Source organism: Alsobacter sp. P4_H11 (genome assembly GCF_056400925.1).
On sequence record NZ_JBFUKI010000003.1, the window covers coordinates 166,905 to 223,289 of the forward strand.

The 56,385-nt window shown below is 68.5% G+C and carries 47 protein-coding genes and 1 riboswitch (2 of these 48 running past the window's edge); of the genes, 15 read left to right on the forward strand and 32 right to left on the reverse strand.

Translation table 11 applies throughout. The annotated features are described in order from the left end of the window. Together AC1DSZ_RS06550 and cobD are read right to left on the reverse strand one after the other, a co-directional pair. On the reverse strand, positions 1–5 hold the 5' portion of the coding sequence (locus AC1DSZ_RS06550) for a Ros/MucR family transcriptional regulator (RefSeq protein WP_476837572.1). It extends 451 nt beyond the left edge of the window; only the first 5 of its 456 coding nucleotides appear in the window; the start codon lies at positions 3–5; the stop codon falls past the left edge of the window. 126 nt (positions 6–131) lie between these two features. After that, positions 132–1,220, reverse strand: coding sequence for a threonine-phosphate decarboxylase CobD (gene cobD, locus AC1DSZ_RS06555; RefSeq protein ID WP_476837573.1), 1,089 nt, complete (start codon positions 1,218–1,220; stop codon positions 132–134). Between cobD and cbiB the strand changes: the two genes are divergently transcribed. Then, positions 1,214–2,209, forward strand: coding sequence for an adenosylcobinamide-phosphate synthase CbiB (cbiB, locus tag AC1DSZ_RS06560; RefSeq protein WP_476837574.1), 996 nt, complete (start codon positions 1,214–1,216; stop codon positions 2,207–2,209). The genes cobD and cbiB overlap by 7 nt on opposite strands. Here the strand turns inward: cbiB and AC1DSZ_RS06565 are convergent. From AC1DSZ_RS06565 to cbiE, 5 genes are read right to left on the reverse strand one after another with little or no spacing between them, the layout of a single operon-like run. Further along, positions 2,193–3,635 (reverse strand): cobyric acid synthase, encoded by a 1,443-nt coding sequence (locus AC1DSZ_RS06565; protein WP_476837804.1) that lies wholly within the window; start codon positions 3,633–3,635, stop codon positions 2,193–2,195. The genes cbiB and AC1DSZ_RS06565 overlap by 17 nt on opposite strands. A 38-nt stretch (positions 3,636–3,673) precedes the next feature. Further along, positions 3,674–4,285, reverse strand: coding sequence for a cob(I)yrinic acid a,c-diamide adenosyltransferase (gene cobO / locus AC1DSZ_RS06570; protein WP_476837805.1), 612 nt, complete (start codon positions 4,283–4,285; stop codon positions 3,674–3,676). Positions 4,286–4,290: 5 nt separating this feature from the next. Then, the gene (cobM, locus tag AC1DSZ_RS06575; RefSeq protein ID WP_476837575.1) at positions 4,291–5,073 is read right to left on the reverse strand and encodes a precorrin-4 C(11)-methyltransferase; all 783 of its coding nucleotides are present in this window, start codon (positions 5,071–5,073) and stop codon (positions 4,291–4,293) included. Beyond that, on the reverse strand, positions 5,070–5,486 hold the full coding sequence (locus tag AC1DSZ_RS06580) for a cobalamin biosynthesis protein (RefSeq protein WP_476837576.1): 417 nt from the start codon (positions 5,484–5,486) through the stop codon (positions 5,070–5,072). Before AC1DSZ_RS06580 ends, cobM begins: the two co-directional genes overlap by 4 nt. Further along, a complete protein-coding gene (gene cbiE, locus AC1DSZ_RS06585; protein WP_476837577.1) occupies positions 5,483–6,712 on the reverse strand; it encodes a precorrin-6y C5,15-methyltransferase (decarboxylating) subunit CbiE in 1,230 nt (409 codons plus the stop codon). Before cbiE ends, AC1DSZ_RS06580 begins: the two co-directional genes overlap by 4 nt. A 122-nt stretch (positions 6,713–6,834) precedes the next feature. On the opposite strand from cbiE, the gene AC1DSZ_RS06590 reads away from it, so the two are divergent. Beyond that, positions 6,835–7,581: a cobalt-precorrin-6A reductase gene (locus AC1DSZ_RS06590; RefSeq protein WP_476837578.1), complete on the forward strand. Its 747-nt coding sequence runs from the start codon at positions 6,835–6,837 to the stop codon at positions 7,579–7,581. Here AC1DSZ_RS06590 and cobJ read toward each other — a convergent pair. The 8 genes from cobJ to AC1DSZ_RS06630 form a co-directional block, all read right to left on the reverse strand. Beyond that, a complete protein-coding gene (cobJ, locus tag AC1DSZ_RS06595) occupies positions 7,563–8,327 on the reverse strand; it encodes a precorrin-3B C(17)-methyltransferase (RefSeq protein WP_476837579.1) in 765 nt (254 codons plus the stop codon). The genes AC1DSZ_RS06590 and cobJ overlap by 19 nt on opposite strands. Further along, a complete protein-coding gene (locus AC1DSZ_RS06600) occupies positions 8,327–9,073 on the reverse strand; it encodes a precorrin-2 C(20)-methyltransferase (protein WP_476837580.1) in 747 nt (248 codons plus the stop codon). The genes cobJ and AC1DSZ_RS06600 overlap by 1 nt, the downstream gene beginning before the upstream one ends. Continuing rightward, positions 9,070–9,690, reverse strand: a complete 621-nt coding sequence (locus AC1DSZ_RS06605) for a precorrin-8X methylmutase (protein WP_476837581.1) — start codon at positions 9,688–9,690, stop codon at positions 9,070–9,072. Before AC1DSZ_RS06605 ends, AC1DSZ_RS06600 begins: the two co-directional genes overlap by 4 nt. A gap of 8 nt (positions 9,691–9,698) precedes the next feature. Beyond that, entirely contained in the window at positions 9,699–11,048 is a 1,350-nt protein-coding gene (gene cobG, locus AC1DSZ_RS06610) for a precorrin-3B synthase (protein WP_476837582.1), read from the reverse strand. Further along, on the reverse strand, positions 11,045–14,605 hold the full coding sequence (gene cobN / locus AC1DSZ_RS06615; protein WP_476837583.1) for a cobaltochelatase subunit CobN: 3,561 nt from the start codon (positions 14,603–14,605) through the stop codon (positions 11,045–11,047). Before cobN ends, cobG begins: the two co-directional genes overlap by 4 nt. 4 nt (positions 14,606–14,609) lie before the next feature. Beyond that, positions 14,610–15,653, reverse strand: coding sequence for a cobalamin biosynthesis protein CobW (cobW, locus tag AC1DSZ_RS06620; protein WP_476837584.1), 1,044 nt, complete (start codon positions 15,651–15,653; stop codon positions 14,610–14,612). Continuing rightward, positions 15,650–16,060 carry a DUF1636 family protein gene (locus AC1DSZ_RS06625; RefSeq protein ID WP_476837585.1) on the reverse strand — a complete coding sequence of 137 codons (411 nt, stop codon included), beginning with the start codon at positions 16,058–16,060 and terminating at the stop codon, positions 15,650–15,652. The genes cobW and AC1DSZ_RS06625 overlap by 4 nt, the downstream gene beginning before the upstream one ends. A 116-nt stretch (positions 16,061–16,176) precedes the next feature. Beyond that, positions 16,177–16,368, reverse strand: a riboswitch (cobalamin riboswitch). Between the two features lie 47 nt (positions 16,369–16,415). Continuing rightward, entirely contained in the window at positions 16,416–17,531 is a 1,116-nt protein-coding gene (locus AC1DSZ_RS06630) for a cobalt-precorrin-5B (C(1))-methyltransferase (protein ID WP_476837586.1), read from the reverse strand. A 97-nt stretch (positions 17,532–17,628) separates the two neighbouring features. Here AC1DSZ_RS06630 and AC1DSZ_RS06635 point away from each other — a divergent pair, with 97 nt between their 5' ends. The 4 genes from AC1DSZ_RS06635 (at position 17,629) to AC1DSZ_RS06650 (ending at position 21,866) form a co-directional block, all read left to right on the forward strand. Next, a complete protein-coding gene (locus AC1DSZ_RS06635) occupies positions 17,629–18,939 on the forward strand; it encodes a cobyrinate a,c-diamide synthase (protein ID WP_476837806.1) in 1,311 nt (436 codons plus the stop codon). 48 nt (positions 18,940–18,987) lie between these two features. Continuing rightward, positions 18,988–19,734: a glucose 1-dehydrogenase gene (locus AC1DSZ_RS06640; RefSeq protein ID WP_476837587.1), complete on the forward strand. Its 747-nt coding sequence runs from the start codon at positions 18,988–18,990 to the stop codon at positions 19,732–19,734. A gap of 144 nt (positions 19,735–19,878) precedes the next feature. After that, the gene (locus tag AC1DSZ_RS06645; protein ID WP_476837588.1) at positions 19,879–20,844 is read left to right on the forward strand and encodes an MDR/zinc-dependent alcohol dehydrogenase-like family protein; all 966 of its coding nucleotides are present in this window, start codon (positions 19,879–19,881) and stop codon (positions 20,842–20,844) included. Next, positions 20,844–21,866, forward strand: coding sequence for a Gfo/Idh/MocA family protein (locus AC1DSZ_RS06650; RefSeq protein ID WP_476837589.1), 1,023 nt, complete (start codon positions 20,844–20,846; stop codon positions 21,864–21,866). The genes AC1DSZ_RS06645 and AC1DSZ_RS06650 overlap by 1 nt, the downstream gene beginning before the upstream one ends. Positions 21,867–21,924: 58 nt before the next feature. Here AC1DSZ_RS06650 and AC1DSZ_RS06655 read toward each other — a convergent pair whose 3' ends face one another. Then, positions 21,925–22,338 (reverse strand): DUF2177 family protein, encoded by a 414-nt coding sequence (locus AC1DSZ_RS06655; RefSeq protein ID WP_476837590.1) that lies wholly within the window; start codon positions 22,336–22,338, stop codon positions 21,925–21,927. Between the two features lie 166 nt (positions 22,339–22,504). Between AC1DSZ_RS06655 and AC1DSZ_RS06660 the strand changes: the two genes are divergently transcribed. After that, positions 22,505–22,825 (forward strand): hypothetical protein, encoded by a 321-nt coding sequence (locus tag AC1DSZ_RS06660; protein WP_476837591.1) that lies wholly within the window; start codon positions 22,505–22,507, stop codon positions 22,823–22,825. 107 nt (positions 22,826–22,932) lie between these two features. Here AC1DSZ_RS06660 and AC1DSZ_RS06665 read toward each other — a convergent pair whose 3' ends face one another. From AC1DSZ_RS06665 to AC1DSZ_RS06680, 4 genes are all read right to left on the reverse strand, one after another. Then, positions 22,933–25,185: a xanthine dehydrogenase family protein molybdopterin-binding subunit gene (locus AC1DSZ_RS06665; RefSeq protein ID WP_476837592.1), complete on the reverse strand. Its 2,253-nt coding sequence runs from the start codon at positions 25,183–25,185 to the stop codon at positions 22,933–22,935. A gap of 11 nt (positions 25,186–25,196) precedes the next feature. Beyond that, on the reverse strand, positions 25,197–26,210 hold the full coding sequence (locus tag AC1DSZ_RS06670; protein ID WP_476837593.1) for an FAD binding domain-containing protein: 1,014 nt from the start codon (positions 26,208–26,210) through the stop codon (positions 25,197–25,199). Then, entirely contained in the window at positions 26,207–26,731 is a 525-nt protein-coding gene (locus tag AC1DSZ_RS06675; protein WP_476837594.1) for a (2Fe-2S)-binding protein, read from the reverse strand. The genes AC1DSZ_RS06670 and AC1DSZ_RS06675 overlap by 4 nt, the downstream gene beginning before the upstream one ends. Positions 26,732–27,130: 399 nt before the next feature. After that, a complete protein-coding gene (locus AC1DSZ_RS06680; protein ID WP_476837807.1) occupies positions 27,131–27,580 on the reverse strand; it encodes a Ros/MucR family transcriptional regulator in 450 nt (149 codons plus the stop codon). A gap of 217 nt (positions 27,581–27,797) precedes the next feature. On the opposite strand from AC1DSZ_RS06680, the gene AC1DSZ_RS06685 reads away from it, so the two are divergent. Then, the gene (locus AC1DSZ_RS06685; protein WP_476837595.1) at positions 27,798–28,172 is read left to right on the forward strand and encodes a hypothetical protein; all 375 of its coding nucleotides are present in this window, start codon (positions 27,798–27,800) and stop codon (positions 28,170–28,172) included. Positions 28,173–28,322: 150 nt separating this feature from the next. Here AC1DSZ_RS06685 and AC1DSZ_RS06690 read toward each other — a convergent pair whose 3' ends face one another. Both AC1DSZ_RS06690 and AC1DSZ_RS06695 read right to left on the reverse strand, forming a co-directional pair. Continuing rightward, positions 28,323–30,629, reverse strand: coding sequence for a cation:proton antiporter domain-containing protein (locus AC1DSZ_RS06690; RefSeq protein ID WP_476837596.1), 2,307 nt, complete (start codon positions 30,627–30,629; stop codon positions 28,323–28,325). 82 nt (positions 30,630–30,711) lie between these two features. Continuing rightward, the gene (locus AC1DSZ_RS06695; protein ID WP_476837597.1) at positions 30,712–30,975 is read right to left on the reverse strand and encodes a hypothetical protein; all 264 of its coding nucleotides are present in this window, start codon (positions 30,973–30,975) and stop codon (positions 30,712–30,714) included. Positions 30,976–31,145: 170 nt separating this feature from the next. Between AC1DSZ_RS06695 and AC1DSZ_RS06700 the strand changes: the two genes are divergently transcribed. After that, positions 31,146–32,591, forward strand: a complete 1,446-nt coding sequence (locus AC1DSZ_RS06700) for a methyl-accepting chemotaxis protein (RefSeq protein ID WP_476837598.1) — start codon at positions 31,146–31,148, stop codon at positions 32,589–32,591. A gap of 4 nt (positions 32,592–32,595) precedes the next feature. Here the strand turns inward: AC1DSZ_RS06700 and AC1DSZ_RS06705 are convergent, their stop codons facing one another. From AC1DSZ_RS06705 to mscL, 7 genes are all read right to left on the reverse strand, one after another. Then, the gene (locus AC1DSZ_RS06705) at positions 32,596–33,714 is read right to left on the reverse strand and encodes an AbrB family transcriptional regulator (protein ID WP_476837599.1); all 1,119 of its coding nucleotides are present in this window, start codon (positions 33,712–33,714) and stop codon (positions 32,596–32,598) included. Positions 33,715–34,005: 291 nt separating this feature from the next. Beyond that, a complete protein-coding gene (locus AC1DSZ_RS06710) occupies positions 34,006–34,743 on the reverse strand; it encodes a Crp/Fnr family transcriptional regulator (RefSeq protein ID WP_476837600.1) in 738 nt (245 codons plus the stop codon). 161 nt (positions 34,744–34,904) lie between these two features. Continuing rightward, entirely contained in the window at positions 34,905–35,270 is a 366-nt protein-coding gene (locus AC1DSZ_RS06715) for a response regulator (RefSeq protein ID WP_476837808.1), read from the reverse strand. A gap of 168 nt (positions 35,271–35,438) precedes the next feature. Next, positions 35,439–36,068, reverse strand: coding sequence for a response regulator transcription factor (locus tag AC1DSZ_RS06720; RefSeq protein WP_476837601.1), 630 nt, complete (start codon positions 36,066–36,068; stop codon positions 35,439–35,441). A gap of 65 nt (positions 36,069–36,133) precedes the next feature. Next, positions 36,134–37,330: a PAS domain-containing sensor histidine kinase gene (locus tag AC1DSZ_RS06725; protein WP_476837602.1), complete on the reverse strand. Its 1,197-nt coding sequence runs from the start codon at positions 37,328–37,330 to the stop codon at positions 36,134–36,136. A 111-nt stretch (positions 37,331–37,441) separates the two neighbouring features. Beyond that, positions 37,442–38,653, reverse strand: coding sequence for a pyridoxal phosphate-dependent aminotransferase (locus AC1DSZ_RS06730; protein WP_476837809.1), 1,212 nt, complete (start codon positions 38,651–38,653; stop codon positions 37,442–37,444). A 188-nt stretch (positions 38,654–38,841) separates the two neighbouring features. Beyond that, a complete protein-coding gene (gene mscL, locus AC1DSZ_RS06735) occupies positions 38,842–39,264 on the reverse strand; it encodes a large conductance mechanosensitive channel protein MscL (protein WP_476837603.1) in 423 nt (140 codons plus the stop codon). A gap of 193 nt (positions 39,265–39,457) precedes the next feature. On the opposite strand from mscL, the gene AC1DSZ_RS06740 reads away from it, so the two are divergent. From AC1DSZ_RS06740 to AC1DSZ_RS06750, 3 genes are all read left to right on the forward strand, one after another. Next, complete coding sequence (locus AC1DSZ_RS06740; RefSeq protein ID WP_476837604.1) at positions 39,458–42,994, forward strand: PAS domain-containing hybrid sensor histidine kinase/response regulator; 3,537 nt, start codon at positions 39,458–39,460, stop codon at positions 42,992–42,994. A gap of 103 nt (positions 42,995–43,097) precedes the next feature. Continuing rightward, entirely contained in the window at positions 43,098–44,402 is a 1,305-nt protein-coding gene (locus AC1DSZ_RS06745) for a pilus assembly protein TadG-related protein (RefSeq protein WP_476837605.1), read from the forward strand. Positions 44,403–44,507: 105 nt separating this feature from the next. Beyond that, positions 44,508–45,023, forward strand: coding sequence for a VOC family protein (locus AC1DSZ_RS06750; protein WP_476837606.1), 516 nt, complete (start codon positions 44,508–44,510; stop codon positions 45,021–45,023). A gap of 36 nt (positions 45,024–45,059) precedes the next feature. Here the strand turns inward: AC1DSZ_RS06750 and AC1DSZ_RS06755 are convergent, their stop codons facing one another. The 3 genes from AC1DSZ_RS06755 to AC1DSZ_RS06765 all read right to left on the reverse strand — a co-directional run bounded on the left by AC1DSZ_RS06755 (position 45,060) and on the right by AC1DSZ_RS06765 (position 50,526). Further along, positions 45,060–47,270 (reverse strand): FAD-dependent oxidoreductase, encoded by a 2,211-nt coding sequence (locus AC1DSZ_RS06755; protein WP_476837607.1) that lies wholly within the window; start codon positions 47,268–47,270, stop codon positions 45,060–45,062. Positions 47,271–47,295: 25 nt separating this feature from the next. Beyond that, a complete protein-coding gene (locus tag AC1DSZ_RS06760) occupies positions 47,296–48,504 on the reverse strand; it encodes an acetyl-CoA C-acetyltransferase (protein ID WP_476837608.1) in 1,209 nt (402 codons plus the stop codon). A gap of 228 nt (positions 48,505–48,732) precedes the next feature. Continuing rightward, on the reverse strand, positions 48,733–50,526 hold the full coding sequence (locus AC1DSZ_RS06765; protein WP_476837609.1) for an acyl-CoA dehydrogenase C-terminal domain-containing protein: 1,794 nt from the start codon (positions 50,524–50,526) through the stop codon (positions 48,733–48,735). A gap of 315 nt (positions 50,527–50,841) precedes the next feature. Between AC1DSZ_RS06765 and AC1DSZ_RS06770 the strand changes: the two genes are divergently transcribed. From AC1DSZ_RS06770 to AC1DSZ_RS06780, 3 genes are all read left to right on the forward strand, one after another. Next, positions 50,842–54,633 carry an SEL1-like repeat protein gene (locus AC1DSZ_RS06770; protein ID WP_476837610.1) on the forward strand — a complete coding sequence of 1,264 codons (3,792 nt, stop codon included), beginning with the start codon at positions 50,842–50,844 and terminating at the stop codon, positions 54,631–54,633. Between the two features lie 139 nt (positions 54,634–54,772). Continuing rightward, on the forward strand, positions 54,773–55,696 hold the full coding sequence (locus AC1DSZ_RS06775) for a sulfite exporter TauE/SafE family protein (RefSeq protein ID WP_476837611.1): 924 nt from the start codon (positions 54,773–54,775) through the stop codon (positions 55,694–55,696). Continuing rightward, positions 55,693–56,385 carry the 5' portion of a TIGR02186 family protein gene (locus tag AC1DSZ_RS06780; protein ID WP_476837612.1) on the forward strand. The gene runs 69 nt beyond the window's last position, so the window shows 693 of its 762 coding nt (coding positions 1–693); its start codon is at positions 55,693–55,695; its stop codon lies off the right edge, out of view. The genes AC1DSZ_RS06775 and AC1DSZ_RS06780 overlap by 4 nt, the downstream gene beginning before the upstream one ends.

Consider the following 56,385-nt stretch of genomic DNA (forward strand, 5'->3'; position numbering starts at 1 on the left):
GTCATTGTGCGCTCCGCGATGTCAGGAGTGCAACTATAGCGGCGAGAACTACAATTCAAGCAGCAAGTGCAGAGATTGGCATTCGTTCATCTGCTTATCGTTTGACTATGCTTAAAAGGGTAGGCCGGCTTTCAACTTTCGTTGCATGCGGAGTGCACGGCCTTCTCCAAGCGGCGGTGCAGCAAGTCCCAACCGCCAGGCGCCGGGAGGCCGAACCGCAGCCAAGCCGGCCGCTGCGGGAAGGGCCGGACCAGCACGCCCTGGGCCCCCATCAGCTCGAAGAGGCGGGTTGCGGCGTCATGTTCGGCCAGCCGAAACAAGGGCGTTCCACCCACGATCCTGAAACCGTAGCCCGCCAGAACGGCGTCCATGCGAGCGGCGTCGGCGGCCAAGCGCCGGCTCTGGTCCTGCTGCCAAGCGAAGTCCACAAGGGCGCGCGCGCCGACCTGGATGGCCGGACCGCTCACCGCCCAGGGGCCAAGCGCGTCCCGCAACGCGCGCGCGACGCGTAGCGGCGCGATCGCGAAGCCGAGCCGCAGCCCGGCGAGGCCGTAGAACTTGCCAAAGGAGCGGAGCACGATGACGCCGGCCTCGGCGGCGCGGCTGGCGATGCTCAGGGCGGGATCGAGCACGTCGACGAAAGCCTCGTCCACCACCAGCGCACCACCCCGCGACGCCAAGCGGGCTCCTGCTTCCAGGAGGCGGGCGGGCGGGACCAGCCGCCCGTCCGGATTGTTCGGGTTCACGACCACGACGACATCGAAACCGTCGGCTTCATCGAGGCTGTCGAGCGTGACGACGTCGGCGCCGAACCTTTGGAAGCAGCGGGCGTGCTCCGCATAGGTGAAGCCGAGCACTCCCATGCGCCGGGGACGCAGCAGGCCGGGGAGCATCTGGATCAGCGCCTGGCCGCCTGGCGCAGCCACCACCGAGGCCGGATCCGGCGCGCCGTAGGCGGCGGCGGCGACGCGCTCCAGCGTGGCTGTGTCCTCGCCGTCCGGCAGCCGCATCCAGGCTTCCGCCGAGATCGGGCCGACCGGATAAGGGACCGAGTTGATGCCCGTGGACAGGTCGATCCAGGGCTCCGGCGCATGAGGGAACCGCGCGCGGGCTGCCGCCAAGGCTCCGCCATGGTAGTAGTTCGCGCCTCCAGCCGCGCCAGCGTCGGCCGGGAGCTCGTCCCTCTGATCCTCAAGGCCGTCCGGCGCGCGCGATGTCATTCGAATCCCACCTGATGGGCTCCCACATGGTGCTGGGCCTCCTGGCGCTCGCGCTGGAGGCGGCGCTCGGATACCCGCCTGCTGTGTACCGCGTGATCGGCCATCCGGTCACCTGGATGGGGGCGCTGATCGGTTGGCTTGATCGCGGCCTGAACCGCGACGGAGATCCATTCGCCCGCAGCCGGGCGCGCGGCGTCGTGGCGCTGCTTATCCTGCTGGGGGTTGTCGGTGGGATCGCGCTGGCGCTGCAGGCCACGCTGGGCGGGTTCTGGCTGGGCGTCATCGGGCTCGTCGTGCTTGCCGCCAGCCTGCCGGCGCAGCGGAGCCTCGACGAGCATGTGCGCGCCGTTGCGGCCGGGCTGGACCGGGATGGTCTGGAAGGCGGACGGGCCGCCGTGTCAATGATCGTCGGCCGCAACCCGAAGGCGCTGGACGAGGCGGGAGTGTGCCGCGCCGCGATCGAGAGTCTTGCGGAGAACTTCTCCGACGGCGTTGTCGCGCCGGCGTTCTGGCTCTGCGCAGCCGGCCTGCCGGGCGGAGCGCTCTACAAGGCCGCCAACACGGCCGACAGCATGATCGGCCACCGCACGCCACGGCACGAGGCATTCGGATGGGCGGCCGCCCGCTTCGACGACCTGATCAACCTCCCGGCCTCTCGGCTCGCCGCGCTCTGGCTGACGCTGGCCGCGCTTGTCACGCCCGGCGCCTCGGCGGGCGGCGCGACCCGGGCGGTCTGGCGGGACGCCGGCAAGCACCGTTCTCCGAACGCCGGCTGGCCCGAGGCCGCGATGGCGGGCGCGCTCGGGCTCAAGCTTGCGGGACCGCGCGTCTATGGCGACGCGCTCGTGGACGACGCCTTCATGGGCGACGGCCGGCGAGATGCGACGGCTGGCGATATACGGGCGGCGCTGGCGCTTTACCGCCGGGCCTGCGTGATCCAGTGGCTGGTTGGCGCGGCCTTGGCCGCCGCGCTTATCTCGCGAAGCTGAGCAGGCGATCGAGGTCGACATGCCGCTCCAGATGGGCGGCAAGCGCGTCCAGCGTCGCGTCGACATCCGCCTCGTAGGCGTAGCCGGAGGGTTGCGCGCCCATCCAGCGCAGCCAGGCGGCGCGCTGGCGATCGTCGCCGAAGAGGCCATGGACGTAGACGCCGCGCACACGGCCATCGGGCGAGGCCGCGCCGTCCAGCCGCCCATCCGCGAAGCGCAGCACGGGGCGGGCCGCGTCGGGGCCGGTCGTAGCGCCGATATGCATCTCGTAGCCGCTGAAGGGCGCACCCTCTTCGACGCTCACACCCGTGACGCTTTCGAGCCTCTTCTCCGGCGTCATCATGGTGCCGACGGCCAGCAGACCGAGGCCAGGCACAGTCTGCGAAGGCCCTTCCATGCCATGGGGATCGGCGACGGCGTCGCCCAGCATCTGGAAGCCGCCGCATAGGCCAAGCACGCGCCCGCCCCGGCGAACATGGGCCCGGATGTCGATGTCCCAGCCCTCCGCCCGCAGGGCGGCGAGGTCCGCGATCGTGGCCTTGGAGCCCGGCAGGATCGCCACGTCCGTGTCGCCCGGAATGGGCTCGCCCCGCTTGAGCATGAGCAGGCGCACGCCGGGCTCGTTCTTCAGCGGATCGAGATCGTCGAAGTTCGAGATGCGCGGCAGCACCGGCACGGCGATCGTAACGGGAGCGTCGGCCGGACGGGCGCGCACATCCAGCGCCACCGCGTCCTCGGCCGGCAGGCGGCCGGCGTCGGCGAAAAACGGGATCAGGCCCAGCGCCGGCCAGCCGGCCCGCTCGGCGATCAGGTCCATGCCAGCGGTGAACAGTGTCGGGTCGCCGCGAAACTTGTTCACCAGGAAGCCCGCCACCATGGCGGCGTCCTCCGGGTCGAGCACCGCGCGCGTGCCGACCACTTGCGCGATGACGCCGCCGCGGTCGATGTCGCCCACCAGAACAACCGGGACGTCGGCGGCGCGCGCGAAGCCCATGTTGGCGATGTCGTTGCGGCGGAGGTTCACTTCGGCGGCGCTGCCCGCGCCTTCCACCAGCACGAGATCGGCCTCACCACGCAGCCGCGTAAAGCTTTCCTGCACGGCCGCCATCAGGCGCGGCTTCCAGGATTGGTACTCGCGCGCCCGGGCGTTGCCGACGACGCGGCCCTGCACCACCACCTGCGAGCCGATCTCGCTTTGCGGCTTCAGCAGCACCGGGTTCATGTGGACGCTGGTCGGAACCCCGCAGGCGCGGGCCTGCAGCGCCTGCGCGCGGCCGATCTCGCCACCGTCGGCCGTCACGGCGGCGTTGTTGGACATGTTCTGCGGCTTGAAGGGCAGCACCCGCAGGCCCCGATTGCGGAACGCCCGGCAGAGCCCGGCCACGACCAGCGACTTGCCGACGTCTGAGCCCGTGCCCTGGAACATCAGCGCCCGGGCGCGTGGCGGGCCGGCCTCCCCGGTCATCAGAACTCGATGCCCTGCTGGGCCTTCACGCCCGCCTTGAAGTGGTGCTTCACGAGCGTCATCTCGGTAACGAGATCGGCCGCCTCGATCATCTCCGGTTTGGCGTTGCGGCCGGTGACGACGACATGCAGGTCAGGCCGGCGGGCGCTCAGGGTCGCGACCACGTCGGCTAGGTCGAGGTAATCGTAGCGAAGCGCGATATTGAGCTCGTCCAGAACGAGCAGGCGGATCGTCGGGTCGGCCATCAACTCCTTGGCCTTGTCCCAGGCGGCGCCGGCCGCCGCGATGTCGCGGGCCTTGTCCTGCGTCTCCCAGGTGAAGCCCTCGCCCATGGTGTGCCAGCGCACCAGATCGGGGAAGCGCTCCAGCGCGTGCTTCTCGCCCGTGTCCCACGCGCCCTTGATGAACTGAACCACGCCGACCTGCCAGCTGTAGCCGAGCGCCCGCATGACGAGGCCGAAGGCAGCCGTGGACTTGCCCTTGCCGGCGCCCGTGTGAACGATCAGCAGGCTCTTGGACTCCACCGTCTTGGAGGCCACCTCGGCGTCCTGCACGGCCTTGCGCTTGGCCATCTTCTCGCGATGGCGGCGCTCGTCGTCCGCTTCATTCATGTCGGTCATGCGGGGTCTCCCGTGCCGCGCCAGCCGGGGGTCCGGAAGCGGCGGGCGTAATCGGCGTCGTAGAGGGCGCTGTTGCGAAAGCCTTCGGCCGCCAGCGCCGGGCCGACCAGGATCAGCGCGGTGCGCTCCATCGGCGACGCCGCCGCCTCGGCCTCGATGCCGCCGAGCGTGCCGCGCAGGATGCGCTCGTCCGGCCAGGACGCACGGAACACGATCGCGACGGGGCAGTCCGGCCCGTAATGCGGCGTCAGTTCCTCGACGACCTTTCCGAGCACGTGGATGGAGAGATGGATCGCCAGGGTCGCGCCGGTCTGCGCGAAAGCCGTGAGTGTCTCGCGCGGCGGCATCGAGGAGGCGCGGCCGGAGGTGCGGGTGAGCACCAAGGATTGCGCCACTTCGGGCAGCGTGAGCTCGCGCCCCAGCGCGGCGGCGGCTGCCGCAAAGGAGGGCACGCCGGGCGTCACCGTGTAGGGAATGCCGCGCGCCTGAAGCAGGCGGATCTGCTCGCCCATGGCGCTCCAGACCGAGAGATCGCCCGAATGGAGCCGCGCCACGTCCTCGCCAGCCGCGTGGGCGCGCTCATATTCAGCCGCGATGCTCTCCAGCGACATCGCGGCCGTATCGACGATGCGCGCGCCAGGCGGGCAGTAAGCGAGCAGTTCCTTGGGCACCAGCGAGCCGGCGTAGAGGCAAACCGGGCAGCGTGCGATCAGGTCGCGGCCGCGCACCGTGATGAGGTCTGGCGCGCCGGGGCCGGCGCCGATGAAGTGAACCGTCATGGCTGGACGTCTTCCGCAACAGGCTGAGGGATGGCCGCCACCGCGCAGCTCGCCCCGTCCGCACTGATGCGCGGCAAGATCAGGCGCGCGCCCGGGCCGGCGCCGGCCAGCGCGGCGGTTTCGGCCACGGAGGGTACGCCGAACAGGGCGACGACCCGCTCGGAGCGCGTCTCTGCGGCGGGCGCGACGGCTTCAAGCACTGCGCGCGGGAGATAGACCAGCGGGATCGCGAGCGCGGTCGCGGCGGTCGGAATGCCGGGCTCGGCCTGCTTTTCGACGGTGGTGAACATCGCCAGCAAGCCATCGTCCGCCACCGCGGCGGCGGCCAGGGCGCGCCGGACCAGCGCCACGATGGCGTCAGCCGGGCAGCCCGCGCGACAGCCTATCCCGATGGCGGTGACGGCCCGGCTCATGCGGCGCCATCCTTGATGACGGCCCATTGCACCACCGGCATCGCCGGGCGCCAGCCGTGGAAGGGGCCGACGCGGTCCGCACGGGCGATCTGCACGGAGAGCAACTCACCGCCCAGCGCCCCGTGTCGGCGCATCAGCTCCGCCTGGGTCTCCAGCGTGACGGCGTTGACGACGAGACGGCCGCTCGGCGGCAGCGCCTCCCAGGCGGCGTCCAGCACAACCGGGTCGGTGGCGCCGCCGCCGACGAAAATGGCGTCCGGCCTCGGCAGGCCGGCCAGCGCCGCCGGGGCTTCGCCTTCGCGGATCACGAGATCCGGAACGCCCAGCGCGAGCGCGTTGCGGTGGATGCGCGCCGCGCGATCCGGCCGCGCCTCGATGGCGATGGCCCGCATGGCGGGGCAGCGTAGCATCCACTCGATGCCGACCGAGCCGGAGCCGGCGCCGACATCCCACAACAGCTGCCCGCGACGCGGCGCCAGCGCCGAGAGCGTCATGGCGCGGATCTCGCGCTTGGTGATCTGGCCATCGTTCTCGAACCAGGCGTCCGGCAGGCCAGCCGTGAGCGAAAGCACGGGCGCGTCGCGCTCGGCGACAACCTCGATGGCGACGAGGTTGAGCGGGTCCAGCGCGGCGATCGCGAAGGTCTCGGCCGTGGAGTGGGTCACGCGCTCGCGCGGGCCGCCCATGGCTTCAAGCACGACGAGGCGCGAGGCGCCCATGCGGCGCTCGGCGAGATACGCGGCGAGGCGGGCGGGCGTCGCCTCGTCCCAGCTCAGCGCCAGGATGCGCGCGCCCGGCTGCAGATGCGGCGCGATGCGCTCGAAGGCGCGACCGTGCAGCGACACCAGGGCGCAATCCTGCAACGGCCAGCCAAGCCGGGCCGCCGCGAGGCTGAACGCAGACGGCGCGGGCAGGCACAACACCTCGCCGGGCGCGACATGCGGGGCCAGCGTCGCGCCGACGCCGTAGAAGAACGGGTCTCCGCTGGCCAGCACGCAAACGGCCCTGCCGCGCCATTCCAGCAGGCGCGGGATCGCGTCCATGAACGGCGACGGCCAAGCCATTCGCTGGCCCGCCCCGACGCCATCCACAAGCGCGAGGTGGCGGGCGCCGCCGACCACGAGTTCAGCCTGCTCGACGCAGCGCCGCGCCGCGGGGGAGACGCCGTCGAGCCCATCCTCGCCGATGCCGACGATGGAGAGCCATGGGAGCGGATGGTCGTTCACGAGCGCGGCTCCATCGAAGGGCTGTGCTCTCCTGCCACAGAGTGCGCGCCCTTCTCCCCCCGAGAGAAGGGGCGCGCGGGAGGGCTTGCATGTGCGGCCGCAATGCTGCGAGAACGCATCCCATGCGGGTTCTCATTCTGGGCGGAACAACCGAGGCGACCGCCTTGTCGGGCGCGCTCGCGGAGCGGCGCGACATCGAGGCCGTTCTCTCGCTCGCCGGGCGCACCAGCGCGCCGGCGGAGAGCCGCTTGCCGACGCGGATCGGCGGCTTTGGCGGGATCGAGGGTCTCGTGGCCTTTCTGCAGGCCGAAGAGGTCCAGGCCGTCGTGGACGCCACGCACCCCTTCGCGGCGCAGATGTCCCGCCACGCCGTCATGGCCTGCGAACAGGCGGGCGTTCCCCTGCTGGTCCATACGCGTCCGGCCTGGACGCCGCTTGCGGCCGATCGCTGGACCGCCGTTCCCGACATGGAGGGCGCGGCCGCGGCTCTCGGGCGCGAGCCCCGGACGGTGTTCCTGACCGTAGGGCGCCTCTCCCTTCCGGCCTTCGCGGCGGCGGCGCAGCACACCTACGTGGTGCGCAGCATCGACGCTCCCGAGCCCGGCGAGTTGCCGCCGCGCCACGAGCTGGTGCTGGCGCGCGGACCCTTCGACGTGGCGGCCGAAACTGCGCTGATCCAGAGCTTCGGCGTTGATGTCGTTGTCACAAAGAACAGCGGCGGAAAGGCCACCGCCGCCAAGCTCGAAGCCGCGCGCGGGCTGGGGCTGCCGGTCATCATGGTGGACAGGCCGCCACCTTCCGGCGCGCGCGTGGAGCATCGGCTCGCGGCCGTGCTGGACTGGATCGAGGCTCATCGCCCACCCCCGTAGTGGCGCGGGGTGAAGAGCCACGGCTCGCCGCCTGACCGGTCAAGGAAGCGGGTCTCGCTCGAGCCGATCAGCACCAGTGTGCTCATGTCGGCGAGGGCCGGATCGGCCTGCGTCAGCGTGGTCAGTACGATGCGCTCGTCCGGCCGGCCCACCGCCCGCGCAAAGGCGACCGGCGTGGCGCCGTCTCTCAACCTGCGTAGCAGCGCGAAAGCGTCGTGGATCTGAGCCGGCCTGGCTTTGGAGGCCGGGTTGTAGAACGCGATCACGAAATCGCCCTGCGCGGCCGCGGTGAGCCGCCGCTCGATCACCGACCAGGGCTTCAGGTTGTCGGACAGCGAGATCGCGCAGAAATCATGGCCCAGCGGAGCGCCAAGCCGCGCCGCGGCGGCCTGCATGGCGCTGACGCCCGGCAACACGCGAATATCCAGCGCCCGCCACTCCGGCGGCCCGGCTTCCAGGGCTTCGAAGATGGCGGCCGCCATCGCGAAGACGCCCGGGTCGCCGCCCGAAACAACCGCGACGGATCGTCCGGCCGCGGCCAACTCGAGGGCGTGCCGCGCCCGGTCGAGCTCGACACGGTTGTCGCTGGCGTGCCGCACGAGGCCTGCGCGCGGCGCGATGCGATCCACATAGGGGCCGTAACCGACCACATCGGTGGCCTCGCCCAACGCGGCTGTCGCCTCCGGGGTGACCCACTCGGCGGGGCCGGGACCGAGCCCGACGACCCAGAGGCGCCCTGCGCCCATCACGGCCGCCGCCCTTCGCCGGGCACCAGGATGATCGAGAAATACGGAGCCTCGTCGTCCTGCTTGTCGCTCAGGCGCATGACCTTCTCGTCCGCCATGGCGCCGCGCTCCACATAGATGGCGCGGTCCAGCAGGCCGACCTCGGCCAATGCGGAGCGCACCTTGGCGTAGTTGCGGCCGAGCTTCATCACCACGGCGGCGTCCGTGGCGGCGAGACGCGCCACCAGCTGCTCGCGCGGCAGGGTGCCAGGCAGCACCGTGAGGACGTCATCGCCCCAGGTGATTGGCGCGCCGGCAGCCGTCCAGCAGCCCGACATGCCGGTGACGCCCGGCACGATGCTGACGCGAAAGCGATCCTTCAGCCGCACATAAAGGTGCATGAAGGAGCCGTAGAACAGTGGGTCGCCCTCGCAGAGCAGGGCGACATCGCGGCCCTCCTCCAGATGGACGGCGAGCGCCTCCGCCGCGTCTGCGTAGAAGGCCGCGAGGCTGTTGTTGTATTCGGGGTCCGCGAACGGGATTTCGACCGTGACCGGGTAAACCAGCGGCGCCTCGATACGCTCGGGCTTCAGCCAGCCGTCCACGATGGTCCGCGCGTGGCCTCGCCGGCCTTTCTTGCAGAACCACGCGATCACGGGTGACGACTGCACGGCCTTCACGGCCTTGACGGTCAGGAGCTCGGGGTCGCCCGGGCCGAGGCCGACTCCGTGCAGGGTTCCGGCCTGCGTGGGCAGGAAGGCGCTCATTCGGGGTCGCCCGCCAGCGCGTTCACGGCCGCGGCCGCCATGGCGCTGCCGCCCTTGCGGCCGCGCACGATGATCCAGGGCGCGCGTCCGTCGGCCGCGAGCGCATCCTTGCTCTCCGCCGCACCCACGAAGCCGACCGGCATGCCGATCACGGCGGCCGGCATGGGCGCGCCTGCGTCCAGCATCTCGAGCAGCCGGAACAGCGAGGTCGGCGCGTTGCCGATCGCCACGATCGCGCCGCCCAGGCGCTCGCGCCACAGCTCCATGGCGGCGGCCGAGCGCGTGTTGCCGAGTTCCGCCGCAAGCCCCGGCGTGCGCGGATCGTCGAGCGTGCAGATCACTTCGTTGTTGGCCGGCAGGCGCGCGCGCGTCACGCCGTTGGCGACCATGCGGGCGTCGCACAGGATCGGCGCGCCCGCCTGCAAGGCGGCGCGGGCGGCGCGGGCGGCGCCGGGCGCGAACGCGATGTCGGCTGCCGCCTCCACCATCCCGCAGGCGTGAATGATGCGCACGGCCACGATCTCTTCCTCGGGCGTGAATCGCGCCAGATCGGCCTCGGACCGGATGATCGCGAAGGACCGCCGGTAGATTTCCGCGCCTTCGCGGATGTAGTCCATGCGGCCACTCAACGCTTTGCTCCCGCCCCGTCCATCAGCGCCGTCCGCGCCTGCGCGACGCTGATCCCCGTCATCGCCGGCTGGTCGCTGGCCCTGCCCCGCCGAACGAGGTCGTATAGCCCGTCGCGGCCCACCAGCGCCACGTCCGTCGCATCCGGATGGGCGCAGCCCTTGGGGCATCCCGACACGTGCAGGGTTACGCCCCCCGGGGCGAGCCGCCGGGCGACATCCGCCAACGCGGATGCGTCGTCCCGCGTCCGCGTCGTGGCGTTGAGGCAGTCCGGCGCGCCCGGGCACGCCACGACCGCGAGGCGGGGGTCGCGCGGGTCGGTGATGAAGCGGGCGGCAGCTAGGGCAGCCAGAGGCCCATTCTCGGCGCCAACCCTCGCCCCTGCCCCTCTCCCGGTGGGAGAGGGGACGCACGTGGGGATGAGGATGGCGCGCCAGGGCGTCAGGCGAAGCTCGCCGACGTCGAACTGTTCGGCCCAGTCGGCGAGAGTATCCAGGTCGTCCGCCGACCATCGGCCGAAAGGGGCACCGACGCCGAAGGCAGATGCGCCCTCGCCGAGGTCCAGGACGCCAAGGGGCTGAGGGGCCGGACGATGGATCGGGGGCGACCCAACGCTGTCGAGCACGCCGGCGCACGCTTCCAGCGCACGCGTGAATGGAGCAGCGCCGGCCACCGCCAGCATCGCCCGCATGCGGCGGGGCGCGTCCGGGCCGCGGGCCGCTCGCTCGCGGATGAACGCCAGCGCGATGGCGGCGGCCACGTTCGGCACGGCATCCGCAGCGCAAGACGCGATGGTGGTCGCGGTTTCGCCTGAGCCGCCCAGCAGGATCCGGAACACCGGCCCGTCCGCGGCCGGGACCGCCTCGAAACGCACATCGGCCGACACGTCGTGTGGACCGAATCGGCCGCCGTCATCGGCCAGGAACCCGAACTTGGCAGGCAGCGCGTGCAGGCTGGTGTCGCCGCTGAGCCTGCGTTCAAGCGCGACCGCGACCGGTCGAACGTCGAGGATCGCTGACGAATCCACCCCAGCCAGCGGGCTCGACACGACGTTGCGGATCGCCTCGGCGTCGGCGTCCGTATCCAGCACGCCAAGCGCCTCCAGACGCGCCGTCAACGGCGCAAGCGTCTCGTCTCGCACGCCACGCAGCTGCAGGTTCGCCTTGGCGCTAAGGTCGATGGCGCCGCTGCCGAACGTGCGGGCGCAGTCCGCGATGGCGCGGGCCAAGCCGGCCGGCACGATCCCGCCCGTGATGCGCAGGCGCACCAGCAGGCCGTCGCCGGTCTGCATGGGCCGCAGCGCGCCCGGGCACCAGCCTTTGCGCAGGGAGGACGGGAGAGCGCTCATGCGGGGGCTCCCGCGTCCGCGCGCATTTCGGCCAGGATGGCGGCGGTGGAGTTGCGGCGCGGGCGCCAGAAGCCGCGGCGCTGGGCCTCCTCGAACTTGTCCGCGATGGCGCGCGCGGCGGCCGGGTTGGCGTCCAGCAGAAAGGCCCGGACCGCGTCGTCGCCGCAGGACGCGTCGAACATCAGGTCGAACTGCTCGCTGCGCACCACTTCGGCCAGCGCCGCGTGGGCGAACAAATTGTCCACCGTTTCGGCGATCTCGGCGGCGCCGCGCCAACCGTGGCGCATCTGGCCCGCCAGCCAGCGCGGGTTCGTGGCGCGGGAGCGGAGCACCTTGGCGACTTCCTCCGCGAGGGTGCGGACGCGGGTGCGATCCGGATTGGCGGTGTCGGCGTGGTAGAGCGTCGGCGCAGCGCCGAGGCTCGCGGCGGCGGCCGCGAAGCCGCCTTCGTGCTCGGCGAAGGCGTCGGAATCCAGCACGTCCTGCTCGGCCATGTCCTGCACGTGCACGAAGGCGTCCGCGCTGGCGACGCGATCGCCAAAGGCCGCTGGCGACTCCACGCCCTCGGCGGCGCGCCCATAGGCGTGGCTGCTGGCCGCCAGATAGGCCGCGCCGAGCTCGGCCCGATCACTCCATTGTCCATCGGCCAGGATCTCGCCAAGGCCGAGCCCGTAGGCGCCCGGCGCCGTTCCGAAGATGCGCGTCGGCTCAGCTGCGGCCGCGCGGCTTGCGGCCGCGAGCGGGTTTTCGTCGTCAGGCTCGTCCAGCCCGGCGACGGCGCGCACCGCGTCGTCGAACAGGGCGATCTGGCCCGGGAACACGTCGCGGAACAGCCCCGAGATGCGCAACGTCACATCGACGCGTGGGCGGCCGAACACGGCCGGGGGCAGGATCTCGAAGCCGCTCACGCGCGAGGACGCGTGATCCCAGACCGGCCTCACGCCAAGCAGCGCCAGCGCCTGCGCGATCTCGTCGCCGCCCGTGCGCATGGTGGCGCTGCCCCAGAGGTCGAGCACGATGCGCCTCGGCCAGTCGCCATGATCCTGCGCGTAGCGCGTCACGATCTCGTCGGCGGTGCGCCGGCCGATCTCCCAGGCCGTACGGGTCGGAATGGAGCGGGGGTCGACGCTGAAGAGGTTGCGGCCGGTGGGCAAGACGTCCGTGCGACCCCGCGATGGCGCGCCGGCGGGGCCGGGCTCGACGAAGCGGCCATCGAGGGCCCGCAGCAGCGCGGCCATCTCGGCCGGGCCGCAGGCGGCCACGTTTTTGGCGGGCGCCTCGCTCCAGCCGGCGGGCGATTGGCCGAAGACATGGAGGCCGTCGCCGATGCGGGCTTCCTTGAGGTCGCACAGCCAGGCGTCGAGCGCCTGGAGCCGGTCCTCGGGATCGTCCGCCCCCGACAGGCCCGCTTCGTCCGCCAGGCCGGTGTCAACGGCGCGTTCCAGGATGGCGTCGGCGAGCTTGCGGGCGCGGCGCGGGTCCAAGCCCTGCGCATCCGCATATTCATCCAGCAGCGCCTCGACCTCGGCGGCCGCGCCATGCTGGCCCGCTTCCACGAGCGGCGGCGTGAGGTGGCCCACCGTGACGGCCGCGATGCGCCGCTTGGCCTGCGCGGCCTCGCCGGGGTTGTTGACGATGAAGGGGTAGATCACCGGCATGGGGCCGAGCACGGCTTCGGGCGCGCAATCGGCCGAGAGCGCCACGGCTTTACCGGGCAACCACTCCAGCGTGCCATGCGTGCCGCAGTGGATCATGGCGTGGATGTCGGCGACGTTCCGCAGCCACAGGTAGAAGGCCACATAGGCGTGGCGGGGCGGCAGCGCCGGATCGTGATGGTCGGCCTTGCGGTCGCGGTCCAGGCCACGGGTTGGCTGCAGAGCGACCAGAAGGTTGCCGCAGCGGACGACGCGGAAGCGGAACCCGGCGCTGTCGACGGCGGGGTCGGCGTCCGGCGCGCCCCAGGCGGCGTCAACGCTGTTGCGGAAGGCGGCGGGGAGTTCGGCAAAGAGGGCTTTGTAGTCGGAAAGCGAAAGCGCCGCCGCGGCGTCGGAGCCCGACGCCCGGCAGCCCTCACCCCTGCCCCTCTCCCCCTTGGGGGAGAGGGGCTCCAGGGCAGCGGCGTCGCCCGCCAGCGTCGATATCAGTCTCTGCGGATCGGGCGCCGCGCCGACCACATACCCCGCCCCCTCCAGCGCCTGCGCGATCGCGGCCACGCTGGCGGGCGTGTCGAGGCCGACCGCGTAGCCGGCGCGGCCGCCCTTGTGGGGGTAGTCGGAGAGCACGCAGGCTATCCGACGCTCCGCGGCGGGCGTCCGGCGCAGGCGCGCCCAGGCGGCGGCGCGGTCGGCCACGGCGGCGACCCGCGAGGGGTCCGGCCGATGGGAAAGGCTTGAGTATTCCAGCGCCTCGCTGCGGGCGGCTTCGGCCTTGAACGAGATCGCGCCCGCTATGATGCGGCCGTCGAGTTCGGGCAGGACGACGTTCATGGCGAGATCGGCCGCGCCAAGCCCTCGTCCGCTGTCCAGCCACGCCTCATGGCGCGCGCCGGACAGCATGGCCTGCAGCACCGGCGCGTCGGCTTCGTCGAGCACGCCGCCGCCGTTATCGGCGCGGCCCGAGAAGGCCGTGGTGTTGAGGATTACGTCCGGCTTTTCGCGGGCGATCAGCGTCGACAAGCCCTCGGCCGCCGCCGGGTCCTTGAGGCTGGACGCGTATGCGGCCGTCACCGCGAAACCGCGCTGCGCGAGCGCGTCGGCGAGCGCCGCGATCGCGGCGGTGTCGCCCGCCATCAGGACGGAGCGATAGAAGGTGATGAGAGCGCGCGGCGGGACGAGCGCAACTCTCTCCCGCGAAGCAGGGGAGATGTCGGCGGAGCCGACAGAGGAGGCGCCGGGGTTCACGCCCGGATGGCCGGCTCCGCGGCGCTCCGCCGCCCCCTCCCTGCCCTTCCCCGCTTCGCGGGAGAGGGTTCCAACCTGCGGCCCTGTAGCGACCGCGTGGGCCTCTCGGCTCAGCTCCGCGCTGACGCCCATGGCCGGCACAGTCTTGGGTTCATCCCAAGGCCTCCCCGCGCCGATGGTTGACGACAGGAAACCCAGGCAGCTGGCGAGGTTCTCGGGGCCGCCCTCGTGGAACCAGCCCCAGAGGCGACGCAGGTCCTCGGGCGGCAGCGTCGAGGCGGTGTCCAGGCGTTCGTCCTGCCGGTAATCGCCCGGAACCACGGCGAGGTGGAACCCTTGCTGGCGCGCGGCGCGGCCGAGTTCCTCGACGCCGTAGCGCCAGTAGTCGAGCCCGCCGAGCAGCCGCACGAGCACGAAGCGCGCCTTCGCGGCGACGTTGGCGACGTAGAGGTCGACCGAATAGGGATGCTTCAGCTGCGCCAGCGGGGCGATGCGCAGGGTGGGGTACCGGTCCCGCCCGGCGTCCCAGGCCCGGGCGAGCGCCGTCATGTCGCTGTCGGTGAAACTCAGGAACACCAGCTCCGCAGGCGATTGCGCAAGATCGACCGCGGCTTCAGCCTCGTCGAGCGTGCGCGTCTCGGTGCGGAGCAGGTGCATGGCGTCAGGCGGCCAGGGCCGCCTCGATGGCGGCGCGGTCGATGCCCTTTTCGCCGATCACGACGAGGCGGCTGCGGCGCCGCTCGCCCGTGGTCCAGGCGCGATCGAAATGGTGGCGGAAGCGCGTGCCGACGCCCTGCACGAGGAGCCGCATCGGCTTGCCGGACACCTCCATGAAGCCCTTCATGCGCAGCACGTCGTGCTGTTCGGCCACGGCGGCGAGCCGCGCCACCAGGGCGGCCGGATCCGCGACCGCGGGCAACTCCACCACGAAGCTGTCGAAGTCGTCGTGGTCGTGGCCTTCCTCGGCGTCGTGGTGGGACAGGCGCTGGGCGAGATCGTCCTCGGCGGCGGCCGCGATGCCGAGCAGCACGTCGGCGTCGATCTTGCCCTCGCGGGTGGGGACGATCTTCACCGCGCGCGGGATCGCGCCCGTGATCTCGGCCGACACGCGGGCGAGTTCGGCCTCGTCCATGAGGTCGGCCTTGTTGAGGATCACGAGGTCGGCGCAGAGCAGCTGGTCCTCGTAGACCTCCTCGAGCGGATTGTCGTGGTCAACGGCGGTATCTTCGGCGCGCTGGGCTAGCACCTCCTCGGGATCATCGGCGAACCGGCCGGCCGCCACGGCGGCGCCGTCCACCACGGCGATCACGCCATCGACCGTGAGGCGCGAGCGGATGGGCGGCCAGTCGAACGCCTTCACGAGCGGCTTGGGCAACGCGAGGCCGGAGGTCTCGACAATGATGTGGTCCGGCCGCTTCTCATGCGCGAGCAGCGCCTCGATGGCCGGAATGAAGTCGTCCGCCACCGTGCAGCACAGGCAGCCATTGGCCAGCTCGACGATGTTTTCCTCAGGGCAGCTCTCGACGCCGCAGGAGCGCAGTATCTCGCCGTCCACGCCGACGTCGCCGAACTCGTTGATCACCAGCGCCAAGCGCCGGCCGCCGGCGTTCTCGAGCACGTGGCGGATCAGGGTCGTCTTGCCGGCGCCGAGGAAGCCGGTGACGATCGTGACGGGGACTTTGGACAATTGAGCAGGCGCGGTCATTCGGCGGCCTCAGACAGGGGCGACGGGGAAGCGGCGGGCGCCGCGAGCGGGGGCGAGCGCGAGATGACGCCCTTCTTCAGCATGTCCGGGCGTTGGCGCCACGGGATCAATCCGTCGGGAGCTTCCGCATAGAGCAGCGCGCCGTTGACGATGGTCTCGGCGCTCACCTCGGCCGGAAAGTCGCCATACACGTAGGTCCACTTTCCGGCCGCCGCGAAGCCGACCGTGACGGGGCGCTTGCAGACGCTAAGGCACTCCACCGGGATGATGTCGACGGGTGCGGCGCGCTGCGCCGCCAGATCGGCGACGGCGCGGTGCAGGCGCGCGCCGGCTCGGCCGTGCTGCTCCTCGAGCGGATCGTCGGCCAGCCGGCACGTCACGCAGACATGGATGGTTGTGCGAGCCATTCTCTCGGCGCTCCCGCCCGTGGGCGTCTTTCGATCGGGGCGCGACGGGACCGCACGGCGATCCCGGAGAATTCGCGGCTCTGGGCCGCACGATCCCGCAAGGCGCCCCGCCCGCAGCATCGGTTTTCGTGGTGGCAGGTCTCCTGGCTCGCGGATCGGCGCCGTGCGCCGCCTTCCCGGGTCGCCCCAGTGGCATATCGGCGCTCGGCTACCCGCTCACAGTTGCGGGGGCAGCTGCGGCATCGCCCGAGGGCTCACCGCATTCCCTATTCACCCTCATGCGAGGGACCATCACGGCCTCAGTGATAGGCGTGCGGAAGGAAGCCTGTCAATTTTTCCCGCGAGAGCGCCGGCGTCAGACCGGCCGGAACGGCGTGCGGGCGACCAACGCGCCCTGCCGGTCGAAGACCACGACGTCCAGCTCCACGCCGGAGCCGGCCAGCGCCTTGGCTGCCGTGGCCCAGGCCGCTTCGGCGACCGCGGCCCCGAGATCCACGCCCGCATTGCGCGCCAGCAGCAGCGCCTCGTTGGCGGAGGCCAGCGCGGCGGCTTCGGCGATTTGCCCCGCTGATGCGCCCGCTTCCCCGAACCGCTCCGAGAGCCAGCCGAGATCGACCTCGCCCCGGCGCGAGTGGAGATCGAGCAGCCCCTGGGCGAGCTTGGTCATCTTGGCGAACCCGCCCGCAACGGTGACGCGCTCGACCGGGTGGCGGCGGACATATTTCAGCATGCCGCCGACGAAATCGCCCATGTCGATCAGCGCGATCTCGTCCAGCCCATGCAGGCGCTGGACGGCTTTTTCGCTGGTGTCCCCCGTCGCGCCCGCGACGTGGTGGAGGCCGGAGGCGCGCGCCACGTCGATCCCGCGATGGATGCTGTGGATCCAGGCCGCGCAGCTATAGGGCGTCACGATGCCGGTGGTGCCCAGGATCGAAAGCCCGCCGACCACGCCGAGACGGCCGTTGAGGGTTCGCTTGGCGATCTCCTCGCCGCCCGGGATCGATATCTCGATCTCGCAATCGGCCGAAACGCCCAGCAGAGCGGCGGCCTCCGCGACGGCGGCGCGCATCATCTCACGCGGAACGGGATTGATGGCGGGCTCGCCGGGAGGGATCGGCAGGCCGGGACGCGTCACCATGCCAACGCCGGGGCCGGCGCGGAACGTGACGCCCGAGCCTGGCGGCCCACGGCGCAGCGTCGCGAGCACGAGCGCGCCGTGGGTGACGTCCGGGTCGTCGCCGGCGTCCTTGACGACGCCCGCGCGGGCGAAGCCTTCGCCAAGTTCGGTCACAGCCAGCGCAAAGGCGGGGCGGGAGCCATTGGGCAGCGTGATCTCGACCGGATCGGGAAACACGCCGGTGTGCAGCGCCTCGAAGGCGGCGCGCGTCGCAGCCGTCGCGCAGGAGCCGGTGGTCCAGCCCCGGCGGAGGCTGGCGACGGGCGGGATGTCCTCCGGCGGCGCGTGGCTCATGGCATGGTGGTAGCGCCTCCCGGGCGCGGCGCAAAGGCTTTGCGGCGTCGAAGCGCTTGCCGGGTTTTCGGATTTCGCGCAGGGATGGGGCATGACCATGCCCACGCCCGGCCTCGTGATCGCGGCCCCCCGCTCGTCCAGCGGCAAGACAACAGTAACGCTCGGCCTTTTGCGCGCCTTTGCGCGCCGCGGCCTGCGCGTGACGGGCGCGAAATGCGGGCCGGACTACATCGATCCCGCTTTCCACGCCGCCGCGACGGGTCGGCCGAGCCTCAATCTCGACGCCTGGTCGATGTCGCCGGAGATGCTGGGCGGCCTCGCCACGCAGGCGACCGCGGACGCCGATCTCGCCTTTTGCGAGGGGCTGATGGGCCTGTTCGACGGCGTGCCGGCCGCGCCCGGGCGGTCCGGCTCGTCGGCGGACGTGGCGGCCGCGCTGGGCTGGCCGGTGCTGCTGGTGCTGGACGTGAGCGGCCAATCGCAGTCGGCCGCCGCCATCGTGAAGGGCTGCGCGGTGTACGACCCGCGGATCCGGCTGGCCGGGGTGGTGATCAACAAGGCGGGAAGCGCCCGGCACACGCGGCTGGTGACGGACGCCGTGCGAGCGCTGGACATCCCGGTGTTCGGCGCCCTGCCCCGCTCGGAAGCCGTCAGCCTGCCCGAGCGCCATCTCGGCCTCGTGCAGGCCAGCGAGACGAGCGGCCTCGACAGGCTGCTGGACGGCATGGCCGACATGGTGGAGGCGCATCTCGACCTCGACGCCATCCAGGCCGCCGCCGCGCCGCTGCGGGCTTTCGGACCGGGCCGCGTCGCCCTGCGGCCGCCGGGCCAGCGGATCGCGCTGGCGCGGGACGAGGCATTCTCGTTCATGTACCCGCATCTGCTGCAGGAATGGCGGGCCGCCGGAGCCGAGATCGTCCCGTTCTCGCCGCTGGCCGACGAAGCGCCCGCGGCCAATTGCGACGTTTGCTGGCTTCCGGGCGGCTATCCGGAACTGCATGCGGGCCGGCTCGCGGCAGCCACGCAGTTCCTGGATGGGCTGCGCGCTTTCGCGGAGCACAAGCCCGTCCACGGCGAGTGCGGCGGCTACATGACACTCGGGCGCGTACTGACGGACGCCGCCGGGGTGGACCACGCGATGGCGGGGCTGCTCTCCGTGAGCTCCAGCTTCGCGAAACGCAAGATGAACCTCGGCTACCGCGCCGTGACGCTGGCGGCCGATGGAGTGCTCGGCCCAGCCGGCACGAGATTGCGCGGGCACGAGTTCCACTATGCGAGCGTGACGGATCTCGGCGGCGACGAACCCTTCGCACTCGCGGGCGACGCCTACGGCTCGGAGCCGGCGCCCTCCGGCAGCCGCAGGGGCCGGGTGACAGGATCCTTTTTCCACGCCATCGCGCAGGAGTAAGCTCGCCCGGGAGCGCCGCTTCGAGACGGCGCGCAGGGAGGAACGAGCATGAGGCTTGCGGGAAAAGTCGCCATCGTGACGGGCGGAGGCTCGGGCTTCGGGGCCGGGATCGTGCAGGCCTTCGCGGACGAGGGCGCGAGCGTGCTGGTGGTCGATCGCGACGGCGCGGCGGCGGAGCGGGTCGCGGCCGCGATCGGACCGGCGGCGCGCGCCTTTACGGCGGACGTTACCAAGGCGGCCGAGGTCGAGGCCATGGTGGACGCCGCGCAGCGCCAGCATGGGCGGCTCGACATCGTCGTCAACAATGCCGGGGTCGGGCACCTGCCGGCGCCTCTGGAAACGATCGACGACGAGACTTTCGACCGCATCGCGGCCGTCAATATGCGGGCGATCTACCTTGCGGCGCGCTACGCCGTGCCGGGCATGAAGGCCGCGCGGGCGGGGGTGATCCTCAACATCGCGTCCACGGGCGGCGTGAGCCCACGGCCGAACCTCACCTGGTACAACGCCTCCAAGGCCTGGGTGATCGGCGCGACACGCGGAATGGCGATCGAGCTCGCACCGTTCGGCATTCGGGTGAACGCTATCAACCCGGTGGCGGGCGAAACGCCGCTGCTCGCCACCTTCATGGGCGGCGACACGGAGGAGAACCGCAAGCGGTTCGTCGGCTCCATTCCGCTGGGCCGGCTTTCGACGCCGCACGACATCGCGATGGCGGCGCTGTTTCTGTGCTCGGACGAGGCGTCTCTGGTGACCGGGATCGCCATGGAGGTCGACGGCGGGCGCTGCATCTGAGGCTGGCCGCACGCAGCAGGCCCGACGCGCAACCTTCTTTCCTCCGGCCGCGTTTGCGCTGGTGTTTTCCAAGCGCGAGCCTTCGATGCGATCTCCAGTTCCAGTTTCGCCCGTCCTGCCCATAGCCGGCCGGGGAGCGCGCTGATGGCCGGGATGATGCGGGCCGCCATTCTCGAGAAGGCTGGGCAGGTTGCCGTGATCGAGCAGCCGATCCCGGAGCCGGACGCCGGGCAGGTGCTGATCAGGCTTGAGGGCTGCGGCGTCTGCGCCTCCAACCTGACGCCGTGGGCGGGGCCCGAGTGGATGGAGTTTCCGACCAAGCCGGGCGACCTCGGGCATGAAGGCTGGGGCGTCGTGGAAGCGGTCGGCGCGGGCGTGGACGCGGTTGCGCCCGGCGATTGGGTGGCGGCGCTCTCCTACCGGAGCTACGCCGAGTATGACGTCGCGGACGCCGCCAATGTGGTGAAGCTGCCGGCGGCGCTGGCCGGCCAGCCGTTCCCGGGCGAGCCTCTCGGCTGCGCGATGAACATCTTCAAGCGCAGCCAGATCGAAGCCGGGCAGATGGTCGCGATCGTGGGCATTGGTTTTCTGGGCGCAATCCTGACCCGGCTCGCATCCCAGGCCGGCGCGCGGGTGATCGGGATCTCGCGGCGCCCCTACTCGCTCGATCTCGCGCGGCGCATGGGCGCGGCGGAGACGATCGCGATGGACGACCACAACGCCATTATCGCGCGGGTTAAGGACCTTACGGGCGGCGCCTTCTGCGAACGCGTCATCGAGGCGGTCGGCAAGCAGTGGCCGCTGGATCTCGCCGGCGAGATCACGGGCGAGCGCGGGCGGCTGATCGTGGCGGGGTACCACCAGGACGGACCGCGGCAGGTCAACATGTGGCTTTGGAACTGGCGCGGGATCGACGTCATCAACGCGCATGAGCGCGATCCGAAGATCTACATGCAGGGCATGCGTGAGGCGGTCGCGGCGGTGGAGTCAGGTCGCCTGGATCCGTCCTCGCTCTACACGCATCGCTACCCTCTCGAGCGGCTCGGAGAAGCGCTGGACGCCACACGGGATCGGCCGGATGGGTTCCTCAAAGCGCTGGTGACGTTCTGATGTCGGGCTCGGCGTTCGCTTCAGCTCCAAGACCGCGGGTCGGCTTTCTCGGCGTCGGCTGGATCGGGCGGCATCGCATGCAGGCCATCATCGAAACGGGCGCGGTGGAGGTCGCGGCCGTGTCCGATCCCTCCCCCGAGATGGCCGAGGAAGCGCGCAAGCTTGCGCCCGGGGCCGCCGTGGCTCCGTCGCTCGATTTCATGCTCGAGATGGGCCTGGACGGAATCGTGATCGCGACGCCTAGCGCGCTGCACGCCGAGCAGTCGATCCAGGCGCTGGACAGTGGGGTCGCGGTGTTCTGCCAGAAGCCGCTCGGCCGGACGGCGGCCGAAGCGAAGGCCGTCGTGGACGCCGCGCGCGCGGCCGACCGGCTGCTCGGGGTGGATTTCTCCTACCGTTTCACCGAAGGCATGCGGAAGATCCGGGATGCGGTCCGCTCCGGCGCGCTGGGCGACGTCCATGCGGTCGACCTCGTGTTCCACAACGCCTACGGGCCGGACAAGCCGTGGTTCTATGATCCGGCACAGTCCGGCGGCGGATGTGTGATGGACCTTGGCGTCCACCTCGTGGACCTGGCGCTGTGGACGCTGGACTTCCCGCCGGTCGCCCGGGTGACGTCGTCGCTCTTTGCGGGCGGAGAGCCGCTCGACGGTCGAACCGACCGGGTCGAGGATTACGCTCTCGCGACCGTGACGCTGGAAAACGGCGCCGCGGTGCAGCTGGCCTGCTCGTGGCGGCTCCATGCCGGCCGGGACGCGATCATCTCGGCCGCCTTCTACGGACGAGACGGCGGAGCGGCGCTCAAGAACGTCGCGGGATCGTTCTACGATTTCGAAGCCGAACTCTATCGAGGCACTTCGCGCGAAACGCTCGCGACCGCGCCGGACGCGTGGGGCGGAAGAGCCGCAGCGGACTGGGCAAAGAGGCTGGCTGGCGGCGAGAGGTTCGACGAGCAGGCCGCGCGGTTGGTCGATGTCTCGCGTGTTCTCGATGCCGTTTACGGCCGCGCAAGCGCAATCTAAGCAGGGTTTTCAGCTACTTACGCCAATGAACCAAATGATGGTTCTTTGGCGTCCGGCGCTACTGCGAGAGATCCGCGAAGTGGCGGGCGAGCAGATATCCGAAGGTCGCCGTGGCGCATGTCACAGCCATTCCCCAGGCGATATCGACAACCGCCAGCGTCAGCGAGTAGCCGCGCAGCGTGGCGAGGTTTGTGAGGTCGTAAGTCGCGTAGGCGAAGAGACCGAAAGCCGCGCCGTAGAGCGTCGCGTCAACCCAGTTGCCGGAGCGAACGGCCGGCATGATAGCGAAGATCACGACGCCGACCACGTAGAGCGCGTAGAACAGAACCGCCGCGACCACGTTCGGCCGGTCGAGCATCAGAGCGCCGAGCTGTTCGACGTAGAATTTGCGGGCGATCACGCCGAGCCACAACAGGTCGAGCGGGATCATGACCGCGAAGGCCCAGCCATACAGGATCAACGCGCGCTTCATTTCGATCGATCTCCGGCCGGCATGGATGACCGACTATGTGCGAATGGCGGGCTCGGCTGGATCACGTCTGTTCATCATTCGGCGCGCCACAAACCCTGGATGTTCGAAAGGCCTCGTTGAGGAACTGGGACTAGTCTCGGTTCGGGCCCAGGCGCGAGGATCCGCGATGCTCGACAGGGAATGGAGAGGCCGCTTTCTCAAACGGCTGGTTCGACACGTCGACGAAACAGCCGAGCGGCAGAAGCAGATCGCAGCCGCAAAAGCAGCCGATATCGAGGTCCCCCGGAAGGCCGCGCACGAACACGCGCGCCTCTTTCCCTACGAGATCGTGGAGAAGCACGAAGAGGCAGCCGAGCGCCGCGGCGCCATGGGACGTTTCCCGACGCCCGCCAAGCCGCCCGAGCCGAAGAAGCCGCTCTGGGTGTCGAAGGCCAAGAGTGACAAGCCGACCCGTTCATTGGGCTGGCAGCGGCAAAAGCCGCGCTAGGGCGCGAACCGACCTGACTGGATCAGGTCGCCAGCGCTAATTTCCTGCTTCCGCGCGGGCGCAATTCCTCTGGCGGAATGTTGCCCTGGCGCGCGACCAGCGGCGCCTCACGCGCCGATGATCTTGTCGATGGTGATCGGCAGCTCGCGCATCCGCTTGCCGGTCGCGTGATGGATCGCGTTGGCGATCGCAGCCGCCGTGCCGACGATCCCGATTTCGCCGAGACCCTTGACGCCGATCGGGCTCACCATCTCGTCGTGCTCCTCCACGAACAAGACCTCAATGTCGTGGATGTCGGCGTTCACGGGCACGTGGTACTCGGCCATGTTGTGGTTCATGAAGCGGCCGAGGTGGTGATCCACCAGGGTTTCCTCTTCGAGCGCCATGCCGATGCCCATCACGACGCCGCCGAGAATCTGGCTGCGCGCCGTCTTGGGATTGATGATCTTGCCGGCCGCGACAGCGTTGACGATGCGGGTGACGCGGACCACGCCAAGCTCCTCATCCACCCTCACTTCGGCGAAGACCGCCGAATGCGTGTAGCCGACATGCGTCAGCATCGCGGTCTTGCTGGGGGCGGCGCTTTCCTCGGCTTCAAGTTTCTGTTTGCCGGCGCCGCGCATGATCTCCTCGATCGAAAGGCCGGCTGCGGGGTGCGCCGCCACCTCGGCGCGGCCTTCGCGAAGCACGATCCGGTCGAGGTCCACATTGGCGAGCGGGGAGCCTTCCAGGCCGCGCGCTGCCGTCAGCAACGCCTGCTTGACGCTGTCGCAGGCCGCCTGCACGGCGCTTCCGGCCGACGCCGCCGTCCAGGATCCGCCCTCTACGGGCGACTTCGGCAGGGAGCTGTCGCCGAGCTTCACCGAGACCCGATCGAGCGGAAGGCCGAAGGCGTCGGCGGCGATCTGGGCCAGGATCGTGTAGGTGCCGGTGCCGATGTCGGCGGTCGCGCAAGCGATTTCCAGCTTTCCGTCGGCCGTCAGCGTCGCCCGGGCCGCGGTTTTCTGCATCATGGCTTCCCAGACGCCGCTCGCCATGCCCAGGCCGATCAGCTCGCGGCCTTCGCGCATGCTGCGGGGCTTCGACGAGCGGCGCGACCAGCCGAAGCGCTCCGCGCCTTCCCGGTAGCACGCCCGAAGCTCCTTGCTGGTGAATGCCTTGTCGTCGTTCTCGTCACGGTCCGCGTAGTTGCGCAAGCGCAGCTCGATCGGGTCCATGCCGAGTTCGCAGGAGAGTTCGTCCATGGCGGCTTCGAGCGCGAATACACCAAGCGTCGCACCCGGCGCCCGCATGTCGGATGGCGTGTAGGTGTCGAGCTTGGCCAGGCGGTAGTCGAAGGAAGCGTTGGGGGTGTCATAGAGCAGCCCCGACCAGTTCACGACCACTTCCTGGTAGTCCTCGAAACGCGACGTTCCGGCCGTCGCGTTGTGCATCACGGATTGCAGCTTGCCATCCCGATCGGCCGCGAGGCTCACCTGCTGGATCGTGTAGGGCCGGTAGCCGAGCGTGAATGTCTGGTCGCGCGTGAGCTCGACCCGCACGGACCTCTCCAGCTGCAGCGCCGCCATCACGGCGAGGAAAAGCTGGTGCTGGGGTCGCAGGCCTGAACCGAACGCGCCGCCCACGAAAGGCGAGATCACCTCGACGTCATCGGTCGAGAGGCCAAACACGTTGGTGACGTAGGATTGCGAGTTCTGCGCACCCTGCGTCTTGTCGTGGATGGTGAGCTTGCCGCCGCCTTTCCACACCACCGTTGTGGCGTGGGGCTCCATCGGGTTGTGGTGTTCGATCGCGACCCGGTACTCGTTCTGCAGCTTCACGGGCGCCGCCGCGAATGCGGCTTCGGCATCGCCCCGCGGCTTCGGCGGGGGCTTGATGCCGTTGCGCTTCTTGAGAGGAACGTAGGCTTCGTCGAGTTGCAGATCGAGGTTGGTCGCGTGGTCGGCCGGCGTGTACTCCACCCGGACCAGCATGGCGGCGGCCCTCGCGGCCTCGAAAGTCTCGGCCACCACGAGCGCGATGGCCTGGCCGCTGAACTGGATTTCGTCGTCGTATAGCGGCCGGAACGGCGACCCCGGAGGGGCCGTCTCGTCTCGATACTTGTAGTCGAACCAGGCCGTGGAGGGCCGGTTCTCGTGCGTAAAAACCTCGACCACGCCGGGCTGCGCCTTTGCGTCGCCAGTGTGGATGCGCTTTATTTTGCCCCGCGCAATGCCGCTCGACACGATGACGCCGTGCAGCAGGCCTTCGGCGGGGAATTCGGCCGCGTATTGAGCGGCGCCGGTGACTTTCAGGCGACCGTCGACGCGCGAGCGCGGGGCGCCGACATGCGCGCCCAGGATATGTTCGGCATTGTGCATGGCGATGGTCCTTAGCGGATGCGCTTGTCGGTCTGCGACTGCGGGTGTGCTTCGGCAGCTTGGCCGAGGGCCCGGCCGATCGCCCTTCGGGCGAGCTCGATCTTGAAGTCGTTGTGGCCGTGGCCCCGGGCTCCTTCGAGCAGCAGTTCGGCCGCGCGGGCGAAGTTCTCGGGCGTGGGCGCCTGGCCCTCCAGCGCCCGTTCGGCTTCCGGCCTGCGCCACGGCTTATGGGCGACCCCGCCCAGAGCCATGCGGGCGCTCTTGATCGTTCCCCCTTCCATGTTCAGGCCGATCGCCACCGACACGAGCGCGAAAGCGTAGGACAGGCGGTCGCGGAGCTTGAGGTAGGTGTGGTTCTGGCCGAACGCCGGCGGCGGCAGCTCGACGGATGTAATCAACTCGCCCTGCCGGAGCGTCGTGTCGATCTCGGGAGAATCACCCGGCAACCGGTGGAAATCGGCCATCGGGATTGCGCGGGCGCCATCCGGGCCCTCGACATGGATCACGGCCTCCAGGGCCGCTAAGGCGACGCACATGTCGGAGGGATGGGTGGCGATGCAGTTTTCGCTCGCGCCCAGGATCGCGTGGATTCGGTTCAGGCCGCCGATCGCCGAACAGCCGGACCCGGGCTCGCGTTTGTTGCAGGGCGTGGCCGGGTCATAGAAATAGTAGCAGCGCGTCCGCTGCAGCAGGTTTCCGCCTGTGGTGGCGGCGTTGCGCAATTGAGGCGACGCGCCGGCCAGAAGGGCGCTGGACAGCAGCGGGTAGTCACGCGCGATACGCTCGTCATAGGCGAGCGCCGCGTTGGTGACGAGCGCGCCGATGCGGACGCCTCCACCAGGCGCATCCTCGATCGCGGCGAGCGGCAAGTGCGTGATGTCGACAAGGCGCGCCGGCTTCTCGACGGCGTATTTCATGAGATCGAGGAGGTTCGTGCCGCCCGCAATGATCCGGGCGGCCGGGTCGGCCAACTCTCTCACGGCCTCGGCCGCCGAGGCGGCGCGCACATAGGAGAAGCGGTTCATGGCCGCGCCTCCGCATTCTGCTGTCCATGCGCCATGGCGTGATCCACGGCGTCGACGATGTTCACATAAGCGCCGCAGCGGCAGATGTTGCCGCTCATCAGCTCGCGGATGTCCTCGCGAGACTGGGCGTGGCCTTCGTTCATCAGGCCCACGGCCGAGCAGATCTGGCCGGGCGTGCAATAGCCGCATTGGAAGGCGTCATGCTCCACGAAGGCGGCCTGCACGGGGTGCAGTTCGCCGTTATGCGCGAGGCCCTCGATGGTGGTGATTTCGGCGCCGTCCTTCATGACGGCGAGCGTGAGGCAGGAGTTGATGCGTTTTCCGTCGACCAGCACCGTGCACGCGCCGCACTGGCCGTGGTCACACCCCTTCTTGGTCCCGGTCAGGTCGAGATGGAGGCGGAGCAAGTCCAGCAACGTGGTCCATGGCTCGACCTGCAAGGCGCGGCTTTGGCCATTGATCGTGATGCGGATCGGAATGGCGCCCACGCTTGCGGACGCGTCTGCAGCAGACGGGCTCACGGCAAATCTCCGGTTGAGGTCCAGTCGGCGCAGCCTTTGTAGCTCGTCGCCGTTTGGAGGGTTCAACCGAGGTTTCGCGCAATGGTTCCTGAGGCGAAATGCAGCGCCTAGCGACGCGGTCTGGCTCGACTCACGACGCGCACACGCGCCGGCTGGGAGCGATGAGCGTCCCAAGACCTGGCCACCATGAGCACCAGGAGCAAAGTCACGATCGGCGCGGCCATGGCCGCGAAGGCTGCGGGGAGAAGGGACGTCATCGGCGCTCTCCAGCAAAGGCATGGACCAATGCGGAGGGCCGAAGGTGGTTCCCGACGCCCCACAGCGAAGCGCCGCGAGCGGCGCAGGCACGCGCTGCGGATCTTTCCTGTGCGCCACCGCCCCCTGGAGGGGCGCTGAGGATCACTCGGCAGCGGCCTTCGGCTTGCGGCCACGCTTGGCCGGCGCAGGAGCCGGCGCGGGCGCAACCTTGCGGCGGGCCTGTCCCAAGCCCATGCTCTTCGCGAGCTGCGACCGCGAAGCCGCGTAGTTCGGCGCCACCATTGGGTAGTCTGCGGGCAGACCCCAGCGTGAGCGATACTCCGCAGGCGTCATGCCGTATTTCGTCGACAGGTGGCGCTTGAGCGACTTGAACGTCTTGCCATCCTCAAGGCAGACGATGTAGTCCGGTGTCACCGACTTCTTGATCGGCACCGCCGGACGAAGCTCTTCCGCGGGCTCTTCGATGCGACCCGTCGCCACAGCCGTCATGGCTTGGTGGACGCTGCCGATCAGAGCCGTCAACTCTTCACGAGAGAGCTTGTTGTTTGATACATATGCGGACACGATGTCCGCGACGAGATCTATGACCATATCGCTGTTCTCAGACACGATGTGCTCCGTGTTTATTTTTCAGCGAGCGCAATGTAGCTTTACTTGATTTAATTGCATAGAGCGATTTGCATATAGGCCAGTAGTTCCATGCTGCTCATTGGCATTTATACACCCAATGGTTGCGCGCCCGGCTGAGCAGCTTCATTTCGTCACGGGGACTCGGTCTGCTTCACACCGCCACCGAGCCGCCACGATGATGTCGTCTGCAGCGGCAGCGCCGCATTTCGCCAACCTGGAACGCTCGACCGTGCAGAAGCCCCTCATCACAGCCTCAATCATCCTCGTCGCGGGCTCGGCAGTTGCCCACGCGGGATCCCTGCGAATCGTCAACAAGACGCGCCAGCCGATCGCCGCGGTCCACGTGTCACATGGGCGCGACTGGGGCCCCGATCACCTGGAAGGAAGGGCGATTCGCTTTGGCGAAGATCGGACGCTGCGCTGGGTTTCCGACGGCAAACACCGCCTTCGCCTGATCAACTCCCGTCAGGAGGAATGCGTCCTCGACGGCATCGACTTCGACGACGGCAAGGTCCTGACCGTCACGGACCGGGTTCTGGAACTCTGCCGCTGATCCTCCAGCCATTTGGCCGGAAAAAACTTTGCGCCGTCCGGAACCCGCGATCCTGGCCGGCGTTATTGGGGCGCATCACAGGAATGCCCCCTCCAAGATGCGCAAAGGCCCCTGCAGATATCATCATCTGCAGGGGCTTTTTTGTTGATTTCAGGAGGAGGAGGCGGCGCCGCTGGCGACCAGTACGAGCGACCTGTCGCTATCTTCCAGCAACGCGCCCGCCACATGGCCGAAGCTGACCACGTCCCCTGGCCGCTTGCTCACTCCAAGAACGATCAGGCTATGGCCGCCGATTCGGGCCTGCCGCAGGATCGCGGCCTCGGCGCTCATGTTCACGCGAACCGCCGTCCTCACCGACACGCCGAACTTGTCTCCGAGTTCGACGATGTCCTTCAGGATAGCCTCGTTCTGCCCCCGCAAAGCCCGGAAGCGTCGACGACGCGCCTTGTTGTTGTGCGCGCCCGGCACGAACAGCGCCGTGAGTTGGCTTCGATGCGCGCGAGCGAGCGCGAGGGCGACTTCGGCGCCCCGGCGAGACACCTCCGTGCCGGTCACGGCCACGAGAATGTTGAGATCGCCACGCAGTGGCTCATCCACATGCGACCCACGGGCGCTGACGAGCGCGAGCGGACCGCCAAAACTGAGCGCCACATCGCTGACCCGGGCGTCGAGTCCGCCCTTTGAACGCATGGTGGGTTCCAGGCCGGCGATCAGGAGGTCGTAGCCCTTCGCGGCTTCCGCGGCGACGATTTCGCCAGCCTGGCCCAGCGTGTCCGCATCGCGCGTGGTCACGTCCACGTCGAGCAGGACGGGATCGCGATCGGGATCGTCCGACGCCACGGCGGCGGCTTTCCGGACGACGGCCTCCGCGCCGACGTCATTGGCCAGGGCGGCTTCCGACGCCACGGGCCCGCTCGCGCGTCCTTCGCCGAGCCGCAGCACCGTAACGGGCAGCCCGCGCGCGCCGGCCAGGAGGCCCGCGACCCGCGACGCCAGGCGTCCGCTGGCGCTTTCGTCCGTGCCGACCAAGAGTCGTTCCAGGCGGGGGATGAAGCCCTGAGCCTCGAAGGTCTCGCGATCGATTCGCTCGGCCTCCTCGGGCGTCAGCGGCAGGCGGCGCAGCGCCCAACGGAGCATCGGCGGCATCGCCATGGTGGTGAGCACCGCCATGGCGACGATCATGGTGAAAAGATCGTTGCTGAGCGCCCCCATGGACAATCCGATGGAGGCGACGATGACCTCGGTCGAGCCGCGGGCGTTCATGCCGCACCCAAGCGCAATCGACTCCGCCCGGCCTAATCCGCCGAACCACCCGCCCACGAAGGCGCCGCCGAACTTGCCGACGCTGGCGATCAGCACGAGACCGACCGTGAGGAGAGCGATGTTCGGATTGGCCAGGATGGTGAGGTCGGCCCCCAGGCCCGCAAGGCCGAAGAACACCGGCATGAACAAAGCCACGATCAGGCCGCGAAGCTCTTCCTCGATGTGGCGCGTGAGGATCGGCGACTGCCCCACCAGCACACCGGCCACGAAGGCGCCCAGCACCGTGTGGACGCCGATCGCGTTGGTGATCAACGCCATCACGCCGGTGATCACCAGAATTACCGAGATCACCGGCATGTCGCTGACGAAGTTGTCGTTGGCCCAGCGGATCGCCATGAAGACGAGGCGCCGGCCAATTGTGAGGCTTACGGCCAGGAACGCCAGCGTCCCGACCACGCTCTTCGCCAACGAGGCGAGCTCGAAGGAGCCGTGCAGCGCGATCCCGAAGGTCAGCGCGATGATGATCCAGCCGATCGTATCGTCGATGATCGCCGAGGCGACGATGACCTGCCCGATGTTCCGGCGCAGGAAATTCATCTCCCGAACCACCATGGCGACGATCTTCACGGAGGAGATCGACAGGGCCGTCCCGAGAAAGAGCGATGTGATCAGCCGGAGCTCGGGCCGGGGCAGCATCGCGTCAGGCAGGAACTCGCCCAGTGCAAAACCGCACGCGAAGGGGACGGCTACGCCTGCGACCGAGACGCTGAACGCGGCCCGCCTGACTTTTCGGACCAGCCCGAGATCGGTCTCCATGCCGGTGAGCAGCAGCAACAGCATGATGCCGAGCTGCGACACGGCGTCGATCATCGCCTTCTGCTCTCGCGACGCAGGAAACAGCGCGTGCTGCCAATCGGGCAACAAGGCGCCGAACACTGACGGTCCGAGGATGATGCCGGCGATCAGCTGGCCCATCACGGCCGGCTGCCCGATCCGCTGCATGGCTTCGCCGAGGAGGCGGCCCACCACGATCAGCACCAGCACCTGGGCGATGAACAGCGATTCTGACGGGCCCGATCCACCGGGCCCGGAAGCCGCCCAGGCCGCGCCCGCGAAAGCGAGCGTCAGACCAGTTGCGAGTAAGGCGGAGAGAGATCGGCGGGATGCTGGTTCACGACGGCGGAAAAGGAGCACGCTGCATCCTCGGGCGATTGTGCACGAGAACGGTGCAGTGCTTCGAAAGATCCGTCAGAGCAGCGCTATGTCTCGCAACGCGTCAGTAAAGCGCGCGCACGGTCGCGCGGCGGGTGACGGTCTCGCACGGAGCGGGCGTATAAGCGCGGTACCAGCCGTGATGCCAGCGATGCGGGCGGCTCTCGCAATAGCCCTGGTAGCGAACCGAAATTGGCACGCCGCGCTGCGCCACCACGGGACCGCGAAACTCACCGTCGAGCGAAATCAAGGGCTGGCTGATGACCGGCGGGGATGCGCATGCGCCCAAGCCCAGCGCCACGACGCCCAACACGAACAACTCCCGCATCACAGACTCCTCGATTCGTTCGCGCAGCTTAGATCAAGCGCCCCGCGTGGGCCAGAGTTCCACCTTGGCGCCGACAAGGTAAACAAAGAATAGCCCAGGCGCTGTATTTTCAGTTTCCATTAACGACGTTCACGCACACTTACCTTGTTACAGACAGGAGATTGACGCTCGTGAACATTGCCGCCGCCCGCCCCCCAGGCGCAGCCGACACCATGGACGGCGACAAGGCCGCCGAGTTCATCCATGGCATCTCGGATCGAATCGACCAGCTCGGCGAGATCGTCGACATCGCCGGAAGCGTGAATGACGTTGTCCGAAACGTCTTCTCCAAGGCGGCGCGGATCAACGACGTCGCGGTGGCCGCCGAGCAGATGATCCAGGCGAACGAAACGATCTCGGCGTCCGCAGAGCGAGCCCAGGGCTCCGCCGTCGCGGTGCGGGAAGGGCTTTCGGTTGCGACCGGCGCGATCCGGGATGGGCTCAACGGCGCGCGCGCCAACGTGGCGACGCTTTCGGAGGCGGCGACCCGGTTTTCCAGCATCCTGGAGGAAGCAACCGAGACCGTTCAACGGGTGTCTGAGTCGAGTGCGTCCATCAACTCGGTGGCGCGAGAGATCCAGCTCATCTCCATCAATGCGGGCGTCGAGGCGGCGCGCAGCGGCGCGGCCGGACGGGGGTTCGCGGTGATCGCGAACGCCGTGAAGGATCTCGCAGAGCAGACACGCGCCGCCACGGCCGAGAACGCCCGGCAATTGACCGCGCTGGCCGAAACGATCGAGCGCCTTGCGCGGCAGAGCCGTGACAGCGAGGAAAAGGCCCGGGCCGCCACCGCGCACAACGAAACCATTTCCGAGCGGCTGGAGGCGTTCGATGAATTCGGCCGCCGGGTTCACCGTCTCGTGGAAGACATCGATGCGGTGACGGCTCCGGTCAACGAGAACATCCGCGTCTGCGGCAACGTCATCGACCAGCTCGACTCGGTTCTGGCCGACATGGACGCTTCCAAGGCCAGCTACGTGGATGCGTCGCGACGGATCGACTCACTGGTAAAGACCAGCCAAGAGCTGGTGGAGTACATCGCCGGTTCGGCCGTCCAGGCCAAGGACAGCCGTCTGATCACGGCCGCTCAGGAGACGGCCGCGGCGGTCGCGGCGGTGTTCGAGAAGGCGCTCGCGGATGGGACGATCTCGCTGGAAGCCCTGTTTGATGCGGATTACCGGCCCATTCCGGGCTCCAACCCGCTCCAGCACCTGACGCGCTTCACCACGCTGACGGATCGGTTGCTGCCGGCGCTGCAAGAGCCGGTGCTGCAGGTCGATCCGAGGATCGTGTTCTGTGCGGCGGTGGACCGGAACGGATACCTGCCGACGCACAACCGGGTGTTCTCGAAGCCGCTGAGCCCCGATCCGGTCTGGAACACGGCGAACTGCCGCAACCGGCGCATCTTCAACGATCGCACGGGCCTTTCGGCCGGGCAGAACACCAAGCGGTTCCTGGTGCAGACCTATCGCCGCGACATGGGCGGCGGCGTGTTTGCGCTCATGAAGGACATCAGCGCCCCGATCAGAGTGCGGGGCCGGCACTGGGGCGGCTTGCGGATCGGCGTGAAGGTCTAGGCGTTCAGGGCCGCGCCTTGGGGTTGCGTGGCGACGTCGCAGTGGCGGCGGGGCCTGGACCGTCGTCCGGCGGCAGCTGCATGAACGGCAGCCATTTGAACGCGGCCGGGATCAAGAAGCCGATCAGCAGAAATCGCGCGAGGTGATGGACCCCGACGTAGACGGGATCGAGTCCAAGCGCGAAAGCGATCACCGTCATGGCCTCGAGCCCGCCGGGCGCGAAGGCCACGGCGGTTTCGCCGAACGGCACGCCGACTGACCACGTGACCAGCACGGCGCCCAACGCCGACATGGCGAGTGAAGCCGCAAACGAGATCACGGCGGCCGGCGCCGTGCGCAGCACCGTCATGCCCTCGAGCCCGCTGAATCGCTGGCCGATGAACACGCCGATCAGCAGGAACCCGATCGTCGAGAAGATGGGCGGCACGCCGCCATGGATCAGCCCGGGGCCGGTGACGAAGGCGGTGGCGACCATCGGCCCCAGAATAAACGCGCCCGCTACCCTGAAGCGCTCGAACAGCATGGCGCCGGCCAGCGAGACCGCAAAGAAGATGGCCAGACCGGGCGCATCCGCGGCCGCGCGAATGATCGGGGCGCCAGCCTGCCCATGCTCGGCGAAGACGATCACCATCGGGAGGATCGCGACGAGCACGAAGAGCCGCAGCAATTGTACGACCACGATCTTGGGCACGTCCGCGCCCCTGTCGGCGGCGATCACCAGCACGGTGGAGAGCGCGCCGGGTGCGGACGCCAGAACGGCGTCCGGCAACGTCCAACCCGACAGCACGACCAGCACCGCGGCCGACGCCGCCACGATGGCGAAGATCGTGACCAACAGGATCGCGAGGCTCGCCGGATAGGCCGCGAAGGCGCCCAGCGATTCGGGCGTGACCGCGGCGCCCATGCTCATGCCGGAGATCACGAGCGCGAACTCGCGAATGGGCGTCACCATGGGGGGTACGAGGTGGGCGGCCGAGAGCGCCGCCGTCGCCAGCATGGCCCCGGTCAGCCAAGGCGCCGGGATCCCGGCCAGGTCGCACAGCCAGCCCCCGGCGGCGGCGGCGGCGATAAGACCGATCTGGCCCAGAATCGCGCGAAGGTTCGGCCCGGCGGCGCTGTTCATCGAGGAGGTCTGGCGGTGGGGAGTTGAGGGTGAGGAGCGAGCGCGCGGCAACAATTCGCCGCCGTTGACCTCGATCAATGACGCCGAGGGACGGCCGCGTCAAATTCACCCTCGTGATCAGCGGAAGCTGAACAGACCGGCCCGCTGGCGGCGGGGGTCTCCGCGGACGGTCGCGGCTTCCGGTTCACCGTTCCATGGCCAAAAGCCGTGGGCCGGGGCGCCCGGCGCAGTCTCGGGGGAGCTGTGCCGGGCGCTTCCATTTTCAGGATTATCCGTTAGTCGCCGGCCGCTTCAGTGCGAGCCCGTGCATTTGCAGAGACGGCAGACATTGCCGATCGTGACGTCGTCGTGCCGACCATAGGCGAGTACGCCCTGGCGCTTGAGCAGCGAGAACGCACGGCTGACGGTTTCGAGCGTCAGGCCAAGGTAGTCGGCGATCTCCTGGCGGGTCAGCGTCACATGAACCTGGGCCTGATCGGTTTTGCCGCCCGCCAACGGACCGGCGCATCCCTGGCCGCCGCGGTTCGGCACGAGGCGCATCAGGAAGGTGGCGACCCGCTCAACCGCGTTCTTGCGGCCAAGCAGCATGGCGTGGTCGTGCAGGGCGCAGATCTGGGCCTTCATGCGATCGGCGACGAGCCGCTGCAGCGAGGGCGAGCTTTCGGCCACGGCGCGGTCGTAGACGACGATGCGGGATGGGAGCACGGTTTCGGCCGTAACATCCGACAGGCGGTTGATGCAGAGGCCGAAGACGTCGCCCGGGCCAAGGAGCTCGATGATCTGCCGGCGGCCGTCAGGCAGCAGCTTGGAGAGCATGACGGAGCCCTCCAGAATGACGTGCAGGGAGCGCGCCTCGTCACCCTCGTCCAGGATTGTCTGCCGCGCTGCGAGATCAAGGTGGCGCGCCGCCTTCTCGGCCGGCTCGGCCATGGCCTCAGGTCGCGAAATGCCGAGCGTCCAACCCGCATCGTGCTTGGGCGGGAGGCGATCGCGCATGGAATGGGCGAGGGAGGCGACATCGAGGGACATGGCGGGCCTTACGGGGGCTGCAGCGCCACGGTGGGCCCGTATGGCGCCTGGGAAGTCACGCTGAAGGTTAAGCCTCCAACGGGACTTGGCGCATCGGGGGATCGCCGTAAGCAGTGTTACGGAGGACGAAAGTCTTCATCTGCAAAGATATTAGCGGGTGCTTAGACGATAGACGCAATCGTCTCGGCGTTGAGGGGCTTGCGCAGCACCTGAACATTGCGAAGACCCGTGGTCTGTTTTTCGATCGCGGACTGCGGCTGGCCCGTGATGGCGATGACCCGCGGCGGAGTCTTCAGGTCCTGAAGCCAGCGGATCACGCGCGCGCCGCTGATGCCCGGCAGAAGCAGGTCCACGATGATCGTGTCATCCGGACCCGGCGGCGTCAGCTCCAGGAAACTTTCGGCGTCCGGATACGCGAACGCATCGTAGCCCATGCCCTTGAGGAACATGAGGAGGGAGTCGCTCACCCCAGGATCATCTTCGAGGATGTGGATTGTCACGACGTCGGGCGCCTCAGTATCACGCACGCAGCATGCAGCCTGCCCGCGATGCGGGGCGCATGCATTGATCACAGTCAAACTGAGTGTGCCGGAGGGCCAGGCTCAATGCATCCGTAGCTTTCCCAAGGACATTGGGAAAAGCGCACCCGTAAGGATGCGGATGCGGCGTCGGCGCGCAGGGGCCTTGCGATCTCGTCAGTTGCGACGAACGTCAGAGTAGACGATACGCACGAGGTCGGCGGTGTTGCGGGCGCCGAGCTTCTCCATGATCCGGGCGCGGTGGACCTCGATGGTGCGCGGGCTGATACCGAGCTGGCGGCCGGCCTCCTTGTTGGACGCCCCCATGGCGATGCGCTCCAGCACCTCCCGCTCGCGCGGCGTGAGCTGGTCTTCACCCGTGAAGGGAGCCAGGATGAGTTCGCCTGTCTTCTGCGACGCCTTGCGCGTGCGCGCCTCGATCGCTTCGCGGATGCGGGTCAGCACCGTGTCGGCGTCGAAGGGCTTCTCGAGGAAATCATGAGCTCCCTGCCGAATGGCTTCCACCGCCATCGGGATGTCGCCCTGTCCGGAGATCATGAATACCGGCGCGCCGTAATGGGGGCCGAGTTCCTGCAGCACTTCCAGCCCGGAGCGCCCCGGCATGTGGACATCGAGAACCACGACGCTCGGCGTGCGCGTGCGGGCGGCGGCCAGGAAACTGCCGCCATCCGGAAAAGCCGTGACCGCATATCCGTCCATCTCGAACACGAGCCGCAGCGCATCGCGCACCGCGCCGTCGTCATCGACGATGAAGACCTCCTGGGTCGTGCCGTTCGCCGTTGCCATGTCGAGTCGCCGCCGCTCCCTTGGCCATCCGCATTCATCCGAATGGGACAGGCCTCGCCTCTCGTTCATTCTGTATCGAGCGACAGACGACCATCGCCCGCGTTGTCAGCGTCATCCGGCTCGATCGGCAGGATGGGCAGCTGCAGGTTGAACCTTGCTCCTCGGCCGCCCCCACCCGGGTCGACCGACAAATCCCCCGCGTGATTTTGCGCGATCGTGCGGGAGATAGATAGACCTAGTCCCATACCGGTCCGTTTGGAACTCGAAAAGGCCTTGAACAGAGTCGGAATCGCCGACGGGGCAAGGCCCGGGCCGTTGTCCTCGACGCTGACGAGCACGTGTTCGGCTTCGCTCTGCACCTCGATAACGATGCGCGGATTCTCCCGGCCTTTAAGCGCCTCGATGGCGTTGCGAATTAGATTGACGATGATCTGCTGAATCTGGACCGCATCCACAGAAACCAACGGCAGGTCCATCTCGTATTCGCGGGCGACGCGGGGCGGGTTGCGCTGGCCCAGCATCACGAGCTCGACGGCCTCGTCCACGATCGCCCGCAAGTCGACGTTTCGACGTTGCGGCTCGCGCTTCTCCACGAAGTGACGCATCCGGCTTATGATGGCGCCGGCCCGCTCGGCCTCGTGGACGGCTTTCTCCAAAACCTGCTTGAACGTGTCGACGGGTAGCGGCGCGCCCTGCACGGAGCGCGAGATCGTTCGGCTGGCCGCCTGCAGGTAGAGCATGATGGCGGTGAGCGGCTGGTTCAACTCATGCGCCAGAGCGGCGCCCATTTCGTCCATGGCGGACACGCGCGCCATGTGGACGAGGTCGGCCTGCAACTCGTTGAACCGGCGCTCCGCCTCCTTGCGGGACCGCAGATCGCGGATGATCCCGATGAACTGGCGGCCCATCGGGGTGGTCGCCTCGCCCACCGAAAGCTCGACCGGGAACTCCGTTCCGTCCTTGTGGCGCGCCCGCACCTCGCGCCCGATGCCGATGATCTTGCGCGACCCTGTCGTGAGATAGTTGTCCAGATAGCGATCATGCGCGCCCGCATAGTCGCTGGGCATTATCAGCCGCACGTTCTGGCCAACCGCCTCTTCATGCGAATAGCCGAACAGGCCTTCGCAGGCCTTGTTGTAGACGAGGATAGCGCCCCTCTCCTCGATCACGAGAATGCCGTCGACTGCGGTATCCAACACGCTCGAAAGGCGTGCATCGGACACCGTCATGAGGTCGGTTGGGCCGCCCGGGGGAATGGTCATTCCATGCGCGTTCGTACTGCTCGTTTCACGGGCATACTGATGCGCCGTTGCGGCGCGCGCAACCGGAAGGCGGCGCTTCGGGCCTCACCCTTCGTTGAACAGGCTCGATGGTCAGCCTGCGAGGGCGGCCGAGAGCCGTCGCGCGGCTTCCTGGATGTCCTCTGGCCGGCGCGCGAAGCACAGGCGGAAGTATTGCTCACCGCCCGCCCCGAAAGCCGTTCCGGGCGCGATTCCCACATTGGCGTCGTCAACCAACCGCAGCGCGCGCTTGCGGGTGTCGGCTTCGCCGCGAATGGAGAAGAACAGGTAGAAGGCCCCGGCCGGGTCGGCGAATTCGACCTTTCCGGTGGCGGACAGGGTGTCGCAGATGATGTCCCGGCACCGTCGAACGCGCTCGATCTGATGCTGGACGAAGCCTTCGCCCTGCTCCAGCGCCACGACGCCGGCGCGCTGGATGAAAGACGGCACGCCCGAGCAGGAATACTGCATCAGGTTCTCGACGACCTGGCCGAGGGCCGGATGGCATTCGAGCCAGCCGATCCGCCAGCCGGTCATGGCCCAGTTCTTCGAAAAGGTCTGCACGAAGAGAATGCGGTCATCTTCGGCCATGATGTCGTGGAAGGACGGCGCGCGCTCGGCGCCATCGAACACGAAGCGGCCGTAGATCTCGTCGGCGACGATCCACAATCCATGGCGCCGCGCCAATGCGAGGATCGCTTCCAGTTCCTCCCGCGTCGCCGTCCAGCCGGTCGGGTTTGCCGGAGAGTTCACGATGATGAGCTTGGTGCGGGGCGTCACGGCGGCGGCCAGGCGCTCGACGTCCAGCGACCAGCGGTTCCGCACAGGGTCGATCGCCATCGGGACTTCGACCGGCGTCGCCCCGGCCACGCCAACGGCGCCGAGGAAGTTGGGCCAGGCCGGCGACGGGATCAGGGCCTCGTCGCCCACCCCGGCCGCGATGCGGATCGCCATCTGGAGGGCGTGCATGCCCCCGATCGTGACAAAGAACCGCTCGGCGTCGAGCGGACGCCCATAGACGCGGCTCATGTAGGTTGAGATGGCGCCGCGGAGCTCCGGCAGGCCGCGCTGATAGGTGTAGAACGTCTCGCCGGCGGCGAGCGACCGCGTGGCGGCTTCCTGGATGAAGCCCGGCGTCGGCATGTCGCCTTCGCCGACCCAGAGCGGGATCAGGCCCTGGCGGCCGCGTCCATAGTTGAACACCTCGACGATGCCGCTCTCCGGCGCGCCCGCCGCCTCGGGACGTACGGCCGAGAGGAGAGACTGTCCGACATCCGCGCGAACGTCGGCGGAGGGCTGGGTCATGGTCGAGAGGTCAGTCATCACGCCGTCGCAGCTGGATCGATGATCGGAAAGGAAGCGGCCCTTCTGCCATGGGGCGCCCGCGCCGTCTTCTCAAATCTCTTCATCGTATGCATCAGCCGGGCTGTTTAGTCCTGCAACGCAGAAGCCCCAGCCGATGGCCGGGGCTTCCAGATCTCGGCGAATGGAACTCAGGCCTTGGCGGCGAGCAGATCGCGGATCTCGCCGAGCAGCACCTGCTCGGTGGTGGGGGCCGGCGCAGCCGCGGGAGCGGCGGCCTGCTCGCGCTGGAGCTTCGAGATCGCCTTCACGACCATGAACAGCACCCAGGCGATGATGATGAAGAACACCAGCGCGTTGATGAAGCTGCCGATGCCCATCACGGCGCCCGCCTTCTTGGCGTCCGCATAGGCCATTCCGAGGCTCACCTTGCTGGAGAGCGGAATGTAGATGTTGGAAAAGTCGAGACCACCCGTGATCGCGCCGATGATCGGCATGATGATGTCGTTGACCAGTGAATCGACGATCTTGCCGAACGCCGCGCCGATCACGACGCCGATCGCGAGATCGACGACATTTCCGCGCATTGCAAACGCTTTGAATTCTTGAAGCATAAGGCCACCCCTCGTGAACCTGGCGCCGACGGCCAGGCAGATCGCTAAAAATCCCTCAATTCACTGTAAAAAGAAAGCCGCTACACGCAGTTTCAACCCTCGCGTGCATTTCACATCAAAAGACAGAAATGGGCTGTACTTCCGTCTCGCTCACGGGAGCGCTAGACTGGCGGAGCGTCGAGGGGGAAGCGTCGTGTTGGCGGGTTGGTCGATCGTTCTGACCGCTCTGATCTATCTGTGCGTGCTGTTCGCGGTCGCCCATTACGGCGACACCACAGGACGCCGATGGGTGAATGGGCGTGCGCGTCCAACGATCCACGCGCTCGCGCTGGCGGTCTTCTGCACGTCCTGGACCTTTTTCGGCTCCGTCGGACTGGCGTCCCGATCGGGCCTCGACTTCCTGGCGATCTATATCGGCCCTGCGCTCGTCATCGGCCTCTGCTACGGGCTGGTCGGGCGCGTCGTCCGGCTCGCCAAGTCGCAGAACATCACCTCGATCGCGGATTTCGTGGCGTCGCGCTACGGCAAGAGCGAACGCGTGGCGGCACTGGTCAGCATCACGGCCGTGATCGGATGCGTGCCCTACATCGCGCTGCAATTGAAGGCGATCGCGGCCTCGCTCACCACGCTGCTGAACGCCGTGGAGCCGGGGGCTATGTCCCAGGCCGTGCCGATCTTCGGCGACCTTGCGCTCCTGATCGCGCTGATCCTCGCCGGTTTCGCGACGGCGTTCGGCACGCGCCATGTCGACGCCACCGAGCACCAGGACGGGCTGATGCTGGCCATCGCGGCCGAGTCCGTCGTGAAGCTGATCGCCTTCATGGGGGTTGGCCTGGCGGTGATCTACGGGGTCTTCGACGGCTTCGGCGATCTGCTGGCGAAGGTCGCGGCGCATCCCGGCATGACCCCGCTGCTGGATCGCGGCGCGGGCTGGCCGGCGTTCCTGGGCGTCACCATGATGTCCGGCCTGATCATCCTGCTGCTGCCGCGGCAGTTCCACGTCACGGTCGTGGAGAACCGGGCGGAGGGCGAGACCCGCCGGGCCGCCTGGCTGTTTCCGCTCTATCTCGTGCTGATCAACATCTTCGTGGTCCCGCTGGCGCTCTCGGCCGACCTGCTGCTGCCGCCGGGCGTCGACCGCGACATGGCGGTTCTCGAGATGCCGCTGCGCCACGGCCAGAACCTCACCGCGCTCGTGGCTTTCATCGGCGGCCTCTCGGCCGCGACCGCCATGGTGATCGTCGAATGCGTCGCGCTGGCGATCATGATCTCCAATGATCTCGTGATCCCGGTCGTGCTGCGCCGCCGCGCGCTCACCGGCAGCGCCGGCATCGGCAACATGGGCGGACTCATTCTGGCGGTCAGGCGCGTCGCGATCGTGCTGTTGATGCTGCTCGCTTATTTCTATTTCAGGAACATGGGCGAGGCCGCGCTGGCGTCCATCGGCCTGATCTCGTTCGCCGCCATCGCGCAGATCGCGCCGGCCTTTTTCGCAGGGCTGTTCTGGCGCCGGGGCACCGCTTTGGGAGCGACCGCCGGCATCATGGCCGGCCTCATCGTGTGGGCGCTCACGCTTTTCATTCCGAGCGTCGCGGACCCGGGCTGGCTCACCTCTCTGGGCGCGATCGGGGTCGACTGGCTGGGCGTCGATCGCCTGCTGATCGGCTCGCCCGGTCAGGAAGGGCTGCGCTTCGGCCTCGCCGAAATCACGCGTGGCGCAAGCTGGAGCCTCGCCGCGAACACGCTCGCCTTCGTGGCGTTCTCGCTGGCGCGGCCGGCCACGCCGATCGAGCGGCTGCAGGCGAGCACCTTCGTGTCGCCCGACATGCCCGCCATGGGGCAGAGCTTCCGGCTCTGGCGCGCCACCGTGACCGTGGGCGAGTTGCGCGCCACGATCGCGCGTTATCTCGGCGAAGAGCAGACGGCTGCGTCATTCCAGACCTTTTCGGCCGCTCGCGGAATGGCTCTCGAGGCTCAGAAGGACGCCGACATTCACCTGCTGCGCTACGCGGAGCACATGCTGGCGTCGGCGATCGGCGCGGCGTCGTCTCGGCTCGTGCTCTCCTTGCTGCTGCGTCGGCGCAACGTCACCAAGAAGGCGGCCCTCAAGCTCCTGGACGACGCCTCGGCGGCCATCCAGTACAACCGCGACCTGCTCCAGCACGCGCTTGACCATGCCCGCCAAGGCATCACGGTCTTCGACAAAGATCTGCGCCTGATGTGCTGGAATCGCGAGTTCCAGGACCTGTTCGATCTCCCGCCGGAGCTCGCGCGCGCGGGCGCGGGCCTGGACGAGATCGTCCGGTTCAACGCGGCGCGCGGCAGTTACGGGCCCGGCGAGCCGGACGAGTTCGTCACCGCCCGGCTCGAAAGCTTCGTCAACGACGTCGAGCCCGTGCGCGTGCGCCTGCACGATAGCGGCAAGGTGATCGAGATCCGATCGGCCCACATGCCCGACGGCGGCATCGTCACCACCTACACGGACATCACCGCCAGCGTGGCGGCCGAGGAGGCGCTGGAACGCGCCAACGAGACGCTGGAAAAGCGGGTTCGCGAGCGCACCGAGGAATTAATGCGGCTGAACGAGGAGCTCGGCCGAGCCAAGTCCGAGGCCGACGACGCCAACGTCTCCAAGACCCGCTTCCTGGCCGCCGCGAGCCATGACATTCTCCAGCCGCTCAACGCGGCGCGCCTCTATGCGACGTCGCTGGTGGAGCGCGCCGCCGACACGGAGGAAGCGGGCCTCGCCAAGAACGTCGACGCCTCACTGGAGGCCGTCGAGGAAATTCTCACCGCTCTCCTGGACATCTCGCGACTGGATTCCGGGGCCATGAAGGCCGAGGTCTCGAGCTTCAGGATCGACGATATCCTGAACCAGCTGCGGTTGGAGTTCGAGCCGATCGCACGGGAAAAAGGGCTGAAGCTCACCTTCCTGCCCTGCTCGCTGACTGTTAGATCGGACCGCCGTTTGCTGCGCCGCCTCCTGCAAAACCTCGTGTCCAACGCGATCAAGTACACGATGAAAGGGCGCGTGATCGTGGGCGCGCGAAGGCGGCGGAACCGCCTCAGGCTGGAGGTCTGGGACACCGGGATGGGCATCCCGCCGTCCAAGCAGAAGGCGGTGTTCCGCGAGTTCCAGCGTCTCGACCAGGGCGCCCGTGCGGCGCGTGGGCTCGGGCTCGGGCTCTCGATCGTGCAGCGCATCGGGCGCGTGCTGGATCACCCGATCCGGCTTCAGTCGCAGGTCGGGCGCGGCTCGGTGTTCACCGTCGAGCTGCCCGTCGCAGCCCCCCTCCCCGCCATGGTGTCGCAAGGCGCGTCGCGGCCAACGCCGGTCGCGCCTCTGGCCGGCATGGTGGTGCTGTGCATCGACAACGAGCCCGCCATCCTGGACGGCATGCGAACCTTGCTGACCGGATGGGGCTGCGCCGTGATCGCGGCCGCGAGCCTCAAAGAAGCGCAGGGCGCGATGCGCCGTCGCAAGCTCGGCCCCGACGTGGTGATCGCCGACTACCATCTCGACGATGGGGATGGCCTGGAAGCCATCACGGCGCTGCGTTGGAAATTCGGCGCGGACCTGCCGGCCGTGCTGGTCACGGCCGATCGATCGCCCGCTGTACGCGACCTCGCGGCGGAAAAGGACATCCACGTCCTGAACAAGCCGCTGAAACCTGCCGCGTTGCGGTCACTCCTCGCGCAGTGGCGGGCGACGCGGGCCGCGGCAGAATGATGAACAACGTCCTAAGATGATTCAGACATCTGGACGCAACGTTTAACTCCAGATTTCAAGTTCATTGATATTGGTCAATCCAAGTTCCTTTGGGTGACCTTCCATGACAGTCCGTTCGAAGATCCACGCTCTGATTTCAGCCTTCCTGAAGAACCAGTATGGCGGCATGGGGGTGATGGCCGCCGCGATGATGGTCGTCCTCATCGCCATGGCCGGCTTCGCCATCGACTACACGAGACTGAGCAGGGAGCAGGCCGAACTGCAAAGCATTGCGGACGCGGCGGCTGTGGCGGCTGCGGCGGAGCTCAACAAGGATCCGAGCGCCGACTTCAAGAGGGCGGCGAGGGAACTCAAGAAGGGCAACCAGGAGCAGATCGGCGCATTGAAATTCGAGGCGACGCACGACTCGACCGCCCGATCCGTGAAGGTGGTTCTCACAGCCAAGAAGAAAAACTATTTCGGCGCTTTCCTGGGACGAGACGTCTCGACTGTCATCGCCACCTCTGTGGCGAACTACGGCAAGTTGCCCGCAATCGAAATCGCGATCGCGTTCGATGTGACTGGTTCAATGAAATATATCGGCAACGGCGATAGCGACGAGACGGTCGCTTACCCGAAGCCCGGCAGCAAAGCCGAGCAGGCCAAGAAAGGTCTGAAAAAGTTTCTCAAGAAACTCGAAAACCTCACTGACGTGAAGGTGGCGCTCGTTCCGTTCGCGACGGTGGTCAAGATCCACGCCGATTCAACCCGCTACCAATCGTGGCTGGACTGGAGCGCCGGTTCCGTGGCGTCCGTCTCTCAAACAGCCTGGGAAGGCTGCATCGTCGATCGGGAGGTCAATATTGCGCCTTTCGTTTCGCAGCATTCGGCGAAGTATCCGGCGACGACGTGCAAAAAGGACCGCTGGGACGCGGTGCGGTGGACCGGCAGCACTGCCAATGATGTATCGAGCTTCACCACTGTCGGGGCGATCGAACATCGCATCAACGCTTTGCAGTTCGACGGCTGCACCAACATCACGCTCGGAGCCTATTGGGGCGGTGTCTTGCTCGATCCAAGCGGCCCACTCGCGGGCGCGTCGAACTGGAATGAACGAAAGAAAATCCTCCTCTTGATCTCGGACGGCATGAACACGACCGACCGATGGACGTCGATCCCGAATGCGGGCGAGTGCGCTCGCAAGACGAGCATGGACCCGCTCACGATCAAAACCTGTGACGCGATCAAGGAGAAGGGGATCGACATCTACACGGTCAACGTCGTCAACGGCGACCCCCACGTGCTGAAAGCCTGCGCGAACGACTCGGATCATTATTTCTACTCGACCAGCGCCGCCAAGATCGTTGATGATCTCGACGCCGTGCTGGACGCGATCCGAAAACAATCGATCGTCACAGTCGTGAAATAGCGCCTCGACCGGGCTTCGGCGCAAACGGGATCTTGCACCGCCGTCGTGTCAGCCGACACGGCGGCGGGTCTATATTTGGTCCAACGCCATTTTCGAGGGCCAGCCATGAGCGCCGCCACGCAAACGACTTCTCCGGCCAAGCCCATCGCGGCCGGAACCCGCATCGGGCATGTCCACCTCAAGGTCGCCGATCTCAAGCGCGCGGTCGCGTTCTACTCGGGCGTGCTCGGCTTCGAGGTGCAGCAATACTACGGCGACCAGGCCGCCTTCCTGTCAGCCGGGGGCTATCACCATCATCTCGGCCTCAACACCTGGGAGAGCCGCGGAGGGTCGCCGCCGCCGCGCGGAACGACGGGCCTATTCCACACCGCGATCCTTTACCCGACCCGGCGCGATCTCGCGGACGCATTGCGGCGGCTGATCGAAGCCGGCGTCCAGCTGAGCGGCGCCTCCGACCACGGGGTCAGTGAGGCGCTCTACCTAGATGACCCGGATGGCAACGGCGTCGAGCTCTATTGGGACAAGCCGGAAGCCGAGTGGCCCCGCAACCCGGACGGCTCGCTCGCGATGGTGACGCAGCGGCTCGACCTGAACGGGTTGCTGCGGGAGCTGGAGGCGTAAGCCTCCAGCTGCGAAGTTGACTGTCGGCGGCCCGGCTCACGCCGCCCGCTTGGCTCCAGCGGCGCGGCCGTAGAACGTCTCACCGCTCGCCGCCATTTCGCGCAACTGCGCATTCGGCTCGAAGCGGGCGCCGTACTTCGCAGCCAGCTTCTCGCAAAGAGCGACGAAGGCCTTCGCGCCCATGCCGTCGATGTAGCTCAGCGTGCCGCCCGTGTAGGGCGCGAAGCCGAAGCCGATGATGGAGCCGACATCCGCCTCGCGCGGATCGGTCACGATGCCCTCCTCTACCGAGCGCGCCGCCTCCAGCGCCTGGGTGACGAGCAGCCGCTGCTTCAGCTCCTCGACATCCAGCGCATCCGCGTCGAGCTGCTGGCCCGCGATGGCGGCGAGACCGGGCCAGAGCGTCTTCGGGCCCTTCTCGGGGTAGTCGTAGAAGCCCTTGCGGTTCTTGCGGCCGAGGCGGCCTTCGGTTTCGACCAGCGTCGTCAGGAGCTTCTCCTGCACGGGATCGATCGCCGCGTCGCCAAGCTGGGCCTTGGTGGCCTTCACGATCTTGAGCGCGAGGTCGATCGCGACTTCGTCGTTCAGCGAGAGCGGCCCCACCGGCATGCCGGCCATCTTGGCCACGTTCTCGATCATGGCCGGCGGCACGCCTTCCATGAGCATGAGGTGGCCTTCGCGGATGTAGTTGCCGACGCAGCGGTTGGCGTAGAAGCCGCGCGCGTCGTTGACGACGATTGGAGTCTTCTTGATCGCCCGGACATAGTCGAGCGCCAGGGCCAGCGCCTTGTCGCCCGTCTGCTTAGCCATGATGACCTCGACCAGCAGCATCTTCTCCACCGGCGAGAAGAAGTGGATGCCGATGAACTGGTCGGACCGCTTGGCGTAATCGGCGAGGCCGGTGATCGGCAGCGTCGACGTGTTGGAGCCGAAGATCGCGGTGGACGGCATCGCGGCCTCGGCCTTGACGATCACCTCGGCCTTGACCTTGGGATCCTCGAACACGGCCTCGATCACCAGGTCGCAGTCAGCCAGCGACGCGTAGTCGGCCGAAGGCGTGATGCGGGCCAGCAAGGCGTCGCGATCCGCCGACTTGGCGCGCCCCTTCATGATCTGGTCGGAGACGAGCTTGTGCGAGTAGGCCTTGCCCTTCTCGGCCGCGTCAATGTCGCGGTCGATCAGCACCACGTCGATTCCGGCGTTGGCGGTGACATAGGCGACGCTCGCGCCCATGAAGCCGGCGCCGATCACACCGACCTTCTTCAGTCTGGAAGCCGGGACGCCGGCCGGGCGACGCGCGCCCTTGTTCAGCTCCTGCATGGAGACGAACAGCGTGCGGATCATCGCGGCCGCCTCGGGCGAGCGCAGGATCTTGGCGAAGTAGCGGCTCTCGACCTTGAGGGCGAGGTCCATGGGCAGTTGCAGGCCCTCATAGACGGCGTGCAGCACGGCCTTGATGGCCGGGTAGTTGTTCTGCGTCTCGCGGCGGTAGATGGCGTTGGCGGCGGGCCACACCATCATGCCCTGGGGCGAGTAGACCTTGTTCGACGGCAGGCGGTAGCCCTCCGCATCCCACGGCGCCTTCGCGACGCCGCCGGCCAGGATCCACGCCTTGGCCTTGGCGACGATCTCGCCCTTGGGGGCGACCTCGTGGACGAGGTTCATGCTCTTGGCGGCGGCGGGGCGGATCTGCTCGCCCTTGAACAGCATCTGCAAGGCGTCGCCGGTCTGCATGAGCCGGGCGACGCGCTGCGTGCCGCCTGCCCCCGGGAACAGGCCGACCTTGACCTCGGGCAGGCCGATGCGCGTGGCCTTATCGTCCGAGACGACGCGGTAGTGGCAGGACAGGGCGAGCTCGAAGGCGCCGCCGAGGCAGACGCCGTTGATGGCGGCCGCGAAGGGCTTGCCGCAGGTTTCGAGGCGGCGATACAGCAGGCTCAGCCTGCGGCTCTCGTCGAAAAAGAACTGCATGGCGGTTTCCTCGCCCTGCTGCTTGGCGAGCTTGTGGTAGGCCATGCCGAGGCCCTGCAGCATCGTGAGGTCCGCGCCGCCCGAAAAGCTGCCGTCCTTGCCGGACGTGATCACGCAGCCCTTGATGGCCGGGTCGGCCGACACGGCGTCGATGAGCTTGCCGAGATCTTCCATCACCTGCGGGGTGATGACGTTCATCGACCGGTCGGCCATGTCCCAGGTGGCGAGGGCCACGCCGTCGGCGTCCACGTCGAAGCGGAAATTCGCGAGTTCCATTGGGTGTCTCCCTGTTCCGCTTGCGTCAGACGCGCTCGATGATCGTCGCCGTGCCCATGCCGGCGCCGATGCACAGCGTGATCAGCGCGGTGGACTTGCCGGTGCGTTCCAGCTCGTCCAACGCCGTGCCGATCAGCATCGCGCCGGTGGCGCCGAGCGGATGGCCGAGCGCGATCGCGCCGCCATTGGGGTTCACCTTGGCGGGGTCGGCGTCGAAGGCCTGCATGAAGCGCAGCACCACGGCGGCGAAAGCCTCGTTGACCTCGAAGAGGTCGATGTCGGCGATCGACATTCCGGCGCGCTGCAGCACCTTTCTGGTGACATCCACCGGGCCGGTGAGCATCAGGGCGGGCTCGGAGCCGATATTGGCGAAGGCCCGGATGCGGGCGCGGGGCTTCAGGCCGGCGGCCCGACCTGCGTCGGCGTTGCCGACCAGCACGGCGGCGGCCCCGTCCACGATGCCGGACGAGTTGCCGGCGTGGTGAACGTGGATGACCTTCTCGACCTCAGGGTGCGCCTGCACGGCCACGGCGTCGAAGCCGCCCTGCTCGCCCATCATCACGAAGGAGGGCTTCAGGCTGGCGAGCGACTGCATGTCGGTCTGCGGCCGCATGTGCTCGTCCGTGGCCAGGATGGTGAGCCCGTTGACGTCGCGCACCGGCACGACGGACCTGGAGAACCGGCCCTCGTCCCAGGCGACCTTGGCGCGGCGCTGGCTTTCCACCGCGTAGGCGTCCACCTCGTCGCGGCTGAAGCCGTATTTCGTGGCAATGAGGTCGGCCGATACGCCCTGCGGCATGAAGTAGGACTTGATCGCGATGGCCGGGTCCACCGGCCAGGCGCCGCCCGAAGCGCCGATGCCGATGCGGCTCATGCTCTCCACGCCCCCCGCGACCGCGAGGTCCTGCTGGCCGGACATGACCTGCGCGGACGCGAAGTTCACGGCGTCAAGGCCCGAGGCGCAGAAGCGGTTGATCTGAATGCCCGGCACGCTGTCGCCGTAGTCAGCCACGAGCGCCGCCGCGCGGGCGATGTCGCCGCCGGCCTCGCCGACCGGATCGACGCAGCCGAGCACGACGTCGTCGACCTTGGCGGGGTCGAGGTCGTTGCGCTCGCGGATCGACCGCAGCGCATGTGCGGCGAGCGCCAGCGAGGTCACCTCATGGAGGGAGCCATCCTGCTTGCCGCGTCCCCGGGGGGTGCGGACGGCGTCGAAGATGTAGGCGTCGGGCATGGTGGTCTCCCTGGGGTCCGCCGTCGCGCGGCGGTTGGAGTGATCATACGTGTAGCGTCCCGCCGCGCCACGTCCTTCTCCCCTCGGGAGAAGGTGGCCCGAAGGGCCGGATGAGGGTCTGGCGCGTGGGACATGGGGTGCTCAGCGAAACGACTGGCTCTAGTCCCTCATCCGTCGGCTTCGCCGACACCTTCTCCCGGGGGGGAGAAGGGCCGCGCGCACAAAGTGTCAGAACGCCTCGGCCGGCAGCGCCATGATCACATCCGAACCGGCCGAGATGCGCGCGAGATGCGCGGCGGTCTCTGGCAGCATGCGCTCCATGAAGAAGCGGGCCGTCACCAGCTTGGCGTCGAGCACGGCGGCGTCACCCTCTCCTGCGGCTTTCTTGGCCGCCGCGGCCTCGACGATGCGCACCCACATGTACCCCATGGCGACGAGGCCGAAGAGGTGCATGTAGTCGACGCTGCCCGCGCCGGCGTTGTCGGGCTTGGCCATGGCGTTGTTCATGAACCACATGGTGGCCTGCTGCAGGTGCTGCAAGGCGCCGCCCAGAGGCTTGCAGAAGGGGGCGAGCGTGGCGTCCTCACCCTTCTCCTTGAGGTAGGTCCCGACCTCGTTGAAGAAGCCCATCACGGCACGGCCGCCGTCCTTGGGCAGCTTGCGGCCGACGAGGTCGAGCGCCTGGATGCCGTTGGCGCCCTCGTAGATCATGGCGATGCGGGCGTCGCGGACGAACTGCTCCATGCCCCATTCGGCGATGTAGCCATGGCCGCCGAACATCTGCTGGGCGCGCACGGCGTTGTCGAAGCCGACATCGGTGAGCACGCCCTTCAGCACGGGCGTCAGGAGGCCGAGCCAGTCGTCGGCCTGCTGGCGCTCCTTCTCGTCGCCGCCACGATGGGCGACGTCGCTCTTCAGCGCCGTGTAGAGCACCAGCGCGCGGGCGGCCTCGTTGAAGGCGCGGATCTGCAGCAGGTTCCGACGGACGTCGGGGTGGACGATGATGGGGTCCGCAGCCTTGTCGGCCGCCTTGGCGCCGGTCAGCGAGCGGCCCTGGATGCGGTCCTTGGCGTAGGCCACGGCATTCTGGTAGGCGACCTCGGACTGGGCGAGACCCTGGATGGCGACGCCGAGGCGGGCCTCGTTCATCATCACGAACATGGCCGCGAGGCCGCGGTTCTCCTGGCCAATGAGCCAGCCGGTCGCCTCGTCGTAGTTCATAACGCAGGTGGCGTTGCCGTGGATGCCCATCTTGTGCTCGATGGAGCCGCAGGACACGCCATTGCGGTCGCCGAGCGAGCCGTCGGCCGCAACCTTCACCTTCGGGACCACGAAGAGCGAGATGCCCTTCACGCCCTCCGGCGCGCCCTCGATGCGGGCCAGCACGAGGTGGATGATGTTGGACGTGATGTCGTGCTCGCCGGCCGAGATGAAGATCTTGGTGCCGGTGATCTTGTAGGAGCCGTCCGGCTGCGGAACAGCCTTGGTCTTGATGAGCCCCAGATCCGTGCCGCAATGCGGCTCGGTGAGGTTCATGGTGCCGGTCCACTCGCCGGCGATCATCTTCGGCAGGAACAGCGCCTTCTGCTCGGGCGAGCCGTGGGTGTGCAGCGCCGCGATGGCCCCCATGGTGAGGCCCGGATACATGGCAAGCGCCATGTTGGCCGAGGACGAGAACTCGTTGACCACCGCAGCCAGCGTGTAGGGCAGGCCCTGGCCGCCATATTCGGGATCCGCTGCTAGGCCGATCCAGCCGCCTTCCGAGAAGGCGTTCACGGCGTCCTTGAAGCCCTTCGGCGTCGACACGCTGCCATCGTCGTGCCGGACGCAGCCTTCCAGGTCGCCCACACGGTTGAGGGGCTGCAGCACCTCTTCGCACAGCTTGGCGGCCTCGCCGAGCACCGCCTCAACCACGTCCGGGCTAGCGTCCGCAAAGCCCGGCAGGTTGCTGTAGCGCTGCATGTGAAAGACGTCGTTCAGCAGAAACAGAACGTCCTCGACAGGAGCCTTGTAGGACGGCATGGCGGCATCTCCTCGCTGCGCTCGGATCGGATCGCTCGTGGCGCCCGATCCCGCGATTTGGTTTACATATAAACCTTTTCTGACTGATTGGAAAGAGGTCCCTATGCAACCGGGGAGCGCCAACTCCGGGCTGCTTTCACAAAACTTAACAGCCAGGGAACAATCCTTAACCCCCTGTTTACCGTGTTTCTTGAAAAGTCGGAGCGTGAAGCCCGTCTCCGATTTGTTTAGGCGGGGGCAGATTTCGCAACCGCATCGGCTTCCGCCGGCGTGGCCAGTAGCGGGCCCCTCGCCCGCGCCAGAACGAGCGTGACGATGAAACAGGCGATCCCGTGGAGCGTGAAGGGTGTCGACGCCAATGCGCGCGATACCGCGAAAGACGCGGCGCGCCGGGCCGGCATGACGCTCGGCGAGTGGCTCAACACCGTGATCGCCGAAACCGCCGAGCAGCGCGAGGCACGGGAAGCCCGGGAACGCGACGAGCGGGAGGCGCCGGCCCAGCACGAACCCGTCGCCCTTCCTGCGGGTGACGACGAGCGCGCCGCGGCCGAGAAGCTGGCCAGCCTGGAGAACCGACTGGAGGCGCTGTCGCGCCGCGCCAGCGAGACCGCCCTTCCGCGCCCCTCACAGCGCCACCCCGACCCGCAGCGCAATGATCTTGCGGCCGTGCTCGAGCGTGCGATGCGCGAAACGCAAGCCCGCACGGACGCCGTCGAAGCCAAGACCGCCACGGCGCTGGATTCGATGGTTCGCTTCATGGAGCGCGCCGACCACCAACGGCGCGATGAGCTCGGCACGCTCGCACAGGCGCAGGAACGCACCTCAGTCGCCTTGCGGGATGCGCTGGCGCTCGTCACCGGGCGCATGGATTCGCTCGAACACTCGATTTCCCGGCGCGACGGGGCGGAGCTGCAGCCCATCAAGGCCGCGATCCAGCGCCTCGAGATGCGGCTGGATGAACGCATCCCAGCCCCGCGCGAAGGCGGAAGCCGCATCGAATCCAAGATGAAGGATCTCGAGGCCCGGCTGGTCGACATCGCCGACAAGCTGGCCGAGACCGAGCAGAGCGAGCACCGGGACGCGCCGCGGGTTCGGTCGGACCGGATCGCCCGCATCGAGGAGAAGCTTGCGGCGGTCCTGAACGTCCTCGACGGCCAGCACGGCCGGGCCGCCTACGATGACGAGGCGGACGACGTTTTCGACGAAGCCCCCGCCCAGACGATGGACGAGGCGATCTCGCAGATCCGCAGCCGGCAGCAGAGCCTGGAGGGCGCGCGCGAACGTCGGGCCGCCAGCCAGGATCGCACGGCGGAGTTGCTGGACGGGTTGCGCGGTGACGTGATCAGCCTGGCGCAGCGGCTGGAGCGGATCGACGAGCCGCGCGACATCCCCGGCGTGGACGCGATGCGGCGCGAGCTCGCCGACCTTGCGCGCTCGGTTCACACCACCGCCAACCGGAGCGATTTCGCCGCGCTGGAGCGCAGCATCGGCGAATTGTCCGAGCGTATCGACGCCTGGCAGGGCAGCGCTCCTGCGGGAACCGGCGTCACAGCGGCCGAACGCGTCATCGACGACATGCGGGCGCTGATCGAGGAACTGCGCCCGGTCGCGGGCCTCACCACCCTGCGCGACGACATCAGCGCGCTGGCGACCCGGCTCGACCGGGCGCCGCAACATGGCCTTTCGGCCGAAACCGCCGAGGCGATCCTCTCGCAGATCATGGATCTGCGGGCTTCCGTGGGCAAAGCCGCCCGGCCAGTCTCGCTCGAGCCGCTGGAGCGCCAGGTTGCGGCGCTGAGCGAACGCCTCGAGCTGGCGCTCTCCGCCAAGCCCTCGCGCGGCGGCGACAAGGCCGGCCTCGGCGACATCGCGGCCGCCGTGGCGGACCTGCGCGCAGCCGCCCGCGAATTCCAGCCCGACGAGCGCTTCTCGCGCCTCGAGCGGCAGATCGGCGACCTCGGGCAGCGGCTGGACGCCAGTGCGGCCGAGCCGGACCGCAGCGCCTTTGATGACATCCGCAGCCGGCTGGACCGCGTCCAGAGCGCCGTGGAAAGCCAGGCGCGGCCTGATCTGAGCCCGCTCGAAAGCCTCATCGGCACGCTGACGGACAAGCTCGCCACCGTGCAGGCGGGGGCCAGCGACAGGCCATCGCTGGACGGCCTCTCCGACCAGCTCGCCCGCATGACGGCCGCGCTGGAACGTTCGGGCGAGGGCTTCTCGGCCCTGCGCAGCATGGAGCGCTCCATCGGCGACCTGTTCGCCAAGATCGAGGACGCGAAGCTCGGCGCCATTGAGGCCGCCGACATCGCGGCCCAGCGCGCGGCCGAGCAGGCCACGCAGCGCTTCGCCGCCTCGGCGGAGCCCGCTCGCCCTGCCTCCGAGTTCGCCGAGGTGCGTACGCGCCAGACGCTCGAGGCCGTGCACGACACGCTTGAAAAGATCGTCGAGCGTCTCGGCATGCTCGAATCCGACATGGCGAGCGACCGCGTCCGCCTGCTGAACGTGGCCGAGAAGGCCCACGCGGCCGCGGTGGAGACGCCTGCGCCGACCCCGGCGCCGGCTTCGCCCAGCGTCACGGCCCAGAAAATGGCCGCAGCGGCCGCGGCGGCCGAGGCGGCTCGCGCGCTTGGACCGCAGGTCCGCGCCCCGGCGCCCAAGGCTCCGACGCGCAGCCCCGAAGCAGAGCGCCCCGCGCCTGCGGCCCCGCAAGCGCCCGTTCTGGACCTCGGCGGCGACCTGCCGCTCGAACCGGGAAGCGGTCGCCCGACCTATGGGGCCGAGCCGTCCGAGCCTGCAGCCGGCCGCAGCGCCAGCCAGGACAGCCCCCAGGCGAGCTTCATCGCGGCGGCGCGCAAGGCCGCCCAGGCAGCCCAGGCTACGCAGGCGGCCGAGCCCTCCAAGCCGCTGTTCAGGCTCGGCCGCGGGGCCGCCGGCGCCCCGACAGTCAAGGAATCCAAGCGCAGCAAGAACGCTGCCGTGGACGGCGAGACGAGCGCCACGGGTTCGGCGGTCGACCAGGTTCGCGCCTATGTGGACGCCAAGCGCCGTCCGATCCTGATCGGCCTCGCCGCCATCGTGCTCGCGCTCAGCAGCGCCCAGGTCGCCCGCCACCTGCTCAGCGCCGACCCGTTCGAGGGAACGCCTCCCCAACTCGACGCGCCGCAGAGCGCGCCCGCGAAGCCCTCCAAGGCGTCCGAGGCCCCGTCTGCGCCGAAGCCCGACAAGGAAGCGTCCGCGATTACGGCTCCGTCCGTCGCGCCGGCGCAGAAGTTCAGCCTGAACAACCAGCCGATCGCGCCTGGGCCGACCGGCTTTGGCCCGACGGATCCCTCCACGGTGGGCTCGCTCGGATCGGCACCGAGCGTCGCGCCGTCCGCCGCCCCTCCCGCCGCTGGGCCCGACCTTGGCGCTTCGGCCGATCTCCCGGCCGGCCAGTGGCCGAAGCCGCTGCAAAAAGCCGCCGCCCTGAACGACCCGGCCGCCGCATTCGAAGTCGCGACGAGGCTGGCGGATGGCCGCGGCGTCGCGCGCGATCCCAAGCTTGCGGCCAAGTGGTTCGAGAAAGCCGCCAGCCTCGGCCTTGCGCCGGCGCAGTACCGGCTGGGCAGCATCCTCGAGAAGGGCGTGGGCGTTCCGCGCGATCTCGCGGGCGCCAAGACGTGGTACCAGCGCGCCGCGGAGGCCGGAAACGCGAAGGCGATGCACAATCTCGGCGTCGTGATCGCGGACGGCGCGGGCGGTAAGCCGGACTATGCGGGCGCGGCGACATGGTTCCGCAAGGCCGCCGAATTCGGCGTTCGCGACAGCCAGTACAATCTCGCGATCCTGACCGCCCGCGGCCTCGGCGTGCAGCCGAACCTGGCCGAGAGCTGGGTGTGGTTCTCGCTCGCCGCGGCGCAGGGAGACCAGGACGCGGCCAAGAAGCGCGACGAGGTCGCGGCGCGGCTCGACGCCGAGGCGGCCAATCAGGCCCGTGCGGCGCTGCAGGCCTTTAAGCCGAAGCCGACCGATCCGCGCGCCAACGAAGTGGCCCCGCCGCCCGGCGGCTGGGAGCAGGAGCCTGTCGGCCTGCAGGGCCTGCCCAAGGGCAAGTCGGCGCGGCTCTGAGCCGGTCGCCGGCCGCGCTTGGCGCGGCGCCGGCGCAACGGCGGTCGTGAAACGGCCACGGCGGAGCTTGGCGGCGTTGACGAGGCCGGGTCGCTCCGGTTCATGAGAAGCGTCCGCGCCCGCTGCCGGAAGGACCGCCGTGCAGATCTACCTGCCCATCGCCGAGTTGCCGATCAGCATCTTCCTGGTGCTGGGCATCGGCGCGGCCGTCGGCTTCATTTCGGGCATGTTCGGCGTCGGCGGCGGGTTCCTGATGACGCCGCTGCTGATCTTCATCGGCATTCCGCCGGCCGTCGCGGTGGCGACCGAAACGGCGCAGATCGCGGCGTCGTCGATGACGGGCGCGATCGCGTATTGGCGGCGCCGCGCGCTGGACTTCAAGCTCGGCGGCGTGCTGCTGGCCGGCGGCGTGGTCGGCACCGTGCTGGGCGTCGCATTTTTCAACTCGATGCGCCGGCTCGGTCAACTCGATCTGGTAATCACGCTCTCCTACATCACGCTGCTCGGCTCGGTGGGCGGGCTGATGTTGACGGAGAGCATCAAGTCGATGCTGTCGGCCCGCCGCGGAACGGTCGCGCCGCTGCGCCCCGTCGGCCATCCCTGGTATTTCCGCCTGCCGCTGCGCATGCGGTTTCACCGCTCGAAGCTCTATGTGAGCGTGCTGCCGCTGCTGCTCCTTTCGGTGCTGATCGGCTTTGCGGGCGCGGTGCTGGGCATCGGCGGCGGCTTCCTGATGGTGCCGGCGCTGATCTACATGTTCCGGGTGCCGACCGCCGTGGTGGTGGGCACGTCGCTGTTCCAGATCCTCTTCACGATGGTGGCCGCCATCATCCTGCATTCGGCGACCAACCAGTCCGTCGACATCATTCTGGCGCTGCTGCTTGTGGTGGGCGGCGTCTTCGGCGCGCAGTTCGGCGCCCGGGCCGGCCAGAACATCCGGGGCGAGCATTTTCGCCTGCTGCTGGCGTTGATCGTGCTGGCCGTCGGCGTCCGCTTCGCCTCCGAGATCGTGCTGAAGCCGGACGAGATTTACTCGATCGGCCTCACGGAGATCCGCCGTTGAGGGGCGCCCGCCTCCTGGCCGCGTGGCTTTCGCTGCTGCTGCTCGGCGGGCGGGCCGACGCCGAGGCGCTCGTGCTGTCCCTGTCCAACCACCGGGTTCAGATCACGTCCACATGGGCCGGGTCGGACCTGGTGATCTTCGGCGTGATCGACAACGACCGGCGCAGCGTGACCCGGCAGGAGCCCTACGACGTCGTGGTCACGGCGATCGGCCCGCGCGCCTCCACGGTGGTGCGCGAGAAGGTGCGGCTGGGCCCCATCTGGATGAACCTGCAGCAGCGCAAGTTCTTTGAGGTGCCGATCACGGTGGCGCAGATCTCGTCCCGGCCCATCGCGGCGATCACGTCGCCCGACCTGCGCCGACGCTTTGGGCTTGGCCTCGAAGCGCTGCTGGATCCGGCGGGCTACGACCTGATCTATGATCCGAGCTTCCGGTCGGCGCTGATCCGCCTCCAGCGCAACGCCGGGCTCTACAAGACCGACGAGCGCGGCGTCACCTTCATCACACCCTCGATCTTCCGCGCCATCGTGCCGGTGCCTCCCACGGCGCCGCTGGGCGGCTACGAGGTCAATGTGGCGCTGTATTCGGGCGGCGTCCTGCTGGCGCGCGAGAGCACCAATTTCGAGGTGTCCAAGGCCGGCTTCGAGCAGGCCGTCGCGACGGCGGCCCGGCAGCACCCGTATCTCTAC

What these genes read in the sequence shown, in the direction of transcription:
- cbiB (WP_476837574.1), top strand. Translation starts at nt 1,214, where the DNA reads ATGTCATTCGAATCCCACCTGATGGGCTCCCACATGGTGCTGGGCCTC.
- cobD (WP_476837573.1), bottom strand. Translation starts at nt 1,220, where the DNA reads ATGACATCGCGCGCGCCGGACGGCCTTGAGGATCAGAGGGACGAGCTC.
- AC1DSZ_RS06565 (WP_476837804.1), bottom strand. Translation starts at nt 3,635, where the DNA reads ATGTTCCAGGGCACGGGCTCAGACGTCGGCAAGTCGCTGGTCGTGGCC.
- cobO (WP_476837805.1), bottom strand. Translation starts at nt 4,285, where the DNA reads ATGAATGAAGCGGACGACGAGCGCCGCCATCGCGAGAAGATGGCCAAG.
- cobM (WP_476837575.1), bottom strand. Translation starts at nt 5,073, where the DNA reads ATGACGGTTCACTTCATCGGCGCCGGCCCCGGCGCGCCAGACCTCATC.
- AC1DSZ_RS06580 (WP_476837576.1), bottom strand. Translation starts at nt 5,486, where the DNA reads ATGAGCCGGGCCGTCACCGCCATCGGGATAGGCTGTCGCGCGGGCTGC.
- AC1DSZ_RS06590 (WP_476837578.1), top strand. Translation starts at nt 6,835, where the DNA reads ATGCGGGTTCTCATTCTGGGCGGAACAACCGAGGCGACCGCCTTGTCG.
- cobJ (WP_476837579.1), bottom strand. Translation starts at nt 8,327, where the DNA reads ATGGGCGCAGGGCGCCTCTGGGTCGTCGGGCTCGGTCCCGGCCCCGCC.
- AC1DSZ_RS06600 (WP_476837580.1), bottom strand. Translation starts at nt 9,073, where the DNA reads ATGAGCGCCTTCCTGCCCACGCAGGCCGGAACCCTGCACGGAGTCGGC.
- AC1DSZ_RS06605 (WP_476837581.1), bottom strand. Translation starts at nt 9,690, where the DNA reads ATGGACTACATCCGCGAAGGCGCGGAAATCTACCGGCGGTCCTTCGCG.
- cobG (WP_476837582.1), bottom strand. Translation starts at nt 11,048, where the DNA reads ATGAGCGCTCTCCCGTCCTCCCTGCGCAAAGGCTGGTGCCCGGGCGCG.
- cobN (WP_476837583.1), bottom strand. Translation starts at nt 14,605, where the DNA reads ATGCACCTGCTCCGCACCGAGACGCGCACGCTCGACGAGGCTGAAGCC.
- cobW (WP_476837584.1), bottom strand. Translation starts at nt 15,653, where the DNA reads ATGACCGCGCCTGCTCAATTGTCCAAAGTCCCCGTCACGATCGTCACC.
- AC1DSZ_RS06625 (WP_476837585.1), bottom strand. Translation starts at nt 16,060, where the DNA reads ATGGCTCGCACAACCATCCATGTCTGCGTGACGTGCCGGCTGGCCGAC.
- AC1DSZ_RS06630 (WP_476837586.1), bottom strand. Translation starts at nt 17,531, where the DNA reads ATGAGCCACGCGCCGCCGGAGGACATCCCGCCCGTCGCCAGCCTCCGC.
- AC1DSZ_RS06635 (WP_476837806.1), top strand. Translation starts at nt 17,629, where the DNA reads ATGCCCACGCCCGGCCTCGTGATCGCGGCCCCCCGCTCGTCCAGCGGC.
- AC1DSZ_RS06640 (WP_476837587.1), top strand. Translation starts at nt 18,988, where the DNA reads ATGAGGCTTGCGGGAAAAGTCGCCATCGTGACGGGCGGAGGCTCGGGC.
- AC1DSZ_RS06645 (WP_476837588.1), top strand. Translation starts at nt 19,879, where the DNA reads ATGGCCGGGATGATGCGGGCCGCCATTCTCGAGAAGGCTGGGCAGGTT.
- AC1DSZ_RS06650 (WP_476837589.1), top strand. Translation starts at nt 20,844, where the DNA reads ATGTCGGGCTCGGCGTTCGCTTCAGCTCCAAGACCGCGGGTCGGCTTT.
- AC1DSZ_RS06655 (WP_476837590.1), bottom strand. Translation starts at nt 22,338, where the DNA reads ATGAAGCGCGCGTTGATCCTGTATGGCTGGGCCTTCGCGGTCATGATC.
- AC1DSZ_RS06660 (WP_476837591.1), top strand. Translation starts at nt 22,505, where the DNA reads ATGCTCGACAGGGAATGGAGAGGCCGCTTTCTCAAACGGCTGGTTCGA.
- AC1DSZ_RS06665 (WP_476837592.1), bottom strand. Translation starts at nt 25,185, where the DNA reads ATGCACAATGCCGAACATATCCTGGGCGCGCATGTCGGCGCCCCGCGC.
- AC1DSZ_RS06670 (WP_476837593.1), bottom strand. Translation starts at nt 26,210, where the DNA reads ATGAACCGCTTCTCCTATGTGCGCGCCGCCTCGGCGGCCGAGGCCGTG.
- AC1DSZ_RS06680 (WP_476837807.1), bottom strand. Translation starts at nt 27,580, where the DNA reads ATGGTCATAGATCTCGTCGCGGACATCGTGTCCGCATATGTATCAAAC.
- AC1DSZ_RS06685 (WP_476837595.1), top strand. Translation starts at nt 27,798, where the DNA reads ATGTCGTCTGCAGCGGCAGCGCCGCATTTCGCCAACCTGGAACGCTCG.
- AC1DSZ_RS06695 (WP_476837597.1), bottom strand. Translation starts at nt 30,975, where the DNA reads ATGCGGGAGTTGTTCGTGTTGGGCGTCGTGGCGCTGGGCTTGGGCGCA.
- AC1DSZ_RS06705 (WP_476837599.1), bottom strand. Translation starts at nt 33,714, where the DNA reads ATGAACAGCGCCGCCGGGCCGAACCTTCGCGCGATTCTGGGCCAGATC.
- AC1DSZ_RS06710 (WP_476837600.1), bottom strand. Translation starts at nt 34,743, where the DNA reads ATGTCCCTCGATGTCGCCTCCCTCGCCCATTCCATGCGCGATCGCCTC.
- AC1DSZ_RS06720 (WP_476837601.1), bottom strand. Translation starts at nt 36,068, where the DNA reads ATGGCAACGGCGAACGGCACGACCCAGGAGGTCTTCATCGTCGATGAC.
- AC1DSZ_RS06725 (WP_476837602.1), bottom strand. Translation starts at nt 37,330, where the DNA reads ATGACCATTCCCCCGGGCGGCCCAACCGACCTCATGACGGTGTCCGAT.
- AC1DSZ_RS06730 (WP_476837809.1), bottom strand. Translation starts at nt 38,653, where the DNA reads ATGACCCAGCCCTCCGCCGACGTTCGCGCGGATGTCGGACAGTCTCTC.
- mscL (WP_476837603.1), bottom strand. Translation starts at nt 39,264, where the DNA reads ATGCTTCAAGAATTCAAAGCGTTTGCAATGCGCGGAAATGTCGTCGAT.
- AC1DSZ_RS06745 (WP_476837605.1), top strand. Translation starts at nt 43,098, where the DNA reads ATGACAGTCCGTTCGAAGATCCACGCTCTGATTTCAGCCTTCCTGAAG.
- AC1DSZ_RS06750 (WP_476837606.1), top strand. Translation starts at nt 44,508, where the DNA reads ATGAGCGCCGCCACGCAAACGACTTCTCCGGCCAAGCCCATCGCGGCC.
- AC1DSZ_RS06755 (WP_476837607.1), bottom strand. Translation starts at nt 47,270, where the DNA reads ATGGAACTCGCGAATTTCCGCTTCGACGTGGACGCCGACGGCGTGGCC.
- AC1DSZ_RS06760 (WP_476837608.1), bottom strand. Translation starts at nt 48,504, where the DNA reads ATGCCCGACGCCTACATCTTCGACGCCGTCCGCACCCCCCGGGGACGC.
- AC1DSZ_RS06765 (WP_476837609.1), bottom strand. Translation starts at nt 50,526, where the DNA reads ATGCCGTCCTACAAGGCTCCTGTCGAGGACGTTCTGTTTCTGCTGAAC.
- AC1DSZ_RS06770 (WP_476837610.1), top strand. Translation starts at nt 50,842, where the DNA reads ATGAAACAGGCGATCCCGTGGAGCGTGAAGGGTGTCGACGCCAATGCG.